At 61.6% G+C, this 57,671-nt stretch carries 48 protein-coding genes, 2 pseudogenes and 1 riboswitch (2 of these 51 only partly in view); of the genes and pseudogenes, 20 read left to right on the top strand and 30 right to left on the bottom strand.

What is annotated here, in order from left to right:
- From CLR77_RS05835 to tssA, 9 genes are all read right to left on the bottom strand, one after another.
- Positions 1-284, bottom strand: partial view of a transposase gene (locus CLR77_RS05835; RefSeq protein ID WP_097459602.1) — the start only. Its footprint begins 421 nt before the window's first position; only the first 284 of its 705 coding nucleotides appear in the window; the start codon lies at positions 282-284; its stop codon lies beyond the left edge, outside the window.
- Between the two features lie 8 nt (positions 285-292).
- A complete protein-coding gene (tssH, locus tag CLR77_RS05830) occupies positions 293-2,968 on the bottom strand; it encodes a type VI secretion system ATPase TssH (protein ID WP_097459601.1) in 2,676 nt (891 codons plus the stop codon).
- A 113-nt stretch (positions 2,969-3,081) separates the two neighbouring features.
- The gene (gene tssG, locus CLR77_RS05825; RefSeq protein ID WP_097459713.1) at positions 3,082-4,188 is read right to left on the bottom strand and encodes a type VI secretion system baseplate subunit TssG; all 1,107 of its coding nucleotides are present in this window, start codon (positions 4,186-4,188) and stop codon (positions 3,082-3,084) included.
- On the bottom strand, positions 4,152-5,981 hold the full coding sequence (gene tssF / locus CLR77_RS05820; protein WP_097459600.1) for a type VI secretion system baseplate subunit TssF: 1,830 nt from the start codon (positions 5,979-5,981) through the stop codon (positions 4,152-4,154). The genes tssG and tssF overlap by 37 nt, the downstream gene beginning before the upstream one ends.
- Complete coding sequence (gene tssE, locus CLR77_RS05815; protein ID WP_097459599.1) at positions 5,981-6,460, bottom strand: type VI secretion system baseplate subunit TssE; 480 nt, start codon at positions 6,458-6,460, stop codon at positions 5,981-5,983. Before tssE ends, tssF begins: the two co-directional genes overlap by 1 nt.
- 17 nt (positions 6,461-6,477) lie before the next feature.
- Positions 6,478-7,917, bottom strand: coding sequence for a type VI secretion system contractile sheath large subunit (tssC, locus tag CLR77_RS05810; protein ID WP_097459598.1), 1,440 nt, complete (start codon positions 7,915-7,917; stop codon positions 6,478-6,480).
- Between the two features lie 64 nt (positions 7,918-7,981).
- Positions 7,982-9,478: a type VI secretion system contractile sheath large subunit gene (tssC, locus tag CLR77_RS05805; RefSeq protein WP_097459597.1), complete on the bottom strand. Its 1,497-nt coding sequence runs from the start codon at positions 9,476-9,478 to the stop codon at positions 7,982-7,984.
- Between the two features lie 2 nt (positions 9,479-9,480).
- Positions 9,481-10,005: a type VI secretion system contractile sheath small subunit gene (tssB, locus tag CLR77_RS05800; protein WP_097459596.1), complete on the bottom strand. Its 525-nt coding sequence runs from the start codon at positions 10,003-10,005 to the stop codon at positions 9,481-9,483.
- A gap of 135 nt (positions 10,006-10,140) precedes the next feature.
- Positions 10,141-11,376 (bottom strand): type VI secretion system protein TssA, encoded by a 1,236-nt coding sequence (gene tssA / locus CLR77_RS05795; protein ID WP_158227123.1) that lies wholly within the window; start codon positions 11,374-11,376, stop codon positions 10,141-10,143.
- A 303-nt stretch (positions 11,377-11,679) separates the two neighbouring features.
- Between tssA and CLR77_RS05790 the strand changes: the two genes are divergently transcribed.
- The 13 genes from CLR77_RS05790 to surE all read left to right on the top strand — a co-directional run bounded on the left by CLR77_RS05790 (position 11,680) and on the right by surE (position 28,972).
- The gene (locus CLR77_RS05790; RefSeq protein ID WP_097459594.1) at positions 11,680-12,585 is read left to right on the top strand and encodes an alpha/beta fold hydrolase; all 906 of its coding nucleotides are present in this window, start codon (positions 11,680-11,682) and stop codon (positions 12,583-12,585) included.
- 82 nt (positions 12,586-12,667) lie between these two features.
- The gene (locus CLR77_RS05785; RefSeq protein WP_097459593.1) at positions 12,668-14,506 is read left to right on the top strand and encodes a caspase family protein; all 1,839 of its coding nucleotides are present in this window, start codon (positions 12,668-12,670) and stop codon (positions 14,504-14,506) included.
- Positions 14,506-15,900 carry a serine/threonine-protein kinase gene (locus tag CLR77_RS05780; protein ID WP_097459592.1) on the top strand — a complete coding sequence of 465 codons (1,395 nt, stop codon included), beginning with the start codon at positions 14,506-14,508 and terminating at the stop codon, positions 15,898-15,900. Before CLR77_RS05785 ends, CLR77_RS05780 begins: the two co-directional genes overlap by 1 nt.
- A gap of 82 nt (positions 15,901-15,982) precedes the next feature.
- Positions 15,983-18,562 (top strand): autotransporter outer membrane beta-barrel domain-containing protein, encoded by a 2,580-nt coding sequence (locus tag CLR77_RS05775; protein WP_158227122.1) that lies wholly within the window; start codon positions 15,983-15,985, stop codon positions 18,560-18,562.
- A 242-nt stretch (positions 18,563-18,804) separates the two neighbouring features.
- Positions 18,805-19,674: a phosphate/phosphite/phosphonate ABC transporter substrate-binding protein gene (phnD, locus tag CLR77_RS05770; protein WP_198962669.1), complete on the top strand. Its 870-nt coding sequence runs from the start codon at positions 18,805-18,807 to the stop codon at positions 19,672-19,674.
- On the top strand, positions 19,674-20,450 hold the full coding sequence (locus tag CLR77_RS05765; protein ID WP_097459590.1) for a phosphonate ABC transporter ATP-binding protein: 777 nt from the start codon (positions 19,674-19,676) through the stop codon (positions 20,448-20,450). The genes phnD and CLR77_RS05765 overlap by 1 nt, the downstream gene beginning before the upstream one ends.
- Positions 20,451-20,474: 24 nt before the next feature.
- The gene (gene phnE, locus CLR77_RS05760) at positions 20,475-21,884 is read left to right on the top strand and encodes a phosphonate ABC transporter, permease protein PhnE (RefSeq protein ID WP_097459589.1); all 1,410 of its coding nucleotides are present in this window, start codon (positions 20,475-20,477) and stop codon (positions 21,882-21,884) included.
- A 148-nt stretch (positions 21,885-22,032) separates the two neighbouring features.
- The gene (locus CLR77_RS05755) at positions 22,033-22,893 is read left to right on the top strand and encodes a fumarylacetoacetate hydrolase family protein (protein ID WP_097459711.1); all 861 of its coding nucleotides are present in this window, start codon (positions 22,033-22,035) and stop codon (positions 22,891-22,893) included.
- Between the two features lie 212 nt (positions 22,894-23,105).
- The gene (locus CLR77_RS05750; protein ID WP_097459588.1) at positions 23,106-24,845 is read left to right on the top strand and encodes a methyl-accepting chemotaxis protein; all 1,740 of its coding nucleotides are present in this window, start codon (positions 23,106-23,108) and stop codon (positions 24,843-24,845) included.
- Positions 24,846-25,056: 211 nt separating this feature from the next.
- A complete protein-coding gene (locus tag CLR77_RS05745) occupies positions 25,057-26,259 on the top strand; it encodes an acyl-CoA dehydrogenase family protein (protein ID WP_097459587.1) in 1,203 nt (400 codons plus the stop codon).
- Between the two features lie 59 nt (positions 26,260-26,318).
- Positions 26,319-27,074: an SDR family NAD(P)-dependent oxidoreductase gene (locus CLR77_RS05740; RefSeq protein WP_097459586.1), complete on the top strand. Its 756-nt coding sequence runs from the start codon at positions 26,319-26,321 to the stop codon at positions 27,072-27,074.
- A gap of 10 nt (positions 27,075-27,084) precedes the next feature.
- Complete coding sequence (locus CLR77_RS05735; protein WP_097459585.1) at positions 27,085-28,128, top strand: phosphotransferase; 1,044 nt, start codon at positions 27,085-27,087, stop codon at positions 28,126-28,128.
- Positions 28,129-28,162: 34 nt separating this feature from the next.
- Positions 28,163-28,972 carry a 5'/3'-nucleotidase SurE gene (gene surE / locus CLR77_RS05730; protein ID WP_097459584.1) on the top strand — a complete coding sequence of 270 codons (810 nt, stop codon included), beginning with the start codon at positions 28,163-28,165 and terminating at the stop codon, positions 28,970-28,972.
- A 16-nt stretch (positions 28,973-28,988) separates the two neighbouring features.
- Here surE and CLR77_RS05725 read toward each other — a convergent pair whose 3' ends face one another.
- The 3 genes from CLR77_RS05725 to CLR77_RS05715 all read right to left on the bottom strand — a co-directional run bounded on the left by CLR77_RS05725 (position 28,989) and on the right by CLR77_RS05715 (position 30,940).
- The gene (locus CLR77_RS05725; RefSeq protein WP_097459583.1) at positions 28,989-29,318 is read right to left on the bottom strand and encodes a DMT family transporter; all 330 of its coding nucleotides are present in this window, start codon (positions 29,316-29,318) and stop codon (positions 28,989-28,991) included.
- Positions 29,319-29,418: 100 nt separating this feature from the next.
- Entirely contained in the window at positions 29,419-29,931 is a 513-nt protein-coding gene (locus CLR77_RS05720) for a DUF4136 domain-containing protein (protein ID WP_097459582.1), read from the bottom strand.
- Between the two features lie 79 nt (positions 29,932-30,010).
- The gene (locus tag CLR77_RS05715) at positions 30,011-30,940 is read right to left on the bottom strand and encodes an alpha/beta fold hydrolase (RefSeq protein ID WP_097459581.1); all 930 of its coding nucleotides are present in this window, start codon (positions 30,938-30,940) and stop codon (positions 30,011-30,013) included.
- A 385-nt stretch (positions 30,941-31,325) separates the two neighbouring features.
- On the opposite strand from CLR77_RS05715, the gene CLR77_RS05710 reads away from it, so the two are divergent.
- Positions 31,326-32,621: a hypothetical protein gene (locus tag CLR77_RS05710; protein WP_097459580.1), complete on the top strand. Its 1,296-nt coding sequence runs from the start codon at positions 31,326-31,328 to the stop codon at positions 32,619-32,621.
- Between the two features lie 108 nt (positions 32,622-32,729).
- Complete coding sequence (locus CLR77_RS05705) at positions 32,730-33,563, top strand: M90 family metallopeptidase (RefSeq protein WP_097459579.1); 834 nt, start codon at positions 32,730-32,732, stop codon at positions 33,561-33,563.
- An 8-nt stretch (positions 33,564-33,571) separates the two neighbouring features.
- Here CLR77_RS05705 and CLR77_RS05700 read toward each other — a convergent pair whose 3' ends face one another.
- The 8 genes and pseudogenes from CLR77_RS05700 to hrpB form a co-directional block, all read right to left on the bottom strand.
- Complete coding sequence (locus tag CLR77_RS05700) at positions 33,572-33,886, bottom strand: tetratricopeptide repeat protein (RefSeq protein ID WP_097459578.1); 315 nt, start codon at positions 33,884-33,886, stop codon at positions 33,572-33,574.
- Positions 33,887-33,958: 72 nt separating this feature from the next.
- Entirely contained in the window at positions 33,959-34,549 is a 591-nt protein-coding gene (locus CLR77_RS05695) for a hypothetical protein (protein ID WP_097459577.1), read from the bottom strand.
- A gap of 165 nt (positions 34,550-34,714) precedes the next feature.
- Complete coding sequence (locus CLR77_RS05690) at positions 34,715-35,320, bottom strand: hypothetical protein (RefSeq protein ID WP_143269364.1); 606 nt, start codon at positions 35,318-35,320, stop codon at positions 34,715-34,717.
- Positions 35,313-35,684: pseudogene (locus tag CLR77_RS20550) on the bottom strand (ABC transporter permease); the annotation flags it as partial. The pseudogene CLR77_RS20550 and the gene CLR77_RS05690, both read right to left, overlap by 8 nt.
- A gap of 126 nt (positions 35,685-35,810) precedes the next feature.
- A pseudogene (locus tag CLR77_RS20545) lies at positions 35,811-36,467 on the bottom strand (ABC transporter permease); the annotation flags it as partial.
- A gap of 50 nt (positions 36,468-36,517) precedes the next feature.
- Positions 36,518-37,219, bottom strand: a complete 702-nt coding sequence (locus CLR77_RS05680; protein WP_097459574.1) for an ABC transporter ATP-binding protein — start codon at positions 37,217-37,219, stop codon at positions 36,518-36,520.
- A 13-nt stretch (positions 37,220-37,232) separates the two neighbouring features.
- Positions 37,233-38,480 (bottom strand): efflux RND transporter periplasmic adaptor subunit, encoded by a 1,248-nt coding sequence (locus CLR77_RS05675; protein ID WP_097459573.1) that lies wholly within the window; start codon positions 38,478-38,480, stop codon positions 37,233-37,235.
- A gap of 155 nt (positions 38,481-38,635) precedes the next feature.
- On the bottom strand, positions 38,636-41,110 hold the full coding sequence (gene hrpB / locus CLR77_RS05670) for an ATP-dependent helicase HrpB (protein ID WP_097459572.1): 2,475 nt from the start codon (positions 41,108-41,110) through the stop codon (positions 38,636-38,638).
- A 93-nt stretch (positions 41,111-41,203) separates the two neighbouring features.
- Between hrpB and CLR77_RS05665 the strand changes: the two genes are divergently transcribed.
- The 4 genes from CLR77_RS05665 (at position 41,204) to CLR77_RS05650 (ending at position 49,169) form a co-directional block, all read left to right on the top strand.
- Entirely contained in the window at positions 41,204-42,391 is a 1,188-nt protein-coding gene (locus tag CLR77_RS05665) for an MFS transporter (protein ID WP_097459571.1), read from the top strand.
- A gap of 204 nt (positions 42,392-42,595) precedes the next feature.
- Positions 42,596-42,707: riboswitch (guanidine-I (ykkC/yxkD leader) on the top strand.
- Positions 42,708-42,930: 223 nt separating this feature from the next.
- Positions 42,931-44,727, top strand: coding sequence for an allophanate hydrolase (gene atzF / locus CLR77_RS05660; protein WP_097459570.1), 1,797 nt, complete (start codon positions 42,931-42,933; stop codon positions 44,725-44,727).
- Between the two features lie 281 nt (positions 44,728-45,008).
- Positions 45,009-46,298 (top strand): peptide antibiotic transporter SbmA, encoded by a 1,290-nt coding sequence (gene sbmA / locus CLR77_RS05655; RefSeq protein WP_097459569.1) that lies wholly within the window; start codon positions 45,009-45,011, stop codon positions 46,296-46,298.
- A gap of 207 nt (positions 46,299-46,505) precedes the next feature.
- Positions 46,506-49,169 carry a M16 family metallopeptidase gene (locus CLR77_RS05650; RefSeq protein WP_097459568.1) on the top strand — a complete coding sequence of 888 codons (2,664 nt, stop codon included), beginning with the start codon at positions 46,506-46,508 and terminating at the stop codon, positions 49,167-49,169.
- A gap of 71 nt (positions 49,170-49,240) precedes the next feature.
- On the opposite strand, the gene CLR77_RS05645 is transcribed toward CLR77_RS05650, so the two are convergent.
- The 9 genes from CLR77_RS05645 to CLR77_RS05605 form a co-directional block, all read right to left on the bottom strand.
- Positions 49,241-50,245, bottom strand: coding sequence for a fatty acid desaturase family protein (locus CLR77_RS05645; protein WP_097459567.1), 1,005 nt, complete (start codon positions 50,243-50,245; stop codon positions 49,241-49,243).
- A gap of 9 nt (positions 50,246-50,254) precedes the next feature.
- On the bottom strand, positions 50,255-51,025 hold the full coding sequence (locus CLR77_RS05640; protein ID WP_097459566.1) for an N-acyl homoserine lactonase family protein: 771 nt from the start codon (positions 51,023-51,025) through the stop codon (positions 50,255-50,257).
- A 171-nt stretch (positions 51,026-51,196) separates the two neighbouring features.
- Positions 51,197-51,571: a helix-turn-helix domain-containing protein gene (locus CLR77_RS05635; RefSeq protein ID WP_097459565.1), complete on the bottom strand. Its 375-nt coding sequence runs from the start codon at positions 51,569-51,571 to the stop codon at positions 51,197-51,199.
- Between the two features lie 84 nt (positions 51,572-51,655).
- Positions 51,656-52,249, bottom strand: a complete 594-nt coding sequence (locus CLR77_RS05630; protein ID WP_097459564.1) for a hypothetical protein — start codon at positions 52,247-52,249, stop codon at positions 51,656-51,658.
- Between the two features lie 219 nt (positions 52,250-52,468).
- A complete protein-coding gene (locus CLR77_RS05625) occupies positions 52,469-53,146 on the bottom strand; it encodes an SCO family protein (RefSeq protein ID WP_097459563.1) in 678 nt (225 codons plus the stop codon).
- Between the two features lie 3 nt (positions 53,147-53,149).
- Positions 53,150-54,049 (bottom strand): heme o synthase, encoded by a 900-nt coding sequence (cyoE, locus tag CLR77_RS05620; RefSeq protein WP_097459562.1) that lies wholly within the window; start codon positions 54,047-54,049, stop codon positions 53,150-53,152.
- Positions 54,046-55,146, bottom strand: coding sequence for a COX15/CtaA family protein (locus CLR77_RS05615; RefSeq protein ID WP_097459561.1), 1,101 nt, complete (start codon positions 55,144-55,146; stop codon positions 54,046-54,048). The genes cyoE and CLR77_RS05615 overlap by 4 nt, the downstream gene beginning before the upstream one ends.
- 38 nt (positions 55,147-55,184) lie before the next feature.
- A complete protein-coding gene (locus CLR77_RS05610) occupies positions 55,185-55,805 on the bottom strand; it encodes a hypothetical protein (protein ID WP_097459560.1) in 621 nt (206 codons plus the stop codon).
- Positions 55,786-56,523 carry an SURF1 family protein gene (locus tag CLR77_RS05605; protein WP_227519811.1) on the bottom strand — a complete coding sequence of 246 codons (738 nt, stop codon included), beginning with the start codon at positions 56,521-56,523 and terminating at the stop codon, positions 55,786-55,788. Before CLR77_RS05605 ends, CLR77_RS05610 begins: the two co-directional genes overlap by 20 nt.
- A 54-nt stretch (positions 56,524-56,577) precedes the next feature.
- Between CLR77_RS05605 and CLR77_RS05600 the strand changes: the two genes are divergently transcribed.
- Positions 56,578-56,781, top strand: coding sequence for a twin transmembrane helix small protein (locus CLR77_RS05600; protein WP_097459559.1), 204 nt, complete (start codon positions 56,578-56,580; stop codon positions 56,779-56,781).
- A gap of 7 nt (positions 56,782-56,788) precedes the next feature.
- On the opposite strand, the gene CLR77_RS05595 is transcribed toward CLR77_RS05600, so the two are convergent.
- Positions 56,789-57,671: the 3' portion of a cytochrome c oxidase subunit 3 gene (locus tag CLR77_RS05595; RefSeq protein ID WP_097459558.1), read on the bottom strand. The gene runs 5 nt beyond the window's last position; the window shows 883 of its 888 coding nt (coding positions 6-888); its start codon lies off the right edge, out of view — the gene reads right to left on this strand; the stop codon is at positions 56,789-56,791.

Below are 57,671 nucleotides of genomic sequence, written 5' to 3'. Positions count from 1 at the left end.
CTACGGTGATAGCGGTGATTGATCCGCTGCACATAGCGGCGCCCCAGGGACTGCATCATCTGCGGCAGGCCGCTTTCGATTTCCGGCGTGACCAGCAGGTGAATCTCGCCGGGCAACAATGCATAGGCATGCAGGCGGCACTGATAATGTGCCGCAGCCGTTCGCAGGGACTCCAGGAAGAACTGGTAGTCCTCGTCATCGAAGAAGCACGGCAGGCTATTGCTGCTGCGCTGCAGGATGTAGTGGGGGAAACCCCGCAGGTTAAAACGTGCTTTTCTTGCCATATCCCTGCTCAGGCACCTTCTTGAGCCAGCGCAGGCGCCGCATTGAACTGGTACAGGAAGTTGCCGTCAGCATCCACGTCGATATGGATATGGTCGACGCTTTCGCCGTCGGCCATGCGCGCCAGACACTGGGCCGACAGGTCCGGCAACAGCGTCCGGTTCAGGATGTGCTCGATGTTACGGGCCCCGGTATCCACCTCCTGGGAGCGCGCCACCACGTGCAGGACGACATCGTCACCCCAGGTAAACCCGGCGCCATAATGGCTGGAGACGCGCCGCTCGATACGCTTCATGGCCAGATTCGCGATCTGCATCAGGTTCTCGTCGTCCAGCGGGTAATAGGCGATGACGTTGGCCCGCCCCAGGAAAGCCGGCTTGAAGTGCTTGAGCAATTCATGGCGCATGCTGTCGAGCAGGACATCCGGCTCCGGCCGGGTTTCACTCTGGGAGACGATGGCGCGGATGGCGTCCTCGCCCGCGTTCGAGGTCATGATGATGACGGTGTTGCGGAAGTCGATATCGCGACCTTCACCATCCTTGATCGTGCCTTTGTCGAACAGGTTGTAGAACACGTCCTGAACACCCGGATGAGCCTTTTCCATCTCGTCGAGCAGGATGACGGAGTATGGCTTGCGCCGGGCCGCCTCGGTCAACACGCCACCCTCGCCGTAACCCACGTAGCCAGGAGGCGAGCCCAACAGCATGGAGACCTTATGCTCTTCCTTGAACTCCGACATGTTGATCACGGTGAGATTCTGCTCGCCGCCGAACAGCGCATCGGCCAGTGTCAGCGCTGTTTCCGTCTTTCCCACACCGGAGGTACCGACCATCAGGAAAACACCGATCGGCTTGCGCGGATCGGTCAGGCCGGCCCGCGACGTACGGATCGACTGGGCAATGGCCTCCAGCGCATGGGACTGGCCGATCACCCGCTGTTCGAGCCTGGAGCGCAAGTCCAGAATGCCCTTGATCTCATCGCCCAGCATCTTGCCGACCGGTATGCCGGTCCAGTTGGCAACGATTTCCGCGACAGCCTGGCCGCCGACCGAAGGTGTGACCAGGGGCTGTTCACCCTGCAGGTCGGCCAACTGGTTTTCCAGTTCACGCAGGGACTCCCGGCGGGAGGCCAGGTCGGCGTGTTCGGGGCCATCCGCCTCCAGGGTTTCACGCAGCTTGAGGATCTGTTCGACCAGCGCCTTTTCCTGCTGCCAACGGATCTCCAATTGCTCGGCCTCTTCCGTCAGGCGGGCTTCTTCCTCGCGCAGTTCCTCCAGACGTTCATCGTGCTCGCCGCTGGCCAGGTTCTCCTGTCCCAGCAGGCGAATCGCAGTCGCCACCTGCTCAGCGCGGCGACGAACGTCTTCGAGCTGGGCAGGGGTGGAACTCTGGCTGAGCGCCACCCGGGCGGACGCGGTATCCAGCAGACTCACCGCCTTGTCCGGCAACTGGCGTCCGGGAATATAACGCGCCGACAGACGAACCGCCTGAACGATGGCATCGTCCTGAATGCGCACGCCATGGTGCGCGGCGAGACCGTCGGCAATACCGCGCATCATCTCGATGGCAACCTGCTCTTCGGGCTCCTCGACCTTAACCACCTGGAAGCGGCGGGTCAGGGCGGGATCGCGCTCAAAGTACTTCTTGTACTCCGCCCAGGTCGTGGCAGCGATAGTCCGCAGCTCACCACGCGCCAATGCCGGTTTCAGCAGGTTGGCCGCGTCACCCTGGCCTTCCTTGCCACCTGCGCCGATCAGGGTGTGGGCTTCGTCGATAAACAGGATGATCGGTGTCGAGGAGGCCTTGACCTCTTCCACCACCGATTTCAGCCGCTGCTCGAATTCGCCCTTCATGCTGGCACCGGCCTGCAAAAGACCCAGGTCCAGGCTGTGCAGCGCCACACCCTGCAACGATTCCGGCACGTCATTATTGGCAATCCGTAGCGCCAAGCCTTCGACGACGGCCGTTTTGCCGACGCCGGCCTCGCCCGTCAATATCGGGTTGTTCTGGCGACGGCGGGACAGGATATCGATACATTGGCGAATTTCGGCGTCACGGCCAAGCACCGCATCGATCTGACCCTGCTGGGCGCGCTCCACCAGATTAACGGTGAAGCGGGCCAGGGCAGAATTGCCGGCACCCGGCCGGTCGGTATTCGGCGCCTCGCCCTTGCCAGCGGATACGGCCGCACCGAGACTCGCTTCGCGGCTCTCCACCGTCTTGCCGGCGATGCGCTTCAGCGCCAGCATCACGCGATCACTGCCGATCGGTTCAAGCTCGGGCACGTTCTGCACCAGCTGGCCACGCAGACGCTTGTCCCGCATCAGGCCGGCAAAAAAGTGGCCCGAGCTGATGCGATTGGCGCCCAGCTCGGCGCTGGCAATCAGCCAACCATTGGTAAAGGCGTCCACCATGGCCGGCGCGAAGCCCGGCCCCCGCCCATTACCGCTACGCATCCGCTGGATGGCATCGGTCAGTCGGCGGGTCAGTTGGTTGCGGTCGAGATTGAGTTCATCGACGATGACGCTGAATTCCGTATCGGACAGCTCCAGCGCCTTGATCAGGCAATGCTCCGGCTCGATCTGGAAATGCTGAAGGTGCATGGCAAGACCGGACGCATTTTCCAACGTCTGACGAAAGAGAGAGGTTGTGCGCTGCAGCAGCTCACGCAGATCGATTTCCACCATTGTTTTGCTTCCTATGCTCTGGTTTCTTCTGAGTCGTTCGTCGTTTTCAGGGCTTCGCTGACCCCTATCGACAGTCCTTGATGCTCCGGGAAAGGCGCCGTCACGGGAGGGTGTTATCCCTCCGCCTGCCCCATCCCATGGCGGGAGACGGACACGGTTACCGCCTTCGCCGAAGGTGTGTTCTGGTGCAACCGCGTATTCCACCCCAGCAGCGCGGGTGTTTCCGCACTCGCCAACCGCGCCACGGGCAGATCCCGCTGCTGGACCTTGAGCGACAGGTCAAACTCCAGCGCCGGACCGGCCATCATGCGGATCAGGTCATACAATGCCTTGCGGGTGCGGCGGCCGGCGACAATATCCATAAACCGGGTGTAGTCGATGTCATCGACCTCCACGGTGAACTTGTTCTGGGTCGCCCAGGCACGCCGCCCCAGCATGGCGCCGCCGCCCAAATCATTCTGGCAGCCCAGCCCGCCGGGCGCACCGACACGGCTCCAGACATCGTCAGGCAGGGTCTGCCAGTTGCCGGTGAAGGATCGAACCCGCACCCGCAAACCGAACAACTGCAAGATGGCCTGCTGCAAGGCTCCCGCCGAGCAAACACCCCGTGACATCAAGCCGCTGACGTTCAGGAAGATGCCGTCGTGACGGTCGAAGGCCGCCCATTTCCGTTGGGACAGGCCGGTCAGACCGCGCATGATCTCGCCGAACCGGTCGCGGGCCAGCCGCTCCCCCTGATGCCGGCGCGCCTCGAACTGCAGCGCCGGGCGATGCTTGCTCCAGGCGCGGTAGAAGAGGGAGAGGGAACGATGGGTGAAGATATCGAGGAAATCCTTGAGTGCATCGTCCTTGATGCGCAACTGGCGCAATACCTGCTCCGAGTAGTGGAAGGGTAAAACACCGGTGGCACCGACCAGTCCCCAGAAGGTCACATCGACCCGCTGACGCGCGCCTTCGAGCTGGGCGTCCTCGGCCGCCTGTTCATCCGTTTCCACACCCAGCACCGGTGCAGCGCTGAAATGCAGTTGCGGAACACCCGCGAAACGGACAGCCTCTCGCTGGGGCGGATGGAAGTGACCCACCGGTAGCCGCGCCCGCTCCTCGCCGGAACAGGCCTGCAATTCCAGCAGGCGCACCAGCTGGAAAAACTCGAACCGCCAGGGTTCTTGTTGGAGACCGCTGATCAGATCAACGGTTGTGAACCGATTCTCGGTGGCCATTTGCGCAATATGTCCGGTCGCCCTTTGACCCGGACAACCATCCGGGTAAAGGCGTTGATGGAACAGTAGAGGGCGAAGAAACGATCCAGCACTTCGCCAAACAGCATCATGCTGTGCCCGCTCATCAGGGCATCGTCGAACGTCACTTCAATTTCGAGTCCACGGCAGACAGTGGTCTTGCCATCGAGCTTCAGCGGTGCCGTCACCGCCCGGGTCTGTACCTTGAGCAGCGCCGACACCAGGGCTCGCGACGCCTCACTGTCCTGGAAGTCATAAAGCGCGAGAATTTCCCGCAGCACCTTGGCCGCATCGGGACCTTCCAGCGACAGGTAGTTGAGCGTCAGGTGCGAGATCAACCGCCAGCGCGCGGCATCCCGCTGCGGCGGCCGGATCACCGGCGTCAGGTGGGTCAGCGACTGGATACGACGGACACCGACACCGAGGTCAATGCAGTTGTAGAACGGCTGACCGCCCCCAAAAGGCAACTTCTCGGGAATCTGGGCGTTGGTACTCAGGGTGTCGATGGTCAGCACTTCCTGATCCACTGCCACCGGGTTGAAGCCCAGGTCGACCAGCGTCAGCTGCAACTCGCTGATCGGCTCACTGCCGGCGGCACCGACATAGCGCGGCTGGCGCTGTCCCTGCCAGAAGCGCCGATGATGCCGGTTCAGGTCGTTGTGTTCGAGCCCGTAGAAAGGCCGGTAGACATTGCGTTCGCCGCTGCTGGTCAGTCCCTCCACCTTTTCCACGCTGTAGACTTCGTAATGATCCTGCAGGCGGGCATCGGGAATCACCGAATAGGTGGTCTGTTCGCCATTCAGGTTGATCGGCTCGGCACGGTGGGGGAACAGATTGACGATAGGCGTACACCCCAGCGCCAGATTCTCCGGCCCCAGATTACGCTCCAGTTCGGCATGGCTGCGCTTGAGATAGAAATACAGGTCCACGGAATTGCCGAAACTCTCATCGAACAGCGCCGACAGGCCATCCAGATCGAAGAACAGGAATTTCTCCGGGAACACCATGAACTCGGTCAGCAACCGATAGGCCTGGAACGACTGCGGCGGGCAGGGCAGCAGGCCCTCGTCATCCTCATAGCCGACAGCCCGCAGATGATCGGCGGACAGGTGCAGCGGGCGGGTGTCTTCAGGCCCGCGGGCGACAACGATATCCATGCAGTGGTAGAGCAACAGTTCGTGCAGGGCATAGGCGTGCTGGCGCTGCCCGCGCAGGAAAAAGCGCAAACGCGGGAGATCGAGATCGCTCACCTGCAGGCTGTCCGCAAAGGTTTCAAGGCGCAGGTGCAATACCGCCGTGGCACCCTGCATCTGCTGCGAGGCGGGCGCGACAAAAGGACGTTCCTTGAGCGAAAGCCGCGTCGGCTGCAACGGAACCAGATCGACATCGTAGGCGGTCCGGAACCGGCACTTACGGCCATCGAACGCATCGCTCTCCAGCACCGAATGCCGGGGCACCGTCATGACGCTGTCCAGGTCCGATTCCGGATCGAACTGAACCACGCTCATGGCGGGAATCGGCCTCAGATAATGCGGATAGAGCTGATCGAGCAGGGCATCCGACAACTCGCCAAAGTCATCGTCGAGGCGATACTGGATACGGGCATTGAGATAGGCAACGCCTTCCAGCAAGCGCGAAACATGGGGATCTTCCACCACGTCGCCGGACATGCGCAGGCGACCGGCAATCTTCGGGTGGACCCTTGCGAAGTCAGCGCCCGACTGGCGCAGGTAGGCGAGTTCCTTCTCGTAATAGTTCAGCAACTCATCGGACATCAGTGGGCATCCTGGACGTTCACGACGTGGGTAATCGGTTCCAACGCCGTATCGAAAGCAATTTCCTCAGGCGCGGGCTCGGCATACATCAGCGCCTCGATACGAAAACGCACGGTCTGCTCATGGGCGCGTTCGCGCTCCAGCATCGTGACCCGCACCGACTTGAACCGCGGTTCGAACTGCAGAATCTGCTGTTCCAGCAGATGACAGAAGGCTATGCGTCCCTCCGGGCTGACGAAATTGATCGTCTGTAGATCCGGCAGCCCGTAGTTGAGCAGGGACAGATCCAGCGTACCGGGCTTCGGCGACAGGGCGCGGTGCCGCGTATTCAGCAGATGCTCGAGATCGCGACGCACCGATTCACGTAACTCGGTCAACCCCGCATGTTGGCGGTCTGCGGGATCGCGACTCAGGTCCGGGCGGTCGTCGAGCAACCGTTCGAGGATCGAGGGACGAATGCGCTTGTGGTCTTTTGCCATGTTTCAATCGCTCCTCATCAGCGTCCACCCGGAACCAGTTCGGTGGACAATGCCAACTCGGAGACCAGCCGATCCGCCTGATAATGGGGACGCAGGTGCAGCGTGGTCCAATAGGTCCCCGGCCGTTCGGCATTTTCCGACACCTTCACCTGCGCTTCCCGCAATGGATAGCGGGCCTGCATCGCCCAGTCGGCATCTTCCTGGGACGCCACGAACTGGTTGATCCAGTTCTGCAGTTGTCGCTCGCACTGGTCCGCCCGCACATAGGCGCCGATCTTGTCGCGAACCATCACCTTGATGTAATGAGCAAATCGGGCACTACATAGAACGTGCTGCAACAACGAAGCCAGACGGGCATTGGCGGTGGCAACACTGTCGTCGAACTGTTCGGAACGGTGTAACGAGGGCGTACTGTAGAAAATGCCCATCGGGAGATCGTAGGTTTGACAGAACGGGGTGAATCCCAATTCGGACAGCACCTTTTCCTGATCGTCGCCGAGAACCACCTCACTGACGGGCTTCAGCACCAGCGGGTCAATGCCCTCCTCGTAACGATCGATCACCAGATCGCTGACCAGGCCCCCCGTATTGTGATCGCGCAGCAGGCCGCGAATATGGGAAAACCAGCCAACCTCGCTGAACTCCCGGATCAACACCTTCGCCAGGGCAAAGCAGGCATGCCCCCAAAGCTGATGCGCCGGCGAACGACGACTGGCGCGCTCGTTGTAGATAAAGCCGCCGCGGGGCGACTGCCGTCGCTCGTGCGCCGGCCGCAACAGGACCCGAGGTAGTGTGATGGCCATGAAGCGGCTGTCCGGATGGGCCCGCAACCGATTCCAGGGAATGTACTCCGGCCCCCGAAAGATCTCCTGGAGGCGCAGCGGTTGCCCCAGTGTCGAGAAATCGTTGAGGCCGAGCAGCGCCGGCGCGGCATTGACGATAATCGGCGCAAAAGCCGCCGCACCAATCTCGGCCAAACGCTCCAGGGTCGGCACGTCATCTTCGGGATGACCAGGGAAGGGCCGGTGGGACACGCTGAAGTCAGCGACGATCACACCGTAGGGTTCACCACCGGGCACATCGTACTCGGCACTGTAGATTTTCTGGAACAGCAGGCTCTGATCGAACTCCACCGCCCGGATAGCGTCCCGGGTGATCTCGCTCCAGGCAATATCCAGCATGCGAATACGCACCTGGCGCTTGCCGTGTGCATACTGCACCAGATCTTCCAGACTGCGCCAGGCAGCTTCGAGCCGCTGGAAGTCCGGATGATGCAGGATCTTATTGACCTGACGGGTGAGCTGTTCGTCGATGAGCGCGATGGCCCGCTGTGCCACAGCATCGCATTGGTCTGCCGCGACCGCATCCAGACCCGGCATTCCTTTGAGCAAGGCGGCCAGGGCCGCCTTTTCGCCTTCAGGGCCAACCGTCTCCGCGTGCGTGTCACGTTCGCGCATAGGATGTCACACCACCCGGCCGGGGTAACCGGTCATTCGGACCCGTTACCCCGGCCGGTGCGGTTCAGCCGGACTTGGGAATTTCAGCGACCAGACGCATGGACGCTGTGAGTTCTTCCATCTGCAGCCAGGGACGCAGATAAGCCACAGCGTTGTAGGCTCCCGGAGACTCCGGATTTTCCATCACCTCCACCTTGGCTTCCGCCAGCGGGAACTTCGCCTTCATTTCCGGGCTCGCGTCCGGATTGCTGTTGGTGTAGGTGTTGATCCAGTTATTCAACCAGCGCTCCGCGTCCTTGGACTCCATGAAGGAACCCACCTTGTCCCGCGCCATCACCTTCAGGTAGTGGGCAATGCGGGAGGTCGCCATAATATAAGGCAGGCGCGCCGAAATGGCGGCGTTGGCGGTAGCTTCCGCCTTGTCGTATTTCTTCGGCTTCTGGGTCGTCTGCGCCCCGAAGAACACGGCATAGTCGGTGTTCTTGAAGTGACACAGCGGCAGGAAGCCCAGTTTCGACAGTTCTGCCTCGCGGCGATCGGTAATGCCCACTTCTGTCGGACACTTCTGATCGACGTCGCCATCGTCGCTGCGGAACAGATGCGAGGGCAGGCCATCGACCTTGCCGCCGTTCTCTACGCCTCGAATCGCGGTACACCAGCCATGTTCGGCAAAAGAGCGCGTCAGGACCGTACCCATCACGTAGGAAGCGTTCATCCAGGCGTATTGATCATGGGAAACGTCTGCTGCCTTGCCGGAATCGTCCAGCGGGAACTCTTCGTAGTTGAAGGCCTCCACGGTCTTACCGTTCTGGCCGTAGGGCATCCGCGAAAGTACCCGGGGCATGACCAGGGAAACGAACCGGGAATCCTCCGACTCGCGGAAGCTGCGCCAGGGAATGAATTCCTGGGACTCGAAGATCTTTTCCAGATCGCGCGGCTTGGACAGTTCGGTAAAGTCCTCGAAACCGAACATCTGGGCGCCCGCAGCGGAGATGAAAGGACAGAAGCCTGCCGCAGCGACACCGGCCATATTGGACAGCAGCTGCATGTCTTCGCTTTGGTTGGTGAATTCATAGTCGCCGATCAGGCAGCCATAGGGCTCGCCACCCGCCGTACCGAACTCGGTTTCGTAGATCTTCTTGAAGATCTGGCTCTGGTCGAACTCCACGGCCTTGTCGAGGTCCTTGAAGAGTTCGCGCTTGCCGATGTTGAACATGCGAATCTTCAGGGTCGCGCTGGTTTCGGAATTCATCACCAGATGATTAAGCCCGCGCCAGGAGCCTTCCAGTTTCTGGAATTTCTCGCTGTGCATGACATTGGCGAGCTGCTTCGACAGCAACTGGTCGATCTGCTCGATAGCCTGGTTGATCGTGACCGTCAGGTTGCGGTCCCATTTGACGGTACCGGCCGTAAACTGCTCGGCGAGGTTGGCGATCAGGTCGCGCGCTTCGTCCGGTTCGGTCTGTCGCGTCGCCGAGATGGCCATGTCCAGCAGGCTGCCGGACTCCTGTTCTGCGGCTGCGCCGGCTTCGGTTTGCGCTTGGGTCGGATTGTCACTCATTGTCATTCTCCCTCAGCCGGCTTTGCTTCCCCGGTGCCCACTTCTTTGGACAGCGAATCCATCGATTCTGTGTTCTGCAGCACCTGTTCGAGCAGGTTTTCCAACTCCTCGGAACGGTCCGCCTTACTCATCAGATCACGCAGTTTGTTGCGGGCTTCGAGCAGTTTGCGCAGGGGTTCGATCTGGCGCACGATGTTTTCCGGTTCAAAATCCTCCATGGAATTGAACGCCAGGGAAACTGCCAGTTGCTGATCCGGCGTGCCGGTGAGGGCGTCATCGACCTTCAGATCCAGTGTCGGTTGGACCTTACCCATGATTTCGTTGAAATTATCCCGGTCGATCTGAACGAATTTACGGTCGCGCAGCGCCTTACGGTTGGCCGTGTTATCACCGGAGTAGTCGCCCATGACACCGACAACAAAGGGCAATTCCTTGCGAACCTGGGCACCGTTGGTTTCAACGTCGTAGGTAATATGCACCCGGGGCTTACGCACCCGGTTCAGTTTCTTCTGTAAGCTGTCCGACATAATCCTCTCTCCTGAAAATATGTTTGGACGCCCTGGGGAGTCCGCCTATCCTTGCCGGCCTGACCGCATCGCACCAGCATCGCGATACAGCCCGCAACCCTTTCTTCTCCGGATCGATAAACCGGTCTGTCGCTGTTACCAGCTAAAATCCTGTCCTCCACTGTCCGGCGAGGACGGCTCTGCGGCCGGGGCCACTGGGGCAGGCGCGGACGGTGCGGCAAAATCGCGTGTCGGCGAGCCCCCATCCGCACCAATATCGACCCCTGTCACCAACGTATAGTGGGACCGCGCCCGTTCGTCCGGGATCAATTCCTGGAGAAGTTGATTGAGCGGCAACCGTGCCCAGCGTCCGACACGTTCGATGGCGCCCGCAATGGGTGAATGCGGTTCCTGTTGGCGAAAGAAGTCGGCAATGGCCTGCAACTGTTGAAGGGCATCCTGACGCGACTGGATGGGCCCTGAGACGACGCTGGGCATGGAAGAACCTCCGGCGGTGTTCGCTGCAGTGGCCGTTGCAACTGGTGTGGCTTCGGGCTGCTCAGCGGCCGCCTGCTCTTGCGACGCAGCGGTATCGAGACGACTGCCGTACAACTGACGCAAGGCATCGGCAACGACTTCCAGCGACGCCCTTAACGCACTGACCGGCGGAGCCTCGGCAGCACCAACGCGCTCGTCCAACGCATCGGAAAGGCGTTTCAGTGTTTCCTGGGAAGCCTCGGTCGCCGCCAGCAGGTTCTGGCAAAAGTCCATGTCACAGCGCGCAACCTGTTGCTGGAGCGCATCCATATCCATACCGATTTCATCGAACCGTTGGCGCCGGCTGTCAGGATCGTCGATGGCCGCCGCGTCGCGGCAGCGTTGCAACAGGTTGGCCGTTATCGGGTGGTCGGGATCGTCACTGAGGGGGGCATTACGGATAGGCGTAACCAGCGAGCCGTTGCCATCTTCGCCATTGAGACCGATAAGGGGGTAGAGACGGGTTTCCATCCCATCCTCGTCGGGCATGGGATGAAGATGGTCCCAAAAGCGCTCGACCAATTGCTCGATCAGGCGGAAACCATTTTCAAGCCCCGGGATACCGTCGCGGCGCAACAGCGCTTCCGTCAGCCAGGCCGCCACTTCCAGGTCTTTGGCGCGGGTTTGCAGTATCTGCGGCGCGAGATCGCCAATCAGCGCCCACGCCTGACTGATCTCGGCATCGAGGGTCGGATCCAGGCGCCCCTGTCGGGCAAGACTGACCACGCGCCGCCGGGCGTCCTTGACGCGAGCATAATCACTGTCACCGCTCTCCCTGAGATCGACACCAGTCCCGGTTTCTCCTTCAATGGCGGTCAACAGCCCGTCAATATCGAATACGTCCTGCGGGGCCATGCGCTCTTCCATTTATTTGTTATTCGATGATCCTGATGGGCTCAAATCCTGCCTCGACAGCACTGGCGAGAAGGCCCATGACGCAGTAGTGCTGACGTTATAACCCAGCACCAACACCCTGTAAATGTAACCATAGGATGCAGCTCCCCGAGGGCTTTTTGGCCGACGTACGGCATCCCGCGGGTCGGAGTCAGGCACAGTGGCATCGCCCCACACCCCACGGTATCTTAACGTAGACGCAACTACATCTGAATATCAACCATTGAATGATAAAACCAGTTCAGATTAAACACAGGTACTGTCTTGTTTCCCTGGCATAAGCGAGGCCATTGGGTCCCCTTCCTGGCCATTGTGCTGATCGCAGGTTGCGCAGCGCCCGCCTGGCAGCAGTTGCCGGCGGGGGCCAGGGCGGAAATCGTACACACACACTTTGCGTTGCGTGTCGTGTGGCGCCAGTCACCCGACACCGCAGACAGTCCCCTGATCGTCGCCATCGACGGCGACGGCCGCCCCTGGCTGCACCGCACCCGTATTGCCCGCAACCCCACACCGGGCGACCCGTTGCTCTGGCAGTGGTTTTCCCAGTGGCAGGAGCAGGCACTGTACCTCGGCCGTCCCTGTTATTTTTCCCGAACGTTGAATGCCAGCGATCCTGCCTGTTCGCCTTACTGGTACACCAACGGGCGTTACAGCAAAGCGGTCGTCGACAGCCTGGGCCTGGCCCTGCAACGGCTGGCACCGACACGGCCACTCATCCTGCTCGGGCACAGCGGCGGGGGTACCCTGGCCATGCTGTTGGCATCGCGGCTGCCGAACACCTGCGCCGTGGTCACCCTGGCCGGCAACCTCAATGTCGCCGCCTGGACAAGCGCGCATCACTATTCCCCACTCAGCGGTTCGCTCGACCCCGCCCGGCAACCGCCACTCCCCCCCCGGATCGGACAGTGGCACCTCTACTCCAACCGGGACAAGAATATCCAGGCCGGGTGGATTCTGGCAGAGGCCCAACGCCAACAAGCCCATGCCCTGGCAGAACCGGCTAGCAGTCACGAAAAGGGCTGGCTGAGGCTCTGGCCAAGGATCAACACGCTCTTGAAGCTGCAGGTGCTTCCCTACTGTCGGCACCCCCACGCTCTATCCCTCTCTTCCGGCTCCGGCGACACGCAACCGATCACAGCTTCCGGTCGACTCGAAAATCCCGCCAAATAGGCGCAGGATTAATTATTGTTCATTACGTGCGATATTCATTTATCATCCGTCGGTAAGCGCATAAGGAATCTAGGGAGCGGGCATGAAGGGCAGGGATCCTTGGCTAATCGGACGAACGTGGCGCCGTGGTGCCGTCATCCTGGGCGTACTCGTTATTGCCGGCTGCGCCAGTCAGGCACAGGCACCGTCGGTGCCGAACTCAGCCAAGGCGGATGGCCTGATGATCGTCGACTGCCTGCTGCCCGGTCAGGTCCGTCAACTGGGTACCTCCGCCCACTTCCTCACCGCCCGTCGCCCCATCAAGACCACCGCCGATGACTGCGCCATCCGGGGTGGCGAATACACCGCCTATGACCGTGCCGACTATGCGACGGCGCTGAAAGTCTGGCTTCCCCAGGCCAAGGCTGGCGATCCCAAGGCGCAGGTCTACGTGGGCGAAATCTACGAGAAAGGCATGGGGCTGCCACCGGATTACCTGGCTGCAGCCTTCTGGTATCGCAAGGCTGCTGCTGTCGGCGATACCCGTGCGCAGATCGACCTCGGCAACCTGTACGAGAAGGGGCTCGGAGTTGAAAAGGATCCCATCGAAGCCCTGAACTGGTACCGCAAGGCATCGGGTTTGGCGGGCGATAACCTCCAATACGCCTCGACCGTCGTTGCCACCCAGGCGCTGCAAGGCGAGGTCAGCGGACTGAAAAAGCAGGTAAGCCAACTGACCGCCGCGCAGCGTAAAGCGGCCCAACAACTGAAAGTGGCGCAGGCCGCCGCCCACAAGGTACCGGAGAAGAGCGCCTCAGCGCCGCCGCCGAAACGCTCAAAGACCGCGCCCAGTATCGAAATCCTCGACCCGCCCATTGCCGTGACCCGGGGCGGCCCGGTCGCGGTCCTGCGCAGCGGGATCAGCGAACGGGATGTCATCGGCAAGGTTGTGGCGCCGGAAGGGCTCCATCGTTTCACGATCAACGGCAAACCGATCACGGTCGACCAATACCACCTGTTCTTCGCCAAGGTGCCCGTGATCGGTATCCGCACACCGGTGCAGATGCAGGCGACGGACCGCCAGCGCCAGTCCTCGGACTTCAATTTCACGCTGTTCATCAATAAAGAGATTGATCCCAACGCCTCCAAGGACATCATCGTCGGCAGCAATCAGTCCGAGATCAGCGCCGCCGGCATTCACTTCGGGCACTACTATGCGCTGGTGATCGGCAACGCCGACTATGAATACTATCCCGACCTGAAAACCCCGGTCAGCGATGCCAGGGCTGTGGCCAAGGTGCTGACAGAGCGCTATGGCTTCAACACCCGCCTGCTGCTCAACGCAACGCGGTACCAGATGCTCTCCGCGATCAACGAGCTGCGCCAGAAGCTGGCCGAGAACGACAACCTCCTGATCTACTATGCCGGACACGGCGATCTGGACAGCTCCAATGAACGGGGCTATTGGCTGCCGGTCAATGCGGCGCCCGGCAATACCGCCCACTGGCTCTCGAACACGGCGATTTCAGACCAGCTCAGCACCTTCAGGGCAAAGCACATCCTGGTCATCGCCGACTCCTGCTACGCCGGCACCTTGTCCAGCGCGAGCGTCGCCCGTCAGAGTTTCGGCGAAGGCAGGGACTATTCCAAAGCCTGGCTGAAGATCATGGAGCAGGCGCGAGCCCGGACGGTGCTGACATCCGGCGGCATCGCACCGGTACTGGACAAGGGGCAGAGCGATCACTCCGTCTTTGCCCAGGCACTGCTGAAGGCTCTGGATGACAATCACCACCTGATCGACGGCAACCGTCTCTACCTGATGGTATTGCGGCAGGTGCGGGCCGACTCGACCAAGCTGGGCCTGACCCAGACTCCCGATTACGGGGCCATCAAATATGCCGGTCACGAAGCCGGCGAATTCTTCCTGGTACCGAAAGCGTGATGAGTGAAGAGACCCGGATCCAGCCAAGTACGGAGAACGACACACCCAGCTTTGGCCGCTATCGCCTGATTGGCGAGCTGGGACGTGGCGCCATGGGGATCGTCTATCGGTGCGTCGATCCGGATTTCGAGCGGACGGTGGCGATCAAGGTCCTGCACCCGGAATTGCTGGTGAGCGACAGCTCCGGGGAATTCAGGCTGCGCTTCCGCAACGAAATGCGGGCGGCAGGGCGGGTTTCCCACCCCAATATCGTCAATGTGTATGACGCCGGCGAACAGGACGGACGCCCCTATTTCGTCATGGAGTTCGTCGAGGGTCAGGAGCTCGGCGCGCTGTTGAAAGACGAAGGCCCCATGGCATTGGCGCCGGCGTTGGCCATGGCAGACGGTATCCTGGCCGGTCTCGGCCAGATACACAGCCTCGGCGTGGTGCACCGCGATCTCAAGCCCGCCAATATTTTCGTGACCGCCGACGGCAGGCCCAAGCTGGCGGATTTCGGTGTGGCCAAGCTGGAATCGACGGAACTGACTCAAGTCGGCACCGTTATCGGGTCACCCCGCTACATGTCACCCGAACAGTGTCAGGGGCTGGCGGTCGATCAACGCTCGGACCTGTTTGCCGCCGGCGTGGTGCTGTTCGAGATGGTCACCGGCGAACGCTGCTTCGATGGCGCCTCAGCCAACACCATCATGCAACAGATCATGATGGGCTCGCAGGAGCGCATCCGCCGTGCAGGCAAGGGTTTACCGGACGTGCTCAAGCCGGTCCTCCTGAAAGCCCTGGCGCGGGACCCGGAAAAACGTTTTCAAAGCGCCGAGGAATTCCGGCAGGCCCTGTCCTCCATCGATACCGGAGCGTCGGCCCATTCCGCCGCCGGTTCCCGCCGCCCATGGCTAATCGCTATTGCTGCCGCACTGGTCCTGGCCGTTGGCGCCGGCACCTGGTTCGCCATGCACCAGCCCCGGCAGACGCCTCAGGCGGTGACCACCAGCACCCCGGCAGCGCCGGTCGCTCCGACCAGCCCGCCAGCAGACAATGTCGCGCCAGTATCGACGGTAACTCCCGCGCAACCCACGGTGCAGGCCCTGACCCTGGCCAATCAGCAAAAGGTGCAACTGCTGCTGCAGGTGGCACAGGCCCATGAGATGACCGGCCGGCTGGTAACGCCGTCCGGTTCCAGCGCCTACGACGCCTATGAACTGGTTCTGAAAATCGACCCCCACAACAGCAAGGCGCTGGCGGGGCTCCGCACGCTGCAAGCCAAGGTCGGTCAGCGGGTGGAACAACTCCTCGCACAGGGCAACAAGAGCGACGCCCTGGCTGAAGCTAAAGCCGGCGTAGCCGCTTTCCCAACCTCTCAAACGCTGCAGAACCTGAGCAGGCAACTGCAGTAAGACGCTCGCCCCAACAGCCACCAGAGCGACACAACAGGACGTGGAGAAATCGCAGGACATGGAGAGATCACGAGGAATCGTCATGAACAGAACATATCGAGCAGGCAGGCGCTGGGCTGTCGCCATCCTGCTGCTGATGACCGGCTCACAGGCGCATGCCGCCACCGCTATCGACGACACCTATAGCGTCGGCTCCCTATCCGGAGACCAGAAGCTGATCGTGACGGAAAACGATCAGCTGGATTACAGTACCTCGGAGGCCGCGCAGCATATCCGCATCGTCTCGGTCACCCCACTATCGAATGTCGAAGCTGGTTCCGTCTCCATTGCTCCCGACCAGTTGTCGGTCATCTACAGCGCCCCCGGCTACCCCATCACCGGCGAAACCGATACGTTCCAATATACGGTCGAGGATATCCGCGGCCAGAGCACCGCGACGGTCACCCTCCACATCGATTCAAGCGCACCCGTATTGCAGGCGACTGACGACAAGTACCAGACCTATGGCGATCCCATCCTGCTCGACCCGATGGGTAACGACAACTATCCCAGCAACGAGCCCTATCAGATCAGCGTCACCAGCCCCAGCGTCGGCACCCTGACACGCCTGACGGACAAGGATTCGCGGCCCATTTACCAATACACGCCGCCCGCCGGCCTGGCAGCGGCGACCGATGTCACCTTCGGCTATACACTGGATTTCGGCAGCTACGGCAAGACCTCCGCCAGCATCACCATTCATATCGACCCCAACGGTAATCCGATCGTCGCCGGGCTGCAGGATGGCGAAGCCCGGGATCTGGCAACGGCCCTGCAAATTGCTTGTGACGCCAACAGCGCCGGCATCCTGCAGGCCACCAACACGCAATTCAAACAGACCTGCGACACCCTGAGTTCGCTGGACCTGTCCCAACGCAGCGCGGCCATCGATCAGATCCTGCTGCGACAGGTCGGCACCCAGGGCAACACCGTCCTACAGCTCAGCGCCTCGCAGCTGACCAACATCCGCGGACGCCTGCAGCAATTACGTTCGGGAGTGAGCGGCCTCAGCGTTTCCGGCCTCAACGCCCAGATCAATGGCCAGTCCCTGGCCCTCGGCCGGCTCCTCCAGGGCGCTGATGCCACCGGCGGCAGCGCCGGCTCCGAGATACTCAACAGCGGCCGCCTGGGTCTCTTCGTCAACGGCACCCTGACCGTCGGCAGCCGGGACCATACCGGCAATTACGGTGGTTACGACTTCCATAACCAGAACCTGACCCTCGGGGCCGACTACCGGATCACCGACAAGACTATCCTGGGCCTGGCCACCGGCTACGCGTCTGCCCGCAGCAACGCCAGTCAAGGCGACACCCACCTGGATTCGGATACCTGGAACCTCTCGCTCTACGGCAACTATTACCCGACCAGCATCTGGTACGTCGACTGGGTCCTCGGCTACGGTCACTCCAATATGGACAGCCGCCGCGCCGTCGATTTCGGCAGCCTGACATCGACCTCCACCGGTAGCACCCAGGGCAGCCAGTGGAATGCCGCCCTGGACTCGGGCGTCGACGTCGAAGTTCATGGTTTCCAGGTCGGCGGACAGATCGGCGCCGAATACCGGGCCGCCCGGGTCGACGGCTACACCGAGCAAAACACGGCCGGACTCGACCTCATCGTCGGCATGCAGCGAAGCGAAGCGGTGACCGGCAGCATCGGCACTCATGTCAGTAAGGCCTTTGGCCTCTCCGAAGGCGTCGTGATCCCCCAGCTGGACCTGACCTGGAACAAAGCCCTCAAACGGGACACCCATGCGGTCACCGCGAAGCTGGCCATCCTGCCGCAGGCCGGCAACTTCAGTATCCAGACACCCAGTGAGGACAGCGATTACTACGACCTCGGGCTGTCCGTGACCGGCGTCTTCCCTCATGGATACTCCGGCTTCATGCGCTATGGCACCGAACTGGGCCATGCGGACTACACCGTCAGCACCTGGGAGCTCGGCGGTCGCATGGAGCTGAGCGGAGACTGGCGCGGTTTCCCGAAATTCGGCGGCGAACAGGGCCAGAGCGTCGCCACCGGGCTGTTCGTTTCCACAGTGGGCCCCGGCCTGAGCCTCACCTTCCCGCTTTATGGCGAATCGCTGAATATCCGCGGTCTGGTATCGCAGATGCCATACAGCACCTCCCGTGCCTTGGACAGCGTGAAGTATGACGTCAACCTTCACCTGCAGGACTACGCGGCGCTCCTCGACTGGTATCCCTTTGCGGGTAAGTTCCACCTGACGACAGGCGTCTTCGCCCACCGCACCTGGGCCAACAGCACCGCCACTCCCACGCAGCCGGTCGATCTAGGCGGCACGACCTTCACCCCGGCACAAGTGGGCATCCTGCATGCCGATATCGAGTACCCCCACAGCGCGGCCCCCTATCTGGGCATTGGCTGGGGCAATCCCGTCGCGCCCAAGGCCCACTGGACCTTCAACGCCGACATCGGCGTTATGCTGACCGAGCAACCCCGCGCCAGCCTGTCCGCCGACAGCCCCGCCGCCCAGGCCGACCCGGTCCTGAACCTGCAGCTGAACAATGCCTTGCACCAGGAAGAGCAGAACATCAACAACGGCACCCTGTCCCATTTCCGTTTCTGGCCGTTGTTGTCAGTGGGGGTTGGCTACCAGTTCTAGCTCAGGAAGACAATGATGAGGTCCGGGGCCATTTGGCGCCCGGACCGGCTCGAAATCAGCCAAAATCATTCAACACGCTGGGTGTCCCGGCGCCCTTGTCATACAATCTCCTCCCGGCTGAATGCTGCCTGACCTCGATATGTCATGCCAATGGCGTAATGCGATCATTTGGGCAACCGGATGCCGCCTCGCTCGAACAAACGAATTCAAGAACGATGTCCTAACGACAAGGGAGAAGATACATGCGTTGGCAAGTAATGACCGGCCGTCTGGCCGCGTCGGTGATGAGTCTGATTTTGGCCCTGGCTGGCCTGTTTGCCTCCCAGGCGGCCTCCGCTGAAGACGTCCTGCGCGTCGGGATGATTCCCGATGCCGGCGCAACCCAGGTTTCCGTGGAGCAGAAGGCACCTCTCCAGGCTTACCTGGAAAAGGCCCTGGGGCGCAAGGTCAAGCTGATCATCCCGACCAACTACAACGCTACCGTCGAAGGTCTCGATAACGGCTCCCTGGACATTGCCTATCTGGGTGGCCTCACTTACGTGAAGGCCCACGCCCGTGCCCAGGTGATTCCTCTCGTCCAGCGCAAGACCGACCGGGAATTCCACGCGCTGTTCATCACCCAGCCCGACAGTGGCATCAACACGCTGGCCGATCTCAAGGGCAAGCGTTTCGCTTTCGGTGACATCAACTCCACCAGCGGCCACCTGATGCCCTACCGCGCGTTGATCAAGGCCGGCGTGGATCCGGACAAAGACCTCAAGTTCCGCTATACCGGCAGCCATCCCGCCACCATCAAGGCTGTTGCAGCCGGCGTCGTCGATGCGGGTGCCTGCGATGAAACCGTCTACCACGCCATGATCAATGCCCATAAGGTGGACCCGAACAAAGTGAAGGTGTTCTACACCACTCCCGCTTTCGTCGACTATGTCTGGGTTGCGCGCAAGGGGCTGCCGGCATCGACCCGTGAAGCCGTCATCGAGGCCTTCCTGTCGCTGAAAGCCCACAAGGACGAGAAGATCCTGACGATCCTGCGCGGCAAGTCATTCGTCAGGGCCAACGATCAGGAATACGATGCCATCCGCAGCACGGCGAAGAAACTGGGCTTGTTCTGATGACCACACCGTTGTTACAGGTTGAGCACCTGCGGGTGCAACCGCCGGGCGCGGAGCGGCCGATTCTGGAGGACGTTTCCACCGTCATCCGGGCCGGCGAGCGCGTTGCCCTGGTCGGTCCCAGCGGTGCGGGCAAGACGACGCTGCTGCGGGCGCTGAATGGCAGCGTCAGAGCGCTGTCTGGACGCATCCTGTTCAACGGTATCCAACTCGACGACCGCTCCAGCCGCATATTGCGGCAGGTGCGGCGCGGCATGGCGGTGATCCCCCAGAAACACGATCTGGTGGAAAACCTCAAGGTCTATCACAACGTCATGGCCGGCGCCCTGGGGCGCTGGTCCAACGCCCACGCGCTACGCTTCCTGTTCTGGCAAACAGCGAGCGAACTCGACGAGGCACGCCACGCCTTGGATCGGGTAGAGATGGCCAACAAACTTCACGACTCCGCCGGGAAGCTTTCCGGCGGTCAGCAGCAACGGGTCGCCATTGCCAGGGCGCTGGTACAAAAACCCTTGCTGATCCTGGCGGACGAGCCCGTGGCTTCCCTCGACCCTCGCATGGCGAGACAGGTGCTCGAACTCCTCTGCAAGCTGGCCGAGGATGATGGTGTTGCGCTGCTATGCACCCTGCACCAGCCGGAACTGGCACGGGAATATTTTCCCCGGACACTAGAAATGCGTGACGGGAAGCTGACGACGGACTCCGCCGGGCAAGCCCCGGTTGCGCCGACGCGCTCAGCCGGCGAAGCACCCGCCTGGACTCCCGGCAATGCCTAAGACGTCGCCGTAGGGAAGCCGACAATGTCCGACTGGAGCAATGCCTGGAGTACCCTGGTCAGCTTTTTCCCGCCCGACCTGTCGCTGACCTACCTCTGGGCGCTCAGGGGTCCTGTCCTGGAATCCCTGGGCATGACGGTTGGCGCCATGGTGCTGGCCTATGTATTGAGCCTGCCGATCGGCCTGTACCTGGGCATGCGCGGGCCGGGGTCACGCCCCATCCTGTGGTTACTGACAAGCCTGCGGGCGATCCCGGACCTGACCCTGGCGATCTTTTGCGTCATCGCATTCGGTATCGGTCCAGGCGCCGGTCTGCTGGCGCTGGCGATCTTCTATGCGGCCGCTTTGGGCAAGGTGCTGGCCGACCTGTTCCAGACGGCGGCCAGGGGCCCTATGGCCGCTCTGCGCGCCACCGGTGCCTCTCGTGCCCAGGTGGCGCTCTACGGTCTGCTGCCGCTCAAGCTCAGCGACGTCATCACCTACGGCTCCTACGAGTTCGAATGTGCCGTACGTTCATCCGTCATCGTCGGCGCTGTCGGTGGGGGCGGCCTCGGCGCTGAACTGGTGGGCTCCCTCAATGCGTTCGACTTCCAGCGTTCGGCGACCATCGTCCTGATCCTGGTCCTGATGGTCGCCCTGATCGATTTTGCCGCCTTCCATTTCCGGCGGCGGCCCCGCTGGGTGGCCATTCTGATACCGTTCGGCGCCTATGCGCTCTATGCCCTCTGGCCTCACAACATTACGCTGGTGCATGCGGCACACACCATTGCCGGCATGTTCCCGCCGACACTGCCTGCCAAGGCCTGGGCGACGCTGCCGACACTGCTGCTGGAAACGGTCGAAATGGCGGTTTTCGGCACCCTTCTGGCCGTCGCCCTCGCCATCCCCCTCGGCATGCTGGCCGCTCGCAACCTGACGCCCTTCTGGCTGGCGATCCCGGTACGACGCGCCCTGGAGGTCCTGCGCGCCATTCCGGAAGTGGTCTGGGGGCTGATCCTGGTCGCCATCGCGGGGATTGGGCCGGTTGCCGGCATCTGGGCGCTGGGCCTGCATTCAGCCGGGTGCCTGGGGCGTCTGTTCGCCGAATCGTTCGAGAATGTGCCGGTTGCGCCAGTCAATGCCATCGCCTCAACCGGTGCCTCGCGCCTGTCCATCGCCACCTATGCCACCTTCCCCCTGGCCATTGGACCGCTGGCCATCCACGGCCTGTTCCGGTTGGAGTGGAATATGCGCCAGGCCACCGTGGTCGGCATGATCGGCGCTGGCGGTATCGGGCAGGCACTTTATGAAGCCCAGCAGCTCTTTTTCTACCCGCGAATGATGGCCTATCTCATCATCACCTGGCTGGTCGTTCTGCTCGTCGACGCCCTCAGTCAGCACACCCGGCGGCGACTGGACGGCGCCCATTTGGCCATCGAGGAGCGCGTGCATTGAGCAACAGCCTGCCCGATGACCCCATTCGCCCGACAGCTTGTGTGAACATTCGTTAGCGTTCTATCTTTGTCAGTTATGGGCGCCGGGAATCGGACACAATCCTGTCGTTTTGTATTCCCGACGGGAATGCCAATAGGAGATGAACATCATGCGTTTGGCCATGTTCCACCGCGACGGAAACAAAGGCATAGCGGCAGCGGAAAATCAGGAGTTTCGGGGCATAACCGAGGATCATCCGGAATACCCCGGCAGTCTGGACCGGCTCCTGGCACAGGGCAGCGACCTGAATGCCGTCGCCAAGCGCCTGCTCGCCGGCGCGCCAGTCATCGACCTCGACAGCGTTACCCTGCTGCCGCCGTTACAGGCCCCAGGCAAGATCCTGTGCATCGGCCTCAACTATGCAGATCACTCGGCGGAAGCCGGTTTCGACGCTCCGGCATATCCGACGGTGTTCACCCGCTTTACCTCAACCCTCGTCGCCCATAAGGCGCCGCTGGTGCGGCCGGCGCAGTCTGAACAGTTCGATTATGAAGGCGAAATGGTCGCCGTGATCGGCCGCGGCGGTCGTTATATCCAGCAAGACCGGGCGCTGGACCACGTAGCCGCCTACTCGATCTTCAACGATGTCTCGGTTCGTGATTATCAGTTCAAGTCGCCGCAATGGACCATGGGCAAGAACTTCGATCACACCGGCGCTTTCGGCCCCTGGCTGGTTACAGCGGAAAGCCTGCCGAAAGGCGCCCGCGGCCTGCGCCTGCAGACCCGGCTCAACGGCGACGTGGTGCAGGATGCCATGACCGACGACATGATTTTCGATGTCGCCACGCTGGTGTCCCTGATCAGCGAGGTCATGACGCTGGAAGCCGGCGACATCATCGTTACCGGCACACCGTCCGGCGTTGGTATGGCTCGAAAACCGCCACTCTATATGAAGGCAGGTGATCGCTGCGAAGTCGACATCGAAGGCATTGGCGTACTATCCAACACTGTCAGCGACGAACAGCGCTGATCCGAAGCTTCCCGGCCGGAGCCGTCTACGACTAAAGGTTGTTAACCTAAAGTGGAAAAATTCCCCCACCCGACTAATAGTTAAAGACCGCTGACGTTATTGGTTGTCCGGGTGCGCGTTGCCTGGACACCTGCGCCATGTCTGCAAATATGCAATGACAGGCTATCCTGCAAGTATCCGGTCAAAAAAACAAAGACAGGAAAACATCTACCATGACCCTCTTCAAAAGCCGGGCCTTTACCATCCAGGGTAAGGTGATCGCGCTCTTCGCGCTTATGATCGCTATTTCGGTAGCTTCCTCGATTCTGGTTGTTAAACGCATCCACGAAATTTCATCCAGTGTCGACCGACAGGAAGTCAGCATCGACCAGCAGACCCAGGCCACGAAACAGCAGGGTATGCTGATCAAGCAGCAACAACTGGCCGAGAAGCACCAACTGGAAATCCAACAGGCACAGTTCGATCTGAGCACACTGCAATACTGGTATTTTCAGGCCGCCCTCACGGGAGACCCCAACTCCCTGCAAAGTGCACAGCAGAGCTACGATGCGTTTTCCAAGAAGCTGGACCGTATCGCCAGTATCGATCCCACACAGGCGGATGCCATCAAGGAGGCCCATGGCATTCTCCAGCAGTACCAGGAAGTGGCAGGGAAGATGTATAAGCTGTTCAACACCGGCATGATCGATGCCGGTCGCAGCGTCGCCAAAAACGTCCGAACCCAATCGCTGCGGATCGCGGTAGTACTGACCTCCATCAGCATGCAATATCGCCAACAGGCGGACGCCGCCGCCGCGGGCATCCTGAAGGCCAGCGGACAGGTCAGAACATCGGGCACAGACGTCAAACAGCGGGTCGACGATATCCGTGGCGCCATCAGCGAAGCCGCAAACTCCAGCTATGGCATGATGATTGTGCTGGTGATCGTTGCCGTATTGCTGGGTGCGGCCTTCCTGCGCTCTGTGCGCCAGCCTATCCGTCAGGTCGGTAGTCGTATCCGTCTTATCGAGGAAAATAACGACCTGACCAGCACCCTGGAATACCAGCGCAAGGATGAACTCCAGGAGATTACCCGCGCCTTCGACAGCATGCTGAGCAAGTTCCGCGACTTGATGCGTGGGCTCGGCGATTCTGTCCGCGTCCTGGGCGAGGTCGCCGATACCGGCGAGCAAAACAGCCGCTCACTGGGAGAGCAGGTTCAGCGCCAGCAGGCGGAAACGTCCCAGGTGGCGACAGCGACCAACCAGATGACAGCCACCGCCGTGGGCATCCGCGAGAGCACCGACAGCGCCGCGCAACTGGCCCAGCAGGTCAGCGCGCTGACACACAGCGGGCAGGAAGCCGCCCAGGATTCCACCACTGCCATATCCCAGCTGACTAAGCGCATCGAAACCGCCAGCACCGTCATCCATGAATTGGCACAACGCACGGAGTCCATCGGCAGCGTACTCGACGTGATCCGGGGGATCTCCGAGCAGACCAACCTGCTGGCACTCAACGCCGCTATCGAGGCTGCCCGCGCCGGCGAATCGGGTCGCGGTTTTGCGGTGGTTGCCGATGAGGTTCGCAGCCTGGCACAACGTACCGGGGATTCCACCGGCGAAATCCAGGATGTCGTCACCAGCCTGCAAGCCGATGCCAAGCGCGCCGTGGAGCAAATCAGCCAGAGCCTCGACGACAGTCGTTCAACCGTGGTCAGTATCGAGCGCTGCGGACAGGCCCTGAAGGACATCAATGGGGCGGCCAAGCAGATGCGCGAACTCAACCACCAGGTTGCCGAAGCCATGGCCGAGCAGAGCGAGGCGGTTCAGAGCATCGACCAGAATCTGGTCAACCTCAGCCAGCAAATCGACCAGATCGGACATCGCGCCGAAGAAGCCGGCGAGATGACTCGGCGGCTGTCCAGCGCCAGCAGCGAACTCCAAAGCGCTATTGGCCGTTTCCGCTACTAAGTTTCCGTTTTCAGGCCCATACCGTCGGCGACGATCAGGTCGCCGGCGCCTTTTCTTCTCCTTCGCGTCCCAAGATTTCGCTTGGCGAAATACAATTCCAAATCCTTGACTCACTATCCCGGACATGCCAGATTCAGGCCTTGCTTCGGTGTGAGATCGACGCTGCCCTCGCACCCAGCCCCACCGTCCATTTCCTGATAAGGAGAGGCCCATGTTCGAGTTCAGCGACCGCACCAATGCGCTCCGCGAAAAACTGCTGCGTTTTATGGACACCTATATCTACCCTAATGAAAGCGTTTTTGACGCGCAGCACCAGGCCCAGACCGACCACTGGACGCCGCCGCCCATCCTGGAAGAACTCAAGGCCCGCGCCCGGGAAGAAGGCCTGTGGAACCTGTTCATGCCCCACAACGAGTTCGGTGCCGGTCTGACCAACTTCGAATATGCGCCCTTGTGCGAAATCATGGGCCGCTCTCACCTCGCACCGGAAGTATTCAACTGCGCCGCCCCCGACACCGGCAACATGGAAGTCCTCGCCCAATACGGCACCAAGGAACAGCAGGATCAATGGTTGAAGCCGTTGCTCAATGGCGAGATCCGCTCCTGCTTCTCCATGACGGAACCGGGCGTTGCCTCCTCCGATGCCACCAATATCGAGTGCGAAATCCGTCGCGACGGCGATCACTACATCGTCAACGGCCGCAAGTGGTGGTCCTCCGGCGGCAACGACAGCCGTTGCAAGATCGCCATCGTCATGGGCAAGACCGATCCCGACGCACCCAAGCACCAGCAGCAGTCCATGATCCTGGTGCCGCTCGATGCGCCCGGGGTCAAGATCGAACGACACCTGTCGGTTTTCGGCTACGACCACGCTCCGCACGGCCATGCCGAAATCCTCTATGACAATGTTCGCGTGCCGGCGAGCAACCTGTTGTTGGGTGAGGGTCGCGGATTCGAAATCGCACAAGGCCGCCTGGGGCCGGGCCGGATCCATCATTGCATGCGCTTGATCGGCGTTGCCGAAAGGGCATTGGAGTCGATGTGCAAACGGGCCAACGAACGCGTTGCCTTTGGGGGACCGATTGCAGAACTGGGCGGACTGCGTCAGGACATTGCCCGTTCCCGCTGCGAAATCGATCAGGCCCGCCTGCTGACGTTGCATGCTGCCGACCGCATGGACAAGGTGGGTAACAAGGTGGCCCGCCGCGAAATCGCCATGATCAAGGTGGTTGCGCCCGCCATGGCCTGCCGCATCCTCGACCGCGCCATCCAGGTTCACGGTGCCGCCGGTGTATCGCAGGACACTTTCCTGGCCGCCGCCTATGCCAACTCGCGGACCTTGCGTCTGGCTGACGGTCCGGACGAGGTGCACCGCGAAACCCTGGCCAAACTCGAGTTACGCGCCCATCAGTAGACGGGAAACGCCGTCGCCTATGGACCCTCGACAATAACAATTTGAGTGGGAGACGCAAGATGTTCGATCTCAAGGACAAGGTGGCGATCGTCACCGGCTCCACCCGCGGTATCGGACGCGCCATCGCCGAACACCTGGCCCGGGCCGGTGCCAAGGTTGTCATATCCAGCCGCAAGGCGGATGCTTGTGAGCGAGTTGCTGGCGAACTGGCAGCGGAAGGGCTGACAGTGATGGCCGTGCCCTGTCATGTGGGTTACAAGGAGCAGCTGCATCATCTGGTGGATGCCACCCTCGAAAAATGGGGGCGCCTGGATATCCTGGTGTGCAACGCTGCCACCAACCCGGTCTACGGCCCCATCGCCGACATGACCGACGAAGCCTACGACAAGATCATGAATACCAACGTGCGCAGCACCTTCTGGCTGTGCAACCGGGCCCTGCCGGAAATCGCCCGGCAGGGAGGGGGATCGGTGATCCTGCTGTCGAGTATCGCCGGCCTGCACGGCAACGATGTCATCGGCATCTATGGTGTGTCCAAGGCTGCTGAAGCAGGCTTGGCCCGCCATCTGGCAGTGGAGTGGGGGCCTAGGGGCGTTCGTATCAACGCCATTGCCCCCGGACTGATCGAGACCGACTTCGCCAAGGCGTTACTCGAGAACCCCGACTGGCGGGATCGTGCCGAGCAGAACACACCATTGCGCCGTATTGGCCAACCGGACGATATCGCCGGCGTAGCCCTGTTCCTGGCAAGCGACGCCAGCGCCTACGTGACCGGCCAGGTGATTGTGGCCGACGGTGGCGAAACCATCTCGTAAGGGGGAAGTCATGCCTGATCTGGTGGATGTGTTACCGGCACACCGTTTCGATACCGAGGCCCTGCAGACCTACCTGCAGGATCGCCTGCCGGGTTGCGAAGAGGGGGTACAGCTCCGCCAGTTTCAGGGCGGCCAGTCCAATCCGACCTTTCTGCTGGAAGCCGGCGGTCACCGCTATGTGCTACGCAAGAAGCCACCGGGCAACCTGCTGCCATCGGCCCACCAGATCGAGCGTGAATACCGGGTGATCAGCGCCCTGGCGGACACCGAGGTGCCGGTCCCCCGCGCCCGCCTGCTGTGCGAGGACAGCGAGGTGATCGGCACCCCCTTCTATGTCATGGACTATGTGGAAGGTCGCGTCTGCCCCCACCCCGAGCTGGCGGAGATTGAAAGCCACCAGCGGCGTCCGGTCTATATGGCCATGGCCGACACGCTTGCCCGCCTGCATCAGGTCGACTGGCGTGCCGTTGGTCTGGACGACTTCGGGCGCCCAGAACATTATGTCGCCCGCCAGATAAAACGCTGGGGCGGTCAGTACGAAGCCTCCAGGACCGACGAAATTCCGGCCATGGAACGCCTGATACGCTGGCTCCCCGACAACATTCCCGAAGAGGAGGAGACCACCATCGCCCACGGCGACTTCCGCCTCGGCAACCTGTTGCTGCATCCGGAACAACCAACCGTGGTCGCCGTTCTCGATTGGGAGCTGTCGACCCTGGGCCACCCGCTGGCCGATCTTGCCTACTGTTGCATGCCCTATCATCTGCCCACCGGCATCGAAGGCATCCGCGGACTTATCGGCCAGGACCTGACGGCGCTGGACATTCCCGGCGAATCCGAGTTTTTGCAAGCCTACTGCCAACGTACGGGACGCCAGGACATTCCACACTGGCATTTCTATTTGGCCTTTTCCCTGTTCCGCATCGCGGCCATCCTGCAGGGCGTCTATGCCCGGGCCCTGCAGGGCAACGCCAGTAATCGCGACGCCCTGGACGTCGGACGTCGCGCCGGTCTGCTGGCTGAGGTAGGCTGGTCGCTGGCACAAAGCGGTTGACCATCGCACCGATCCGAATACGAGGAGTTCCCCAGTGACGCAGTCCAGCCCCAACGGCAAACCCATTGGCCGCATACTCATCACCAACGACGACGGCATCCGCGGCGAAGGCCTGACGATTCTCGAAGACGTTGCCAGGACGCTCTCGGACGATGTCTGGGTGGTCGCCCCGGAGTCGGATCAGAGCGGCACCTCCCACAGTGTCAGCCTGCACCAGCCCCTGCGCCTCTATTCCTCGGACGACCGTCACCATGCCGTGTCCGGTACCCCCAGCGATTGTGTGCTGATGGCGGTGGAACACCTGATGCGGGACCGGCGCCCCGACCTGATTCTGTCCGGTATCAATCGCGGCGCCAACCTGAGCGATGCCGTCGGCTATTCGGGCACCGTCGGCGCCGCCATGACCGGCCTCCTACTGGGCATTCCTTCGATCGCCCTGAGCCAGGCGTTCCGGGACGGCGATGCCATTCAGTGGTCGACCTCGTCGCAACTGGCGCCACCGCTGCTGTACGAACTGAGCCGGCGCGGCTGGCCTGACGACGTCTGCCTGAATATCAATTTCCCCGACATTCCCTCCCACGACGTTGCTGGCGTGCGCTTCTGCCGCCCTGCGCGAGGCGGTATTTCCGGCGTCGAGGTTGACGCCCGCCGCGACAGCCGCGATCAACCCTACTACTGGCTCGGCTTCCGCCATGCGGCCTCGGACGTCAAGGTCCCAGGCAGCGACGTGGATACGTTGCGCCAGGGCTTTGTCGCCATCAGCCCCCTGCATTTCGAGCGCAGTATCGATACCCATTGGGCAGAACTGGCCGAGGACCTGTCAGGCACGATTCGCGGTCAGTGAAGGAAAGGGACGGCGTTCAATGCCCCACTGAACGCGAAAACAGGTTGATGATTGCCACCCCGGCGATGATCAACCCCATACCCAGAACGGCAGGCCAATCCGGTATTTCCCGATAGAACAGCACGCCAACCAGGGTCACCAGGACGATGCCCAGCCCTGCCCAGATGGCATAGGTGATGCCGACAGGGAGCGTCTTCAGCACCTGTCCCAGGCAAAAGAACGCTAATCCATAACCAACAACGACGATCAGGCTGGGCCACAACCGGCTGAACCCCTCGGAGGCCTTGAGGGCGCTGGTTGCAGCGACTTCGGCAACAATCGCAACGGCAAGATAGAGATAGGCCATGCTACTCCCCGGCACAGGACATCTTGGTGGCCGGAAGATCATCCGTCTCCCGGCGCATACAGCAACTCAGGTGGAATAGGGCAGGGTAACAACGGAACGGTTAGGGCGGAAACCGCTGAAACATATCGTGAACGATTTCGTTGATGCGATCGGTCCGTTCCTTGGGCGACATATTTTCGTTCAGATACCGGCGCCCGGCGGCCTTCCAGACCGACTGGTGAGACTTGCCATCCACCATTTCGACAACCAGTTTTCCTTCTTTACGCTCCTGTATCGGCGGTGTGGTCGCCATACCGAAGCCCAGTGGATCGTGGAAGGTTCCGAAGCCGAATCCCCATCCGGTGGTATCCAGGCTTTTTTCCTCTTCGATCCGATAGTGGACGATCAGCGAGGCATCGGCAACGGCGACCGGCTTGAGCCCCTTGAGCTGCAGAGCGCGGTTGATCGCCGCCTCGATACGCCGTCCATCCAGGGTCTGGTACTGGGAAGCCTTGTCCGGTGCGGCAAAGGCGTAGGTCCTATAACCAGCGAAAGACACAGCGTTATCGTAATCGATGGTCACGGGACTGGCGCAGCCCGCAAGCAACAAAGCCAGAAGCAAGATCACACGCATACCGCACCTCCTCTGCCCGGCGTCACCGGATTGACCACGACAGCGTAACGCGAATTAGCCCCTACGCCCATGACCGACATTATGCCCGTTCGGCGTTATCGATCGTAAGACGGGCAATATCGTCGAGCAGACGCGCCGGCAGGTCGTGGCCCATGCCCCGCAGCCAGTTGAGGTCGGCGGTGGGAATCAGGTGATTAAGGCGACGCGCGGCGGCAGGTCGCACCAATGGGTCGGCATCGCCATGGATGATTCGCGTCGGTACGCGGATCGTCCGGGTCAGCGGCTCAAGGCTACCGGTCGCCAGGATACCTCTCATCTGACGCAGGATACCCCAAGGGCGATAGCTGCGACGGTAATCCGATGTAATCCGTTCACGGACCTCCGCTTCAGACGCCGGATAAGCGGGACTCTGCACGGTGCGCCAGAAATTGAGGCCACGCTGAACCACGGCCGCTTCATGATGCCCCTGCACACCACCGCCCTGAAGGTGCCAGATGACACGTGGGTCCGGCAGTGGTGTGCGCGGACTGTTGGTGGAGGTCATTATCAGGGTCAGGCTCCGTACCCGCTCGGCGGCGGTTGCCCCCAGCACCTGAGCGATCATGCCGCCCATGGAAACACCCACCACGTGTGCGCTGTCGATCTCCAGGGCGTCGAGCAGTCCGATCGCATCCGCCGCCATATCATGCAACGTATAGGGCGCCGGTACCGACAAGCCAAGCTTGTATCGCAGCATGGCCGCATAGGGGGAGCCTTCGATACGCGCCTTGATCTCCTCGGACCGCCCAATATCCCGGTTATCGAACCGGATGACGCGGAATCCTGCCGCCACGTAGGCTTGCAGCAGCGCATCGGGCCACAGGGTCATCTGGGACGCCAGACCCATAATCAGCAGCAACGGTTCGCCACCGGGATCGCCCATTTCCTGGACACAAAGCTGAATGCCGTTAGCCGACACCAGCCGTTCGTCTTCCGACAACCCGACACCGGGTTCAGTGACTGCATTCATCGAGTCTGTCCTTCTCATTCGTCAGGCAGAAAACGTAGCCAGCTTATCATTGCCCGGCCGCACGCAGCAGCTTTGCAGGTCACAAACTCAAGCGAACGCCGCATCGACGTTATACCGCATTATTTCGACATCCGGCAGACACTTTTGAGTACGTCTCCGGCAAACGATTTCGACGGCCTGAAACACCTTTTCCAAGACAGGGCGGCCGCATGAAGTTGATCTGCATCATGAAATAAGGCCGCGCAGCGGAGTGGAGAACCCTGCTGACCGACAATCGTTGACCGGCATCAATACGTGCCAGCCGTAATACACCGACCATAAACGGTGTCGTGATAGCCAATCCATGGGACATCACAACTCATAAAATATTAGTGGGAGCTTCACCATGACCGTCATTCACCGACTCCGTCTGTGGCTGGGATGCTTCAGTCTGTTAGGACTGCTCATCACGACCACCAATGTCCAAGCCATTCCAGCGTTTGCGCGACAAACCGATCTCCCCTGTACCGCGTGCCATAACGGTAACTTTCCGGCCCTGAACAGCTTCGGGCGCCAGTTCAAATTGAGCGGCTATGTGCTGTCCGCCATCAACAAGGTGACGCAGACATCCAGTGCGACCTCATCCAGCCAGCTGTCCCTGGTCGGTATTCCGCCCATGTCCGCGATGGTGCAGGTTTCGTCGACGCACAACAGCAAGTCGCAGCCGAACCAGCAGAACAACGATGTCCAGTTTCCCGATCAGCTGAGCCTGTTCTTCGGCGGCAGTGTCACGCCGGATATCGGCCTCTTCGTACAGCTCACCCATTCCCAGGGTGACGCGGGCTTCACCATGGACAACGCCGACGTCCGCATGGCCCAGTCCACCACCCTCGGAGAGGATCACAGCCTGACCTACGGCGTCGACCTCAACAATAATCCGACCGTGGAAGACCTCTGGAACAGCACGCCGGTCTGGAGCTTTCCGTGGGCCAGCTCCAGCGTCGCTCCCAGTGCCACCGCTGCACCCTTTATCGAGTCGCTCGGCCAGAATGTGGCAGGCCTGGGCACCTACGGCATGCTGGACAACACCTATTACGCGGACGTGGCCCTGTACCGCTCAGCCTTCGTCAACGGCACCGTGGGCAGCACCAACACCATCGACAACGCAGCCCCCTACTGGCGCCTGGCCTGGCAACATAACTTCGATAACAGCTACCTGATGATCGGCACCTACGGCATTTACGCGAAGGTCTATCCGCAAGCCCAGGCAACATCCTCGGGTAACGGTATCGGGGGCCCGACTTCGCGTTACTTCGACCGGGCGGTGGACTTCCAATACGAAATGCCTTTCGCTGGTCCGAATAACTCGCTGATCGTCCATGGCAACTATACCGACGAGGCTCGCACGGACCTCGATGGCAGCGGCAACTACTCGCAAGGTCAGGACGGACGCTGGAAAACCGGCCGGATCGACACCGAGTTCAATATTGACAGCCGCTGGCGCCCGGCGATCGCCTGGTTCAATACCACAACCGGTAACGACAACCTGAACAACAGCGGCTTTATCGGTGAGATCAGCGTCTTCCCCTGGGAAAACCTGGATCTTTCCATCCAGTACCGCGATTACACCAAGTTTGACGGCACGACCACGAAAGCCAGCGATAACAACTCGCTGTACCTGCTCGCCTGGCTCGTCATCTGATCCCCGTACTTGGCCGGGAAACCAGGTTGCTCCGGTTTCCCGGTCTTTTTTTAGCACCACAACGGGGTTTAACGGTAAAGTAGGGACTTGCTTACCAACAGGTCCTCTATGTCACTGACGCTCTATGCGCTGGGTGTCGCAGTATTGCTCAGCGCCAGCTTCTTCTATCTGTTCGGTTATCGTTCCTGGCGGCGCCGACGTGTCATGGCCAAGCCCTTTCCGGCCGATTGGCAGACGATTCTCGACCGGGATGTCTGGGTCTATCGCCACCTTCCCGAACCCCTGCAGGCACGCTTGCGACCCCTGATTCAGGTTTTCCTCGACGAGAAGCGTTTTTACGGCTGCGCGGGCCTGACCGTGACAGACACCATGCGTGTCACCATTGCGGCAGAAGCCTGCCTGCTGATACTCAACCTGCCGCTGTCGTTCTATGATGATCTGCGAGCAATCCTTGTCTACCCGAGCGCTTACCGGGTGCCGGATATCCACCGTGAAGGTGAAGTGCTGTCAGAGAGCAGCGGCGTGCATCTGGGGGATTCCTGGCAACGGGGCAAGGTGATCCTGTCCTGGGAGGATGTCGTAGCGGGAGCCGGTCATCACCAGCATGGCCATAACGTGGCGATTCACGAATTCACGCACCAACTGGATCAGGCGGACGGCAGTGCGGACGGCGCGCCCATGCTGCGCAGCTCCAACGCCCTGCGGACCTGGAGTCAGGTGTTTTCAAAGGCCTTCGATAATCTGCAGAAAACCCTCGAACAGGGGCACAGTGAGTTGATCGACCCATACGGCGCCACAAACCCGGCAGAGTTCTTTGCGGTCGTTACCGAAACCTTTTTCGAGCGACCGCGGGCGCTGCATCGCGAACACCCCGCGCTGTATCGGCAACTGCAACAGTTCTTCGACCTGGACCCTTTGTCCTGGACCAGGGCCGGCGACTGATTACCCGTCTACCGGTCCAGCTTACGCAGGCGAACCTCCAGCTCTCGCACGATCTGCATATCGCCTTTCCCGCGCGCGGCATCCAGCCCCTGCACCCAAACCTTGCGTGCGTCGTCTTTCTGCCCCTGGTCCAGCAGCACTTTGCCTAACAGGCTCCACGCCGCGGAATAGCCGGGGTCCTGCGCGACAGCCGCCCGCAGGTGATCGATGGCCTCTTCGCCCCGGCCTTCGTCCGCCATCGCCTTGCCGAGCGTCATGCGAAGCATCGCGTTGTCCTGGCCCTTGGCCAGCATCGCTTCCAGTGCCTGGATCCGTGAATGCATTACCTATCTCCAACCTGCGCCGAACGCTGATACTCGCAAGGCACGAGGTTCCTCGCAACAGCCTCGCTCAAGTCATGGTTCAGGCTGCGGCGGTATCGTGAATGAGCCGCCTTCAAAACGCCCCTGAAAAGCGGTCACCGGTAACGGTACCGTCCAATCATACAGCGCCGCCGGTCGCCGGTAGTCGAATAGCTTCAGGTAGGAATAGTCGCCGGGCAGCTCCGTGCAGCGCTTGCATTCGGAACGGGCACTGGTTTTCAGGTCAACTTGCGTCGTCGCCGGTACCCCCTCGATCGTCTGGGGATAACGTCCACTGAGGATCACCCGCTTCAGGTCGACACCCGGTGCCACATGCAGTCGCCACAATGTGCGGTCGTAGGCGGAGAGTCCCAGCGTCAGCGGGCCCGCCGTATCCTTCACCTGGACATCGACGACATAGGTCACCTGATGCATCAGGATCGACATGCAGTCCGGATCCCGCGGATTCCAATTGCAGTAGTCGAAATCGTACCGGATCTTTTCCTCCGGTGTCGGCACACCCCGGAAGACACTCACCACGTAAAACCGCGGCTCGCCAGGCGCCGGTTGCCGATAGACATCGACAACCGGCTGCCATGCACAGGCCGTCAACAACAACGTCAGGCACAGGGTCAGTACACGCATGATCAACTCCTGGAACAGCGATCTCTGCCAAGTATCCTCCCGATCTGACATCATCGTCCATAAGGGCCCGAGCAGCCCAAGCGATCAGGGTGTTACCGGTGTGACGTTGACGCCGGGATCATGGGCAGGTCAAACCAGCAAAAGGTTGCATAAGCCGAAACCGCATCACTTCTGAAGCGGCGGCACCGTGAAATCGCCCAGTTGGAAGGCCCCCTGGAAGGAGGTCACGGGAATCGTCACAAAGTGGGCATAGAGCGCCGCCGGCTGGCGGTAGTTGAAGAGGTCGAAGTAGCGGAAGTCGCCGGGCAGGGTCCGGCAGAAGGCGCAATCCGATGCGACATCCGTATGGATATCGACCTCGATCCCTTCCGGTACGCCAGTGATCGTCTGCGGATAGCGTCCACTCAGGATCACCCGCTTCAACACCACGCCGGGCGCCAGCCTGAGATGCCACTCGGTACGGTCATAGGCGGAAAGGCCGAGCGTCACCGGCCCGCCCTTATCCGTCAGCATGACATCCACGGTGTAGACCGTCTGGTGCATGAAGGTGGGCATGCAATCCGGGTCGAAGAAATTGAAACAGCCGTCGTATTCGAGACTGCCCGGTACGTCCAACGGCGCATCACCCCGATAGACGCCCACCACATGAAACCGCGGCTCGCCAGGCGCCGGTGAGCGGTAGAGCACGCTGGTATTCTGTAGCCAGGCGCAGCCGCTCAATAGCCCCAAGGCCAGGATCACCGTCCAGAGGCGCAACTGCCTCCTATTCATGCCGCAAGGCCTCGATGGGGTCCAGTTTCGCCGCCCGGCGCGCGGGGAAATAACCGAATACAACACCGACCAGGGCCGAAAACAGGAAGGCGACAACAATCATCGGCACATTGATGATCAGCGGCACATTCAAGCCACGGGCCAGTCCCCAGGATGCCAGCAACGCCAATAGGATGCCGAACACGCCGCCCAGGGACGACAGGACCACCGACTCCACCAGAAACTGCAACAGGACTTCCCTGGCCATTGCGCCGATGGCCAGGCGGATGCCGATTTCCCGGGTACGCTCGGTCACGGACACCAACATGATATTCATGATGCCGATGCCGCCGACCAGCAGGCTCACCGCAGCTACTGCGCCCAGCAACGCCGTCAGCACTCCCATGGTGCTGTTGAAGGCATCTGCAACTTCCTTCATGTCGCGCACCTGGAAATCGTCGTCCTCGTTCGCGCCGATATGGCGGCGCTCCTGCAGGAGGCGATCGATATCCGCCTTTACCTTGGCGGTCGACACGCCATCGCGCGCCGACACCTGAATCATCGAGACGTCCTGGTTTCCCGCCACCCTTCGCCAAAAGGTACGCAGGGGAATCACCACAAGGTCGTCCTGATCGATCCCCATCGCGCCCTGTCCCTTGGATTGCAGCAAACCGATCACCGTACAGCTGAACTTGCCCAGACGGATATCCACACCCATTGGATCCTGCGCACCGAACAGTTCCGTCCTGACCGTTGACCCGATCACGCAGACCGCCTTACCTGACGCCAGTTCGGCGTCGCTAAAATCGCGGCCTTCCTCAAAAGTCCAGTTACGGACCGAGAAAAAGGCGTTGTCGGTACCCAGCACCGTGGTGGCATGATTCAGGTTACCGAAGATCGCCTTCATGGAGCTGGAGGCCGACGGCGCTGCAGCTGCAATACCGTAGACGTCGCGGCGAATGGCCTCCAGGTCCTTGTATTTGAAGGGTGGAGCGACCGAGCTTTCACCCGGCCCCACGCGCTGGCCGGGCCGCACGATCAGCAGGTTGGTACCCAGGCTGGTAATCTGGTTGGACACCTTGGCCGTGGCGCCGCCACCGAGATTGACCATCGCGATGACCGCCGCCACACCGATGACGATCCCCAGGACAGTCAGTACCGAGCGCATGACGTTTCGCCGGATGGCCCGCAGGGCCAGTAGCAGGGCATTCCACCACATCAGCTGTCGCCTCCCTCGCCGGTGTCGATCAATCCGTCACGAAAGCGCACGATGCGCTGTGCGTACTCCGCCATATCCGGCTCATGGGTTACCATCACCACGGTGATGCCCATCTCGCGATTGAAGCGTGCCAGCAACTCCATGATCTCGATACTGCGCACCGAATCCAGGTTCCCGGTCGGTTCGTCCGCCAGCAGGACGCTGGGCCGGGTAACGATGGCCCGGGCAATGGCGACCCGCTGTTGCTGTCCACCCGACAACTCGTTGGATTTGTGCCTTGCCCATTCGCTCAGCCCGACATCCTCCAGCGCCTGCATCGCCATCCTGTGACGCTCCGCCGCAGGAGTGCCCCGATAGATCAGCGGCAGCTCGACGTTTTCCAGCGCCGAAGTCCGCGCCAGCAAATTGAACCCCTGAAAAACAAACCCCAGGAAGTGACGGCGCAGCCGCGCCCGCTGATTGCGGTCCAGCCCGCCCACTTCCACACCCCGGAAGCGGTATTCGCCGGCGGTCGCCGAATCCAGGCAGCCCAGGATGTTCATACAGGTCGATTTGCCCGAGCCGCTGGGGCCCATCATGGCGACAAATTCACCCTCGTTGATGTCGAGGTCGATTCCCCGCAACGCCTGCATGGCTGCCTGCCCCATCCCGTAGACCTTGGTGATGCCGCGCAACGCCAACACCGGTACCGTTTCGGTCATACCGATCTCCGCCTCAGCGCTTCTTGGCTTTTGCCGTTGTCGTATCGACCAACAGCGCCATATCGGGCTTCACCTGGTCCGATGTAACGGCGGTATAGCGACCATCGCTCAATCCCGTCTTCAGCGTCAGCGCCACCGGCTTGCCATCCCGCAGGACCCACACCCGGTCACGCACCGGCACCGCTGTCGAATTCTGGGTATCGGCCATCGCCTGAGCGCTGTTGGCTTCCTGTGCCACCACCGCCGGCGGTGTGAAACGCAGCGCGGCATTGGGCACCAGCAACGCATCCTTGGCATGCGCCACTTCGATATCCGCCGTTGCGGTCATACCCGGCCGCAGCAGACCCTCGCTGTTATCCACCGCCAGGATGGTCTGGTAGGTCACGACGCCGTCGACCGTTTCCGGCGAATAGCGCACCTGGGTGATGGTCGCGTGGAAGACATGCTTCGGATACGCATCCACAGTGAAGGTGGCCTCCTGACCATCTTTGACCTGCCCCACGTCCGCCTCGTCCACCGCCACCTGCAGCTCCATCTGCGCCAGGTTTTCCGCGATCACGAACAGGACCGGCGTCTGCAGGGCCGCTGCCACGGTCTGCCCCGGTTCCACCTTGCGCTGAAGGATGATGCCGTCGATCGGCGAATGAATAACCGCTTTAGACAACGCCGTCCGGTTCGCATCCAACTGACTCTTGGCCTGCGCTACCTGCGCCCGCGCAATCAGCAGCTGCGCCTGCGCCCTGGCATAGGCCGCCTGACTGGTATCGATCTGATTCTGGGAGTTGTACCCCCGCTTGAGCAGATCCTGCGCCCGCTGCAGCTGTTGCCGGGTCTCGGTCAAGGTTGCCTGAGCCTGAGCAACCTGCGCATTGGCCAGTTGCAGCGCGGCTTCCGACTGCCGTACCTGGGCCTGGAGTTGATCGGTATCCAGCGTCGCCAGCACCTGTCCGGCCTTCACCCGCTGGTTGTAATCCGCGTCGACGGTCCTCACGGTGCCCGACACCTCGGTGCCCACCTCCACCTCGTTGACCGGCTGCAACGACCCCGTTGCCTGCACCGTCACCGTCAGGTTTCCCTGCTTGGCGGGCTGGGTCACGTACTGCACGGTCTGCTCGTGATCCTGCCGCCACCAATACAGGCCGCCGCCGATCACCGCGACCAGTAACAACAGCACGATCAGGCGGCGCGCCCAGTGGGAGCCACGATGCTGCCCGGCACCCAGAATCTTTTCGATATCAGAAGACGAAGGACTCTCAGCCATCAAAAATATCCACCGTGAAAAATATCCAATACACACAGCCAGGTGTGCTCGCCGCCAAGGGCCCAACCACCGGGATCTCGCCCTAGTCTATGCACTGCTGACCCAACAATCCCAAACCTGGATCAAGAACGCCCGATAAGACTGGCTGTCCAGGCTCAATGCCCAGACCGGCGCTTGGTTCCCCGCTGCGCCGGGGCATTCCAGGGGTCCTCCGGCCAGGGATGTTTGGGGTAACGTCCCCGCAATTCCTTACGCACCTGGGGGTATCCCTGGACCCAGAAACTGGCCAGATCCCGCGTCACCGCCACCGGCCGCCGGGCCGGCGACAACAGGTGAATCTGCAAAGCCACCCGCCCATCCGCTATCCGCGGACTTTCTCCCAATCCGAACATCTCTTGCAATTTAACGGCCAGGACCGGCCCCTGATCCGCCAGATAGTCGATCGCGATACGCGACCCGCTGGGCACCTCGATATGGCTGGGTGCCGCCTGCGCCAGGCGCTGCTGCGCCGGGTAATCAAGCAGGGCCGACAGCGCCGCCTGCAAGGGCATCTTCGCCACCTGATCCAGGCGCGTCATACCGGCCAGAAAGGGCCCGGCCCAGCTTTCCAGGGTTTCCATCAGAGCCTGGTCACCGACATCCGGCCATTGGTCCGGTTCCAGCGACCGCATCAGCATAACCCGCGCCTGCCACTGCCGCACAGCCGGCTCCCAGGGCAGCGCCTCCGCACCCATGGACTGCAGAGCTTCCAGAAGAACCGCCAACACCTGTTCCGGAGCCGGTTGGGGTAAGGGCTTTTCCTCCAGCACCAAGGCGCCCAACTCCCGCCGCCGGCTTGCACGCACCGATCGCGTCGAGCCGTCCCAGGACAACAGATCCCGTTCACGGATGCGTTCTGCCTGGGTCGCTTCGATACCCGCGATATCAACCACCGCCGCCAGAAAGACCCGAGCTTCCCGCGCCTGACCGTCCAATTCAGCCACAACCAGCCAAGGTGCATCGCCCAGCGGGTCGTCATCCGCCAACACGGCCCCGCGACCATTGGCCAGCCGGTAACGTGGCGCCTTGCCGGGGCGCCGCTGGGCTATTCGATCCGGGTAGGCCAGCGCCAACAGTTCACCGAGGGTCCCCACGTTTTCTATTGTCTCATCCCGGCGGTCCGCGCCCAGGCGACGGGCCATATCCCGTATCTGCCGTAAGCGGCCGGCACCGCCAGGCAATGTCATCTCCCCACGCAGCGCCAGTAGCCGGTGATGCAGGTCCGCGCCGCGGCCGGGTCCCAACAGATCCCGCTCGCTCAACAACGCGGCAAGTTCCGCCGCCAGACGGGGAAAACCCAGCGCCCGGCCACGCACCACCAGATGGGCGAGGCGAGGTGGCAGACCAACGCCCAGCATCGCCCGACCGTGATCGGTAATACGACCCTCGCCATCCAGCGCTTCCAGTTCGCGCAGCAATTCCGCCCCCTGCTGCCAGGCCGCCGCCGGCGGCGGGTCGAGCCAGATCAGGTCGTCCGGTGCGCGCGTGCCCCACTGGGCCAGTTCCAGCACCAGGGAGGACAGATCGGAGACCCGGATTTCCGGCGGCGTAAAAGGCGCCAGCCCCTGCTGCTCCGATTCGCTCCAGAGCCGATAGCATACCCCCGGCCCCAGGCGTCCAGCCCGGCCTTTTCGCTGTTCCGCCGCGGCGGCCGATACCCGGCTGGTGGTCAGGCGGGTCATACCGGCATTGGGATCGAACTGGGGACCGCGCTGCCAACCGGCGTCGATGACCACCTCGATACCGTCGATGGTCAAACTGGTCTCGGCAATCGCTGTCGCCAATACAATTTTCCGGTGACCGGCCGGCGACGGCGCAATCGCCAGGTCCTGGGCCTCGCCCGGCAGGTCACCGTAAAGGGGCGCCACCACGACGTGATCGGGCAGGGCGCCTTGCAGCGCATCGAGCGTTGCCCGAATCTCCCGCACGCCCGGCAAGAACACCAGCAGAGAGCCCCTGTGCGCCGCCAGCGCTTCCTGGATAACCGACAATAAACGGTCCTGCCAACGCTGCTGGCGAGCCGGCGGCCGATAGTGCACCGCCACGGGATACTGGCGACCTTCGCTGGTCAGGATCGGGGCCTGGTCGAGAAGCTGCGCGACGGCAACGCTGTCCAGCGTTGCCGACATCACGATCAGCCTCAGGTCTTCCCGCAAGGCCTGCTGACTCTCACGCAACAGCGCCAGCCCCAAATCCGCCTGCAGGGACCGTTCGTGAAACTCGTCGAACAACACCGCACCGTAGCCACTGAGTTCCGGGTCGCTCTGCAGCAGGCGTGTCAGTATGCCTTCAGTCACCACTTCAATGCGGGTCTCTCGCGACACCTTACTGTCCAACCGGGTCCGGTAACCCACGGTCTTTCCCACCGCCTCGCCCCGAGCCGACGCCATAAAACGCGCGGCCGCACGAGCTGCCAGGCGGCGCGGCTCCAGCATCAGGATACGCTGCCCGCCCAACCAGTTCGCGCCGAGGAGGGCCGGCGGCACCCGCGTGGTCTTGCCGGCACCGGGCGGCGCCTGCAACACCACCGTCGCATGGTCGCTCAGGGTCGTCAGCAGAGAGGGCAACAGGTCGTCGATGGGAAAGGGCATGCGTAGGACTTGTCCGGTATCGGGTTTTGGCGCAGTGTACGTGTCTTTGGCAAGAAGCGTCATCTCTCACAAAGGACCGGTTGGGAGTCCAATATGTTTGCAGCCCTGTTCCGTCTGCCACAAGCCGTCTGGCTGCTGGGACTCGTCAGTCTTTTGAACGACTCCGCCAGCGAACTGCTGTATCCGCTGATTCCGCTCTATCTCGCCTCTGTCCTTATGGCGGGACCGAAGGCCCTGGGCCTGATCGAAGGTGTCGCCGAAGCCACCAGCAGCCTGCTCAAGCTCTTTTCCGGCGTGATTACCGATCGTTCCCGGCATGGCAAACCCTGGGTTATCGCAGGCTACGGCGTTGCCGCCATCGCCCGGCCGCTGATCGCCCTGACCCAAAGTTGGCCCTTCCTGCTGGTGTTGCGTTTCGCCGACCGTGTCGGCAAGGGTCTACGCACCTCGCCGCGCGATGCCATCCTCGCCCAGGCGGCGGGCAGCGAACGCCGCGGACTCGCCTTCGGCCTGCATCGCACCATGGACAATATGGGCGCCGTTATCGGCCCACTGGTCGCAGCCTTGCTGCTGTCCCACGAGGTGCCGCTGCGAGATATTTTCCTCTGGTCAGCCGTACCGGGGTTTCTCACCCTGGCGCTGACGCTGGCCATTCGCGAGCCGGAAGCCATGACCCTCCAGCGTAAAGCGCCGTTTTCCTGGCGGCTGCAAGACTTCCCCCCTCGCTATAAGCGCTACCTGCTGACGCTGGCGCTGTTCACGCTGGGCAATTCCTCCAATATGTTCCTGCTGCTACGCGCCCAGACGCTGGGCTTCGACGCAGCGCATGTCGCCCTGCTGTGGGCGCTGGTTTCCGGCATCGCCGCCGTCTTTTCAACACCGCTGTCGGCCCTGTCGGACCGTCTCGGCCGCACCCGCCTGATCATTCTCGGCTGGGCGGTTTACGGCCTGTTCTACATTCTCCTCGGCCTGGACCTGTGGGGGCCGGCGACGCTCTGGCCGCTGTTTGCCTTCTACGGTCTCTTTCTGGCGGCCACCGAGGGATCGGAAAAAGCCCTGGTCGCCGACCTGGCGCCGGCAGACCGTCTCGGTACCGCCTACGGCTGGTTCAACCTCACCAGCGGGGTCATGCTGTTGCCGGCTTCGCTGGTATTCGGCGCCTTGTGGCAGGCGAGCAGTCCCCTGGTGGCCTTCGCCTTTTCGGCCGGCTGTGCGCTGGCGGCAAGTCTGCTGCTGATGCTGTGGGTTCGTCCCGGAGCCGCCGACCGCCAGACAGCCTGAACGGCACCAAAACAAGGCGCAGCGCACCAGAACGGAGCCGTCACGGCACCACTGGGGCACTTCGAGACTATCGATGATGCCGTTTCCTGCCTCGTCTCGCGGGGAAAAGACCTGAGCTGGCACACCATCTGCAAAGCCTCCAACGCGGGAGCTGTTTTTTATCGGCCTCCGAAAAGCGATGGGTGCAGTCCGCTGCCCCGGCGCGAAATGGGTAACTAGGGTTCCGGTCCGAATCAAGGCGCTTCGGATGACTGGTCCGAGAGTTACCGACCTCTCTCATGCAGGGGTTACACGGCGGGACAAAAGCCCGGGAGAATGGCATCAATCGCGTCTCCCATCGTCCTGTTTAACGCCGGTAATGCATGTCTTGAGGAGAGAGTCCATGTCACTGTCATGCCCTCCCATCACCGTAACGCCCTGTCGCCCGGACGGTTTCCGCGGTACGGCAGACGCTACGCGGCCATCGCGCCGGCGCCCCCTTTCACGACGCAGCACCGGCTGCCTTGTCCGCTCCCGAGCGGCCTGAAGGAGTTCACACCATGACCGCAGAAACCCTCTCCCTGGGCCTGACCGCACTGCAGGACGCCTACCGTAACGGCACAACCACGCCGCGCCAGGTACTGGCCGCCATTGCCCGGCGGGCCGCACAGTTCGAAGAGCGCAATATCTGGATTCACCGCCTGAGCGAGACCGAACTGGAACCCTATCTGGCCCGTCTGGACACCGCCAGTCCTGAGGATCTCCCGCTGTATGGCGTTCCCTTTGCCATCAAGGACAATATCGACCTGGCCGGGATCGACACCACTGCGGCCTGTGAAGCCTATCGCTATACCCCGACCGACAGCGCCTTTGTGGTCGAACAACTGATTGCCGCCGGCGCCATTCCGGTCGGGAAAACCAATCTCGACCAATTTGCCACCGGCCTGGTCGGGATGCGGTCTCCAGAGCCCTGGGGGCCCTGCGCCAACAGTATCGATCCGGACTATGTTTCCGGCGGCTCGTCCTCCGGATCGTCAGTTGCCGTTGCCCTGGGTCTCGTCACATTCTCTCTCGGCACCGACACCGCAGGCTCCGGCCGCGTGCCCGCCTCGTTCAACAACCTGGTGGGTCTCAAACCGACCAAGGGCCGCCTCAGCCTGCGCGGTGTCGTGCCAGCCTGCCTGAGCCAGGACTGCGTCTCCATCTTCGCCCGCAGTCACGCCGAAGCTGCCCGGATCCTGCAAGTAGCCAGTGCAGTCGATCCCGATGATCCCTGGCAGCGCCCTCTGCCGGCGGGTACGCCCGCCTGGGCCCCGGGCTTCCGCTTCGGCGTACCCAAACCCGACCAACGCTTTTTCGATGGCGACAATGACGCCGCCGCCCTGTTCGACGCCGCCATTGCCCATCTGCAGGCGCTTGGAGGCGAGGCCGTCGAAGTGGACCTGCAACCGCATCTCGATGCAGCCCGCCTGCTGTACGAAGGGCCCTGGGTCGCCGAACGCTATCACGTCGTCAAGGACCTGATCGAAAACCAGCCCGATGCCCTGCTGCCGGTCACCCGCCAGATCATCGGCAAGGCCACCGAATTCGACGCCGAATCGGCCTTCGCCGCCAGCTATCGCCTTCAGGCGCTGAAACTGCAGGCCGACCGTTGCTGGAAAGATGTCGACCTGATCCTGACGCCCACCGCACCGACCATCTATACCCGGGCACAGCTCGAGGCCGATCCGATCACGCTGAACAGCCGCCTCGGTACCTACACCAATTTCGTTAACCTGCTCGACTACAGTGCGCTGGCCGTGCCTGCCGGCTGGCTGTCCAACGGCCTGCCCTGGGGCGTCACCCTGTTTGCCCCGGCATTCTGCGACGAAGCCCTGCTGGCATTGGGCGACCGCCTGCACCGACGCACCGTGGACCGCGTCGGCGCCCTCGACGAGCCGTTGCCGCTGCCTACCGAGCTGCCGACTACCGGCACCATCGACGTGCTGGTCTGCGGCGCCCACCTGTCCGGCCTGCCGCTCAATCACCAGCTCACCGAGCGCCGCGCCGTTCTGGTCGAAACCACCGATACCGCCCCCCACTACCGCATGTATGCGCTCGCCGGCGGTCCTCCCTACCGCCCCGGACTGGTCCGCGACAGGGCGCAGGGCAGCGCGTTACCGGTGGAAATCTGGCGGGTGCCCGCCGACCGCTTCGGCAGCTTCGTCGCCGGCATTCCCGCGCCGCTGGGCATCGGCAAGGTGGAGCTGGCGGACGGTCGCTGGGTCAGCGGGTTTATCTGTGAGCCCTGTGGCCTGGAAGGCGCAGAGGAGATTACTCACTTAGGAGGATGGCGGGCCTTTATGGCGAGCCGGTGAGGTCAGGGCGGATGTTGCCGGCCCTTTTGCCCGCAGCATCCGCACCGTTTCGATAACAACCGCTCCTCGTCGCGGTCCACCGACTCTCCGCCATCTTGTGGCTTTACACCACTCCTGACGGTCATCGGCTACTGGAACACACCCGCGCATTACCACCTCGTCACAAACCAGAAACCGCGAAAGCTCCCCAAAACTTTTATCGCCGCTTATGCTCTAATCAGATGTTTGGGCGTCTTCACGGGCGCCGGTCCCCCGTTGTATTTTGAGAAGGGTCTTAATCCGTGTTCCTGTCCTTTTTCCCCAAACCCAAATGGTTCTTTGCCTCTTTCGCCGTCTGGGCGCTGGTCTGCATTCTCGGCTGGTATCTGTATGCCCAGCACTGGGGGCCGACGCTCAGCCTCGGGGCCCTGGTCGGGTTGCACTTTCCCCAGGCCCTGGCGGCACATGCTGATGCCGCAGCCAAGGCGGCATTCCACAATGCCGCCAAGGACGCGCAGGACTTCTGGTCTTATCAATATATGTTCCTGGCCTATGTGATTTTCATCGGGGCCTGGATGTTCCGGGCCGGTACTAAGTGGGCCAAATGGTCGGTCCTGGGTTCGGCGCTGATCGTCTTTATCACCTGGTTCCAGGTGCAGGTCAGCGTCATGCTGAACAAGTGGTACGGCGGCTTCTATGATCTAATCCAGCGGGCGCTGTCCAAACCGGAAAGTATCACCATCAACAGCTACTACAACGAGTTGGCCACCGTGGCAGTGATCATCATGGTGGCGGTGATGGTGGCCGTGTTTAACCGCTTCTTCGTCAGCCATTATGTGTTCCGCTGGCGTACGGCCATGAACGATTACTACACACACCACTGGCAACGACTGCGTCATATCGAGGGGGCATCCCAGCGGATTCAGGAAGACACCATGCGCTTTGCCAGCACGGTGGAGAACCTGGGCGTGAGCTTCCTCGGGTCGGTGATGACCCTGCTGGCCTTCCTGCCCATCCTGTGGAATCTGTCCGGCCATGTGAAGGTACTGCCGCTGATCGGCGAGGTACCTCAGGCACTGGTGTTCGTGGCCATCATCTGGTCGGTGTTCGGCACAGGATTGCTGGCGCTGGTCGGGATACGTTTGCCGGGCCTGGAATTCAAGAACCAGCGGGTGGAGGCAGCCTATCGTAAGGAACTGGTTTACGGTGAAGACGCCCACCACCGGGCCGAGCCGCAATCCCTAAAGGAACTGTTTGCCGCCGTGCGCCGCAACTATTTCCGAATATATTTCAATTACCTGTATTTCAACGTGGTACGTTACAGCTATCTGAACGTGGGCCAGTTCATTCCCTTTATCGCGTTGGCGCCGTCCATCGTGGCCGGCGCGCTCACCTTCGGCATCATGCAGCGCATTCTGAACGCCTTCAATCAGGTGGAAAATTCGTTTCAGTATCTGGTCAACTCCTGGACGACCATCGTTGAACTGCAATCCATCTACAAACGTCTGCGGTCATTTGAGGCGGAGCTGAATAACGAACCGCTGCCGGAAATCGATCAGCAATACCTGGCCAGCGTGGAGCCGGTGGATTAAAAAGATCCACTTCGCCAACAAGCTTTGTAGCCATCATGGAATATCCGTAACGGAACTGCCGCCGCCCGCAACGATCACAGGACGGCGGCTATCTCGTCCTTTCGCCGACAGTTAACGCATTGAGCGGCGTGTCACAGCCAACAACCCTTGGGCCAGCCGCCATTTCCGGCCGAGGGTTAGCGTAGATTTCAACAATAAGGAGTGAGCGTGAACAAACGACTGAAAACTTTGGTGACGGCCATGGCGCTGGCATGGACAGCAACAGGCGCCCTGGCGAAAACGACCGATAGCGAAGTCACCCGCGCCACCCTGAGTAACGGCCTGCGGGTCGTGATCGTGCAGGACAGACTGGCGCCGGTCGTGACCACCGAAGTCAATTACCTGGTCGGCTCAAACGAAGTTCCCAAGGGCTTTCCGGGCACCGCCCACGCCGTCGAGCACATGATGTTCCGGGGCAGCCCCGGGCTCAGCAAGGACCAGTTGGCTGCCATCACCGCCAACCTGGGCGGCGCCTTCGATGCGCAGACCACCCAGTCGGTCACCCAATATTATGTCGTTACCCCGGCGCAGGACCTGAACGTCGCCCTGCACGTGGAAAGCCTGCGCATGCGCGGCGCGAACATGGATGCCGCCGACTGGAAAAAGGAGCGCGGCGCTATCGAACAGGAAGTCTCCCGCGACCTGTCGAATCCCGGTTTCAAGTTCTACTCCCAGCTACAGGCACACCTGTTCAAGGGCACGCCCTATGAACATACACCGCTGGGCACCCGCCCTTCGTTCAACAAAACCACCGCGGCCATGCTGAAGTCCTTTCACGACAGCTGGTACGCACCGAACAACGCCATCCTGGTGATCGCCGGCGACGTCGATCCGCAGAAGACCCTGGCCGAAATCCGGGAACTGTTCGCCAGCATCCCGAGCCGCACGCTGCCGGCCCGCCCGGCATTCCACTTCCAGCCGGTCAAAGCCGAGACCATCAAACTGCCCACCGACAGTCCTTACGGATCCGTTTATATGGCGTGGCGCATGCCGGGCACCAAGGATAAGGACTACGCCACCGCCTTGGTGATGGCCAACGCCCTGGGTTCGCAACGGGCGGATCTGGCCGGTATGGGGTTTGACGGCACCGCGCTCGCCGGCGGCTTTGCCCTGCAGGAAATGCCGCGCGCCGGCGTCGGCATGGCCGTCGGGATCTTCCCTCGCGGCGGTAACCCCAAGCCCATCATCACGCGGATGCAGACGATCATGAAGCGGGCGGTGGACAAGGGCATCGATCCGGCACTGGTGGAAGCCGCCAAACGCATGGCCATCGCCAAGCTGGAATTCGAGAAGAACTCGGTGCAGGGGCTGGCCAATGCCTGGTCCAATGCCGTTGCCTTCGACGGACAGTCATCGCCTGACTCGATGAAAAAGGCCATCGAGGCGGTCACGCCCGCCAAAGTCGATGCGCTGGCGAAGGCCACCTTCGCACCGGCACATCAGGTGACCGCCGTCCTGACACCCCAAAGCTCCGGCAAACCCATCGCAGGCAAGGGCTTCGGCGGCAGCGAGAGCTTCTCTTCCTCGCCCAGCAAGCCGGTCACACTGCCGGATTGGGCCAGCAAGGCACTGTCCAGGCTGTCCGTGCCCCCTTCGCGCCTGCATCCCACGACCTACACGCTGGATAACGGCCTCAAGCTGATCGTGCAGCCGGAAAGCATCAGCAATACCGTAGAAGTCTACGGCGGTATCGACACCAATGAGGACCTGCAAGCCGCCAAGGGCGAGAAAGGGATCTCGGGCGTCCTCGACCGCCTCTATCAGTTTGGTACAACCCACCTGGACCGGCTGCATTTCCAACGTGCGTTGGACAACATCAGCGCCAAGGAAAATGCCGGTGCCAGCTTCTCCCTGGCCGTCCCCGCCGAGCATTTTGCGCAGGGGATGCAACTGCTTGCCGACAATGAACTCCACCCGGCACTGCCGGCCAGAGCCTTCACCATCGTGCAGCACCAGGAGGCTTCCGCCACGGCCGGACAGATCCAGTCGCCGGATTTCCTGACGATGATGGGCCTGGACAAGGCCCTGTATCCGGCGCACGACCCGGATCTTCGCTATGCCACGCCAAAGTCCATCGACAGCCTGTCGCTGGCCAAGGTCAAGGCTTACCGTGACAAAGCCTACCGTCCGGATATGACGACCATCGTCGTTGTCGGCAAGATCACCACGGCAGAGGCGAAGAAAGTCGTCGAGGCCGATTTCGGTCAGTGGAAGGCTCACGGGCCCAAGCCCAAGACCAGCTACCCCGCTGTGCCGCCCAACAAGCCCGGCGAACTGCATGTGCCCGACAGCAGTGCCTCCCAGGACAGCGTCCAGTTGGCTCAGACCGTCGACGTGACCTACAACGACCCGACCCATTACGCCCTGCAGTTGGGTAACCAGGTTCTGGGCGGGGGCTTCTATGCCTCCTGGCTGTATCGGGATCTACGGGATCAGAGCGGGCTGGTCTATAGCGTCGATACCGGCTTCGATTTCAACAAGCACCGCAGCACCTATTCCGTGTCCTACGGCTGCGATCCGAAAAATGTCTCGAAAGCCAGGGCGCTGATCGTGCGGGACCTGAAGCGCCTGCAAGACAAACCGGTACCGGCGAATGATATGGAACGGGCCAAAGGTCTGCTCCTGCGGATGATCCCCCTCAGCGAGTCGAGCTTTGGCGCCATTGGTGGGCAGTTGCTGCAGTTGTCTCTGGAAGGACGGCCGCTGGATGCCGTTCACATTGCGGGCGAGCACTACCTGCACCTGACGGCGAAGGCCGTGCAGATGGCCTTCAAACAGCACGTCAGGCCCGCCGCGTTCGTCACTGCGGTGAAGGGTCCGACACCACAATAACTTCACGGAATTCCGGCGGGCGCGCAGGGGCCACCCTCTCGCCCGCCGTTTAGCGATAAACAGTCAACCGTCTACAACGCCGTCAAAAACGACACCCCATAGACACCCACGAATTCCATTCCCTTGTCCGCCCCCGTACCGATCGGCACATCGCCGGTTTCCTCGCTCATGACCCGCTTCACGCGATAGCGGTGGTAGCTGCGGAGCACATTGCGAAACGGCAGGCACTGGCTGTCGTCCTCGCCATAGAGTTCCCGATGCAGCGACGGCAACCGGTACCAGGGAGTGTTGGGCTTGTCGTGATGGGCATTGTGATAGCCGAAGTTAAGCACCAGCAGGTTAACGAACCGGCCATGCCCCAGGATGTTCGAGAAGGTATTGCGCTGCTCGAAGTCGTGACTCGGACGCACCGGCGGCTTGGTATCGGCCTCCTGGCTGACGAAGACGTCGAAGGTGTGCTGATGCATGTCCATAAGGCGCATGACGGTGATAAACATCATATAGGCGAGCAGGTATCCCAGAAATGCCATCGGCATCCACCACAGCAGGGCCGCCAGCAAGCTCCCGCGGATAACCAGACTCGCCACGACCAGGCCGCGACGCTTGCGATACCAGGGGTTGGTGAAAGGCGCGCCGACCACGAAAGCATGCATCAGGATATCCACCGCCGGGATGTACAGCCACTCCAGCACTTCCGCCAGGCGCCGCAGACCCGGGTGCTCCCGGAGGAATTTGCGATAGTCGAACGACACGACGTCCGCCCGGTCCACATGATGACGGACATGCTTCAGGCGGACGTCTGCATAGGCGCCGTAACAGGCCCCGGTGAGCCAGGCCAGAAAGCCACCTAAACGCGCATTGGCCGACTGCTCGGCAAAGACGGTGTTGTGGGTGCACTCGTGGATCAGATAGGCGGCGATGGCCATGGCATGTCCCAGCAGCAGGACGCCAGGAACAAACGCCAGCCAGGAACCGGTGAACAACAGGGCAAAGCCACCGACGTAGGCCGCGACGACATAACCCAACGCCAGTACGTTGGGCCAGAAACCATCGTGGTAACGCAGTTTGAGAGACATCTCGACTCCTTAACTATAAAAAGCAGGGAAGGTTTTCTGCTGTTGCCAGAAATGCAGATCGTGATTGGGCCAGAGCAGGGCATTCTCCTGCTCGGCAATGCGTTTCAGCTTGCGGATGCTGCTCAGGGCGCTCTCGGTGTTGCAGCAGAGGCCGGGTGGAATCTCGCTGACAAGATTTTCCTGCAGATCGGCCGCATCGCCTGTCAGCAGGATCGGACGCCCCTTGGGCAGGGTAACCAGCATCGACATATGCCCGGCGGTATGACCCGGCGTCTCGATCGCAGTGATGCCCGGTAGCGGATGGTATTCCGAGGGTTGCAGGCGCCAGCGCACATCGACATCCAGATCGTCGGCAAAATAGGCTTCGTCGGTCAGGTTGCGTGCAGCTTCCAGCTCGCGGGCATGCACATGGACTTCGCAGCCGGGGAAATCGCACAGGCCGCCGGCATGGTCGAAATGGAGGTGTCCGCAGAACACCACATCGATATCCCTGGGCCCCAGGCCGAGCTTGGCCAGATAGGACACCACGCGTTGCTCCTCGTCCATTTCCGGTGGCCCGAACGGAAAGTCGGCGTAGTAGGCGTCCTTTAGCGTCGGGTCGGCAATCTTGCCGAAATCGCAGCCCACGTCATACAGGATGCGCCCCTGGCGCGTTTCGATCAGGTACGCCAGGATCGGTGCGGTGATAATCTCACCCGCACCGTGTCCGCGGGTGGAGAGTGTCTTGTCGTAACGGGAATACCCCGTCAACAGCGGATAGAAACGGGTGACCTGGGTCATTCGCTTTCCTCACAACTACCGGTAAATTTACCGATAAATGCACCAGCAAAAGGCAGCATGCGTTATTGCGGTGCAATCGGAGATAGGCCCGACGCCCTGTGGCGCGGTCTACGGGTCCCTGGGGTGATGCGTTAACAGGCTAGTGCGAAAGTCATGCCAGGACGACGGGAATCAAGGGGACGCCGGCAATCCGGTGTAGGTGGAAAGCGAGAAATCGATGTAGCGCTCAAGCCGTTCGATCACATCAGGCGTCAGCCGCAGCAAACGCGAACGGCCGTCTTCCGGGTTGGGAATTTCTTCCAGGTAACCCCGGGCAATGGCCTGGTTGAGATACTTCTTGGCGGTCTGTTCACTGACCCTGGGCATCAGGCGGTAGGCCTCTCCCCGCGTCAGCGGCAGATTGCCGGACAGCCACATCTTGGAAAAGAGATCGGTGAAATGCAGTTGATAAAAGTCCTGTCCAAAACAGTCGGACCAGTAGTCATCGGTCTTACGAAGCGCCGTAATAAAGGCGGTACGATGGTTTCGGGAATAGGTTCTGTTCATTATCCAGCAGCATAATGTAGCCATGGCAGGCACACAAGCGCCCACCCTACGCAGCCCAACCGCTGGCGAATCCAGCGGCTTCGATCAATGCAACGGGTCGCCTGGCGCATCGTCCCGATAACGCATCTGGGTGTAATAATTCGGCGCCTGGAAAAGCTCCCAGTAGAGCCAGGGGGTATAGCGGCCAGGCCAAACCATGTGCTTGAACGGCCAGGCACTGTCGACCCACATTTCCACCGTCTGCTCGATGCGCCGGCTGGTCATCATGGGAAGGTCCGGACGCAGCCAGAGATATGCCTCGGCGTCGTGGACGGGGCTCATGCTGGGATAGAGATAGAGACAGCCCAGGCAACGGTCGAACTCCGGCGTCACGATACTGTAGGCAAAGGAGCGTCGCTGACGGAATTCGCGAGCGTGCCAGGCCAGATCGGCACGGTCCTGTTCCAGCGTCAGGTTTTCCGGCGGCCAGCTGTCGTTTGGCTGGAACAGGTTCTGCAGCAGTTCGCGGCTTGCCTTGACCGCTTCGTAATCGATGCGGGCCAGCACCGGACCTGCCGGAACCAGTGCCCAACCCGACTCCTGGAACCCCTCCGGGATCTTCCAGGTGCTGGACACCAGGGGCCGGTAGGCCCGGACACGGCCCGTCCCACCCGTCGAAATTCGGGACGCGATAGCCATTTCCGTTCTCCTTTGCGCGTGCCTGTCTCATCTTCACATGCGATCCGGACAATATTCGCCCGGTCCTGGACACCCCAAAGCAACGGCCAGGCCAGTGTGCATAAACACTTTTTAAACATGGGGTTATGAGCAACATTAACACCCTGTAATCGGCCATCAGAGGGGCAGGCCCGGTTGGACAGACGTTAAACAGTGCAAAGGCTTTTGGCACGCCCCAACTTAGGGCCCGGGGCGTAGGCGGGACATGCTTTTCTCCCAGCTGACCGTGCGCAGATAGGCGCTACGCAGGGTTTCGACAGCAAATGGCGGCAGCAGCAGGGCAACCAGCTTGCCATCGGGATCGATCAGGGCCAGACGCTCGATCCGGGAACGTGCCACAGTGCCTGCCGGCAGATCGTAAGCGGATTTCAGGTCCCGGGCGAAAGCCGCCAGGCTGTCGTGAGCCCCCGTGACCGCATGGAAGCCATCGCCGTAGGGTTGCAGGTAGGCATGCAGCGCCTGCGGAGTATCGAGCGCCGGGTCGGTGGCAACCATCAGGAAACGCGGTTGCGGTTGGGACGGTTCGAGGGTGGCCCGAAGGGCTCTCAGTGTTTGCAGGGTGGCGGCACAATCGCCCACACAGCGGGTGCCGGCCAGGAAAGCCAGTGTCCAATGCCCCCTCAGGGCCCTTTCGCTATAGCGTGCCCCGTTATCGGCGCGCAGGGAAAACGACGAAATCTGCTGGCGCAGGGGAAAGACCACCGCATGCTCCGAACTCAGGTCCGGCGCCTTGGGGTTACCCGTGCCAGACGCCAGCCACTGTTCGCCGATGAACAACAGCACGATCAGCGCAATGACCGACACCAGCACGGCAACCGTCAGGCGAACGCCTCGCTGCTTCCGGGCAACAGGATCCATCCGTTAAAACACCATGTAGTGGTCCGCCAGCAGAAGGATAAACAGCCCCATCAGATAGACGATGGAGTACCTGAACGTGGCCAGGGCCACTCGCCGGTCATCGCCACGCAACAGCTTCACGGCATATGCGAGAAAGCGTAACCCCAGGATCAGGGCGCCCGTCAGGTAGAGCAGACCGGACATATGAGTGACGAACGGCAGCAGGCTGACCGACAGCAGCATCAGTGTGTAGAGCAGTATATGGATTTCCGTATAACGGTTGCCGTGGGTCACCGGCAGCATGGGAATTCCTGCCTTGGCGTACTCGGCTTTGCGATGAATGGCAAGCGCCCAGAAGTGGGGCGGCGTCCAGGCAAAAATGATCAGCACCAACAGCAGCGCATGGGGTTCGACACGCCCGGTAACGGCGGCCCAACCCAGCAGCGGCGGCATGGCCCCGGCGAGCCCACCGATAACGATGTTCTGCGGTGTCGCGTACTTGAGGAACAGTGTGTAGACACCGGCATAGCCCACCAGGGAAGCCAGGGTCAGCCAGGCTGTCAGGGCATTCACCTGCCAGACCAGCACGATAGTGCCGAGCAGACCGAGATTGGCGGCAAACGCCAACGCCGCCAGGCTGTCGACTCGCCCTTCGACCAGCGGCCGGTGCCGGGTGCGGGCCATAATACTATCGACCTTACGGTCGACCACATGATTGACCACCGCTGCGGCCCCCGCCAGTAACCCGATACCCAGATTGCCGAACACCAACACCTGCCAGGTGGGCAACGACTGTCGTGCCAGCAACATGCCGATGACCGATGTCAGCAGCATCAGCGCGACAACTCGCGGCTTGGTCAACTCCAGATAATCCCGCCAACCTGCCATTGCCGTTGACGGGAGCGCCTTCGGATGCTCGCTCATACGGCCATCTCCCGGCGATGGAGGGCGACCCACTGTTCGCCGTGACAGTGCTGCACGCGCCAACCGAGATTGACCATCGACAGCAGCAGGCCGGCCCCCATCGCGTTATGGGCCACGGCGACCGCCAGCGGCAGGTGAAAAACCACATTGCTGATACCCAGCGCAATCTGCATCGTCAGCACCGCCGCCGCCAGCAGCACCCAACGCGCCAGTTCCGTACCCCGCGTCATCCACCAGAGCCGCAGTAACAGGGTCCCCACAACCAATACAACGGCCAGGGCGCCGAGGCGGTGCATCATGTGAATCGCGACGCGGGCTTCGCTTCCCATCTGCCCCCCCAGATAGTTCGGGCCTATGGTCTGCAACAGGTCAAATCCCTGCCGGACATCCATCGTCGGCCACCACTGGCCATTGCAGGACGGAAAGTGGGTGCAGGCAATCGCCGCGTAATTGGAGGCCGTCCAGGCCCCGAGGGCGATTTGCGCAATCACAACCCCCAGCGCCGCATAGACCCAGGGCTTCATGTGAGCCAGCCGGATTTCCAACCCCCGCGACAGCGACGGCCGACGCCCCAACAGGCGCAGCGACAGCAGGCTGAGCAGGGTGACGGTGGTAAAGCCGCCCAACAGGTGGGCCGACACCACCTGCGGCCAGAGTTTGAGCGTCACTGTCCACATACCGAAGGCTGCCTGCAGCACGATCATCCCGGCCGTGGCAAGCGCGTGCCCCACAGGCACGCCTTCATGGCGGTGGCGCCAGCCGTAGAAGGCCAGACCAAACACCACCAGGCCCAGCGTGCCCGCAAAATAACGGTGGATCATCTCCGGCCAGCCCTTGTCCACGACTACGGGATCATCGGGAAAACGGGTTTCGGCAATCGCAATGGCGTGGGGGCTCTGGGGAACGTGCAGGAAGCCATAGCAACCCGGCCAGTCCGGGCAGCCGAGTCCGGCGTTCTCCAGTCGGGTAAAGGCCCCCAACATCACCACCATCGCAGCCAGACAGGCCGCCGCGAGCGCCCAGAGCCCCATGCGGCGCCTGACGAGATGACATCGATGGAGGCGTTTCTGAAGACTGAGATGCGCTGCGCGTTCCATAGCGGGCCTCCCCTCATGCAGAGTCTGTGGTGCAAACCTCAGCCGATCTGCGACAACCTCAACAACCGTTTCAGATCGTCCAGCATCCCCTTGCCCTTTTCCTGCCGGTCGTAACGTAGAACCAGATTGCCGTGGGGATCGACGACATAGATCTGGAGGGTCGACGGTTCCACCTTGCCCGGCCAGAGGGCCGGTGCCGGCATAGCCTGCAAACGCAGCAGTTGGGGATATAGGGTGGCCAGATCGAGACCCGCCGGCGGCTGGGACGACCAGAAGGCGCGGCTCAGCCGGTTGGAATCCTTACCCAGTGCGATATTCACCTGACGGACAGTGTGGAGCAGTTCGACACAGCGTTGATCGCAGCGGGGCGCCAGTATGAGCAGCATCCAGGCCGGATTCCTGGCGGCTGGCGCAAAGTGATCGGCCAGCGGCTGCCCCTCGATATCCCGCAACCCCAATTGCGCCACCGGTACCGTCGGCAACAGCAATTCACCGTGATTGACCCGGCCCGTGGGAATGCCCCAGCCGCTGTAATACATGAGGGTCGCCAGAATGAACGGGGAAAAACCGATCAGAAAGATCAGGGCGACCTTGAGACGCCCGCGCCGCACAACTTCGGGTGACGGGCTCTGCATGGTTTCACTCGCACTTATCGTCATCGTCGGACACCTTTCTGAAACTCGCCCATAGCGTCATGCCCAGCAGGACCAGTGCCATCAGGAACCACTGGGCCGAATAGCCAAAGTGCCGCGCCGGCCCCATGCGCAGGATCGGCCAGTCGACCCGGAAGGCACCCGGCTGGTCGGCGTTCTCCAGGCGCACGACATAGGCCGCGGACTGCCCTGTCAGGTCGTGCACGTCTTCCGGCTTGAGCGCCTGAATCCGCTTCGGCCACCCAGCCTCCGCACGTTTACCGCCGAGTAGCGGGGGCTCCGGGTAATCCGCTATCCGCGCCCGGATCGTTACCTGCGCCGTCGGCGTGGCGAAGGCCGGCAACACATCCCGGCTGACAGCTGCTGGAACCCAACCCCGGTTCACTACCAGCGTCTGGCCGCCATCGACTCGGAACAGGTCCAGCACCTCATAACCCGGCTGCCCGTCTCGCGTGCGGTTATCCAGCAACCACTGGAAATGCCCGTCATAATGGCCGGTCGCTCTCAACGGCTGCCCCCAGCGAGGATGACGCAACGCCGCCAGGGGCTGTTCCCTCTGCGCATGCCACTGCTGCAACAGCACCACCTTTTCGCGCCCCCGCTCGAACTGCCAGACGCCCAATCCGCAGAGGATCGGCAGCAGGACCAGGGAAAAGGTCCAGATCTTCCAGTTCGGGCACCATTGCCGCCGTGCGGTGCCCTGTCGTCCCATGAATAAATACATCGCGCTCTGCTATAGTGAGGGAGACCTTTCTTCGTCCTGGCGGAGCCCAGTCTTATGCTGAAAGTGCTCATCGTCATTGTGCTAGTGGCTGTCATTGTCAGCCTCTTCAGCGGCCTCTTTTTCCTGGTGCGGGACCGTGGCCGCAGTCAGCGCGTCCTGAACTCCCTGATCGTCCGTGTCGCCCTGTCCGTACTGTTGCTGGTCCTGATCGGCATTGCCCTGTGGACCGGTCACTTGCACCTGAATCCCACGCCTTGAACGCGGGCTACAGGATGTAGACGAACACGAACAGGCAGATCCAGACCACGTCCACAAAGTGCCAGTACCAACTGGCGGCTTCGAAACCGAAGTGGTAATCCGGCGAAAAGTGTCCCCGTAACACCCGTACCAGCATCACCGTCAGCGTGATGGCGCCGATCGTCACATGCAGGCCGTGAAACCCGGTGAGCATGAAAAAGGTCGTGCTGTAGATACCGGCTCCCAGGTTCATACCCAGCGCCGTGTAGACGTGGTGATATTCATAGGCCTGGCAACCGAGGAAGGTCATCCCCAGGACAATCGTCAGGGCAAGCCAGACTGTCAGGCCGCGACGATTATTCGACTTCAGGCACTTATGGGCGATGGTGACGGTCACTGACGAGGTCACCAGCAGGATGGTGTTGAAGAACGCGATTCCCCAGGCATCGACACCGCTCTTCGGTCCCTGGAACAGTTGGGGGTCCGGATTTTTCAGCAGGGGCCAGTTGTAGGTGAAATGCGGCCAGAGCAACGCCGTGTCGGCACGACCGCCGTGACCGCTCAACCAGGGAAGGGCAAACTCCCGCACGTAGAAAAGCGCGCCGAAGAAAGCGAGGAAGAACATCACCTCCGAAAAAATGAACCAGCTCATGCCCCAGCGGAAAGACTTGTCCACCTGCTCGTTGTAAAGGCGTGCCCGGCTCTCCTTGACCACACGACCAAACCAGCCGAACAGCATGAACACCATCAGGCCGATGGCCACGATGAGGAAGAACCAGGCCGTGCTGCTGGGTTTGCCGGCCGTGTAATTGATCATGATGGTGCCGGTGCTGGCCAGGAGCGTGAATAGCCCGACCGTCGCCACCAGCGGCCAGACGCTGTGATCCGGTACGTAGTAATGGTCTTTGCTT

Origin of the sequence: Mangrovitalea sediminis, from assembly GCF_002514725.1 — a bacterium.
Lineage (GTDB): Bacteria > Pseudomonadota > Gammaproteobacteria > Pseudomonadales > Oleiphilaceae > Mangrovitalea > Mangrovitalea sediminis.
The sequence above is the reverse complement of the archived record's forward strand: the minus strand, read 5'-3'. Positions and strand labels throughout refer to the sequence as shown.

What these genes read in the sequence shown, in the direction of transcription:
- tssH (WP_097459601.1), bottom strand. Translation starts at nt 2,968, where the DNA reads ATGGTGGAAATCGATCTGCGTGAGCTGCTGCAGCGCACAACCTCTCTC.
- tssG (WP_097459713.1), bottom strand. Translation starts at nt 4,188, where the DNA reads ATGGCCACCGAGAATCGGTTCACAACCGTTGATCTGATCAGCGGTCTC.
- tssF (WP_097459600.1), bottom strand. Translation starts at nt 5,981, where the DNA reads ATGTCCGATGAGTTGCTGAACTATTACGAGAAGGAACTCGCCTACCTG.
- tssE (WP_097459599.1), bottom strand. Translation starts at nt 6,460, where the DNA reads ATGGCAAAAGACCACAAGCGCATTCGTCCCTCGATCCTCGAACGGTTG.
- tssC (WP_097459598.1), bottom strand. Translation starts at nt 7,917, where the DNA reads ATGCGCGAACGTGACACGCACGCGGAGACGGTTGGCCCTGAAGGCGAA.
- tssC (WP_097459597.1), bottom strand. Translation starts at nt 9,478, where the DNA reads ATGAGTGACAATCCGACCCAAGCGCAAACCGAAGCCGGCGCAGCCGCA.
- tssB (WP_097459596.1), bottom strand. Translation starts at nt 10,005, where the DNA reads ATGTCGGACAGCTTACAGAAGAAACTGAACCGGGTGCGTAAGCCCCGG.
- tssA (WP_158227123.1), bottom strand. Translation starts at nt 11,376, where the DNA reads ATGGCCCCGCAGGACGTATTCGATATTGACGGGCTGTTGACCGCCATT.
- CLR77_RS05785 (WP_097459593.1), top strand. Translation starts at nt 12,668, where the DNA reads ATGAAGGGCAGGGATCCTTGGCTAATCGGACGAACGTGGCGCCGTGGT.
- CLR77_RS05780 (WP_097459592.1), top strand. Translation starts at nt 14,506, where the DNA reads ATGAGTGAAGAGACCCGGATCCAGCCAAGTACGGAGAACGACACACCC.
- CLR77_RS05775 (WP_158227122.1), top strand. Translation starts at nt 15,983, where the DNA reads ATGAACAGAACATATCGAGCAGGCAGGCGCTGGGCTGTCGCCATCCTG.
- phnD (WP_198962669.1), top strand. Translation starts at nt 18,805, where the DNA reads ATGCGTTGGCAAGTAATGACCGGCCGTCTGGCCGCGTCGGTGATGAGT.
- CLR77_RS05765 (WP_097459590.1), top strand. Translation starts at nt 19,674, where the DNA reads ATGACCACACCGTTGTTACAGGTTGAGCACCTGCGGGTGCAACCGCCG.
- phnE (WP_097459589.1), top strand. Translation starts at nt 20,475, where the DNA reads ATGTCCGACTGGAGCAATGCCTGGAGTACCCTGGTCAGCTTTTTCCCG.
- CLR77_RS05755 (WP_097459711.1), top strand. Translation starts at nt 22,033, where the DNA reads ATGCGTTTGGCCATGTTCCACCGCGACGGAAACAAAGGCATAGCGGCA.
- CLR77_RS05750 (WP_097459588.1), top strand. Translation starts at nt 23,106, where the DNA reads ATGACCCTCTTCAAAAGCCGGGCCTTTACCATCCAGGGTAAGGTGATC.
- CLR77_RS05745 (WP_097459587.1), top strand. Translation starts at nt 25,057, where the DNA reads ATGTTCGAGTTCAGCGACCGCACCAATGCGCTCCGCGAAAAACTGCTG.
- CLR77_RS05740 (WP_097459586.1), top strand. Translation starts at nt 26,319, where the DNA reads ATGTTCGATCTCAAGGACAAGGTGGCGATCGTCACCGGCTCCACCCGC.
- CLR77_RS05735 (WP_097459585.1), top strand. Translation starts at nt 27,085, where the DNA reads ATGCCTGATCTGGTGGATGTGTTACCGGCACACCGTTTCGATACCGAG.
- CLR77_RS05725 (WP_097459583.1), bottom strand. Translation starts at nt 29,318, where the DNA reads ATGGCCTATCTCTATCTTGCCGTTGCGATTGTTGCCGAAGTCGCTGCA.
- CLR77_RS05720 (WP_097459582.1), bottom strand. Translation starts at nt 29,931, where the DNA reads ATGCGTGTGATCTTGCTTCTGGCTTTGTTGCTTGCGGGCTGCGCCAGT.
- CLR77_RS05715 (WP_097459581.1), bottom strand. Translation starts at nt 30,940, where the DNA reads ATGAATGCAGTCACTGAACCCGGTGTCGGGTTGTCGGAAGACGAACGG.
- CLR77_RS05710 (WP_097459580.1), top strand. Translation starts at nt 31,326, where the DNA reads ATGACCGTCATTCACCGACTCCGTCTGTGGCTGGGATGCTTCAGTCTG.
- CLR77_RS05705 (WP_097459579.1), top strand. Translation starts at nt 32,730, where the DNA reads ATGTCACTGACGCTCTATGCGCTGGGTGTCGCAGTATTGCTCAGCGCC.
- CLR77_RS05700 (WP_097459578.1), bottom strand. Translation starts at nt 33,886, where the DNA reads ATGCATTCACGGATCCAGGCACTGGAAGCGATGCTGGCCAAGGGCCAG.
- CLR77_RS05695 (WP_097459577.1), bottom strand. Translation starts at nt 34,549, where the DNA reads ATGCGTGTACTGACCCTGTGCCTGACGTTGTTGTTGACGGCCTGTGCA.
- CLR77_RS05690 (WP_143269364.1), bottom strand. Translation starts at nt 35,320, where the DNA reads ATGAATAGGAGGCAGTTGCGCCTCTGGACGGTGATCCTGGCCTTGGGG.
- CLR77_RS05680 (WP_097459574.1), bottom strand. Translation starts at nt 37,219, where the DNA reads ATGACCGAAACGGTACCGGTGTTGGCGTTGCGCGGCATCACCAAGGTC.
- CLR77_RS05675 (WP_097459573.1), bottom strand. Translation starts at nt 38,480, where the DNA reads ATGGCTGAGAGTCCTTCGTCTTCTGATATCGAAAAGATTCTGGGTGCC.
- hrpB (WP_097459572.1), bottom strand. Translation starts at nt 41,110, where the DNA reads ATGCCCTTTCCCATCGACGACCTGTTGCCCTCTCTGCTGACGACCCTG.
- CLR77_RS05665 (WP_097459571.1), top strand. Translation starts at nt 41,204, where the DNA reads ATGTTTGCAGCCCTGTTCCGTCTGCCACAAGCCGTCTGGCTGCTGGGA.
- atzF (WP_097459570.1), top strand. Translation starts at nt 42,931, where the DNA reads ATGACCGCAGAAACCCTCTCCCTGGGCCTGACCGCACTGCAGGACGCC.
- CLR77_RS05645 (WP_097459567.1), bottom strand. Translation starts at nt 50,245, where the DNA reads ATGTCTCTCAAACTGCGTTACCACGATGGTTTCTGGCCCAACGTACTG.
- CLR77_RS05640 (WP_097459566.1), bottom strand. Translation starts at nt 51,025, where the DNA reads ATGACCCAGGTCACCCGTTTCTATCCGCTGTTGACGGGGTATTCCCGT.
- CLR77_RS05635 (WP_097459565.1), bottom strand. Translation starts at nt 51,571, where the DNA reads ATGAACAGAACCTATTCCCGAAACCATCGTACCGCCTTTATTACGGCG.
- CLR77_RS05630 (WP_097459564.1), bottom strand. Translation starts at nt 52,249, where the DNA reads ATGGCTATCGCGTCCCGAATTTCGACGGGTGGGACGGGCCGTGTCCGG.
- CLR77_RS05625 (WP_097459563.1), bottom strand. Translation starts at nt 53,146, where the DNA reads ATGGATCCTGTTGCCCGGAAGCAGCGAGGCGTTCGCCTGACGGTTGCC.
- cyoE (WP_097459562.1), bottom strand. Translation starts at nt 54,049, where the DNA reads ATGAGCGAGCATCCGAAGGCGCTCCCGTCAACGGCAATGGCAGGTTGG.
- CLR77_RS05615 (WP_097459561.1), bottom strand. Translation starts at nt 55,146, where the DNA reads ATGGAACGCGCAGCGCATCTCAGTCTTCAGAAACGCCTCCATCGATGT.
- CLR77_RS05610 (WP_097459560.1), bottom strand. Translation starts at nt 55,805, where the DNA reads ATGACGATAAGTGCGAGTGAAACCATGCAGAGCCCGTCACCCGAAGTT.
- CLR77_RS05605 (WP_227519811.1), bottom strand. Translation starts at nt 56,523, where the DNA reads ATGTATTTATTCATGGGACGACAGGGCACCGCACGGCGGCAATGGTGC.
- CLR77_RS05600 (WP_097459559.1), top strand. Translation starts at nt 56,578, where the DNA reads ATGCTGAAAGTGCTCATCGTCATTGTGCTAGTGGCTGTCATTGTCAGC.